46 protein-coding genes (2 of these 46 running past the window's edge) are annotated in these 57,671 nt (G+C 42.2%); 25 read left to right on the forward strand and 21 right to left on the reverse strand.

Annotation, left to right across the window (positions count from 1 at the left end; all coding sequences use genetic code 11):
* The 9 genes from MB380_RS20770 to MB380_RS20810 all read left to right on the forward strand — a co-directional run.
* Positions 1-603: the 3' portion of a phosphoribosylanthranilate isomerase gene (locus MB380_RS20770; RefSeq protein WP_253535640.1), read on the forward strand. Its footprint begins 36 nt before the window's first position; 603 of the gene's 639 nt are visible here — the last part of the coding sequence; its start codon lies off the left edge, out of view; it ends in the stop codon at positions 601-603.
* Entirely contained in the window at positions 600-812 is a 213-nt protein-coding gene (locus tag MB380_RS20775) for a hypothetical protein (RefSeq protein WP_253531268.1), read from the forward strand. The genes MB380_RS20770 and MB380_RS20775 overlap by 4 nt, the downstream gene beginning before the upstream one ends.
* Positions 812-1,288, forward strand: a complete 477-nt coding sequence (locus MB380_RS20780; RefSeq protein ID WP_253531270.1) for a DUF6036 family nucleotidyltransferase — start codon at positions 812-814, stop codon at positions 1,286-1,288. Before MB380_RS20775 ends, MB380_RS20780 begins: the two co-directional genes overlap by 1 nt.
* Positions 1,266-2,474, forward strand: a complete 1,209-nt coding sequence (trpB, locus tag MB380_RS20785) for a tryptophan synthase subunit beta (protein WP_253531272.1) — start codon at positions 1,266-1,268, stop codon at positions 2,472-2,474. The genes MB380_RS20780 and trpB overlap by 23 nt, the downstream gene beginning before the upstream one ends.
* 47 nt (positions 2,475-2,521) lie before the next feature.
* Entirely contained in the window at positions 2,522-2,902 is a 381-nt protein-coding gene (locus MB380_RS20790; protein ID WP_101724713.1) for a Dabb family protein, read from the forward strand.
* Between the two features lie 87 nt (positions 2,903-2,989).
* Positions 2,990-3,766: a tryptophan synthase subunit alpha gene (gene trpA / locus MB380_RS20795; RefSeq protein WP_253531274.1), complete on the forward strand. Its 777-nt coding sequence runs from the start codon at positions 2,990-2,992 to the stop codon at positions 3,764-3,766.
* A gap of 150 nt (positions 3,767-3,916) precedes the next feature.
* Positions 3,917-5,185, forward strand: coding sequence for an aspartyl protease family protein (locus tag MB380_RS20800; protein ID WP_253531276.1), 1,269 nt, complete (start codon positions 3,917-3,919; stop codon positions 5,183-5,185).
* A 146-nt stretch (positions 5,186-5,331) separates the two neighbouring features.
* On the forward strand, positions 5,332-6,660 hold the full coding sequence (locus tag MB380_RS20805) for a dihydroorotase (RefSeq protein ID WP_253531277.1): 1,329 nt from the start codon (positions 5,332-5,334) through the stop codon (positions 6,658-6,660).
* A gap of 114 nt (positions 6,661-6,774) precedes the next feature.
* A complete protein-coding gene (locus MB380_RS20810; RefSeq protein WP_253531279.1) occupies positions 6,775-7,485 on the forward strand; it encodes an SIMPL domain-containing protein in 711 nt (236 codons plus the stop codon).
* A gap of 77 nt (positions 7,486-7,562) precedes the next feature.
* Here the strand turns inward: MB380_RS20810 and MB380_RS20815 are convergent, their stop codons facing one another.
* The gene (locus tag MB380_RS20815; RefSeq protein WP_253531281.1) at positions 7,563-10,514 is read right to left on the reverse strand and encodes a prolyl oligopeptidase family serine peptidase; all 2,952 of its coding nucleotides are present in this window, start codon (positions 10,512-10,514) and stop codon (positions 7,563-7,565) included.
* A 280-nt stretch (positions 10,515-10,794) separates the two neighbouring features.
* Here MB380_RS20815 and MB380_RS20820 point away from each other — a divergent pair, with 280 nt between their 5' ends.
* The 11 genes from MB380_RS20820 to MB380_RS20870 all read left to right on the forward strand — a co-directional run bounded on the left by MB380_RS20820 (position 10,795) and on the right by MB380_RS20870 (position 24,024).
* On the forward strand, positions 10,795-12,558 hold the full coding sequence (locus MB380_RS20820; protein ID WP_253531285.1) for a phospho-sugar mutase: 1,764 nt from the start codon (positions 10,795-10,797) through the stop codon (positions 12,556-12,558).
* A gap of 208 nt (positions 12,559-12,766) precedes the next feature.
* A complete protein-coding gene (locus MB380_RS20825; protein WP_253531288.1) occupies positions 12,767-13,948 on the forward strand; it encodes a sensor histidine kinase in 1,182 nt (393 codons plus the stop codon).
* A gap of 152 nt (positions 13,949-14,100) precedes the next feature.
* A complete protein-coding gene (locus MB380_RS20830; protein ID WP_101724721.1) occupies positions 14,101-14,853 on the forward strand; it encodes a LytTR family DNA-binding domain-containing protein in 753 nt (250 codons plus the stop codon).
* A 341-nt stretch (positions 14,854-15,194) separates the two neighbouring features.
* Positions 15,195-15,665, forward strand: a complete 471-nt coding sequence (locus MB380_RS20835) for a LytTR family DNA-binding domain-containing protein (protein WP_253531291.1) — start codon at positions 15,195-15,197, stop codon at positions 15,663-15,665.
* A gap of 216 nt (positions 15,666-15,881) precedes the next feature.
* A complete protein-coding gene (locus MB380_RS20840) occupies positions 15,882-17,963 on the forward strand; it encodes a bifunctional aldolase/short-chain dehydrogenase (protein ID WP_253531293.1) in 2,082 nt (693 codons plus the stop codon).
* Positions 17,964-18,011: 48 nt separating this feature from the next.
* On the forward strand, positions 18,012-19,022 hold the full coding sequence (locus tag MB380_RS20845; protein ID WP_253531296.1) for a GntR family transcriptional regulator: 1,011 nt from the start codon (positions 18,012-18,014) through the stop codon (positions 19,020-19,022).
* Between the two features lie 27 nt (positions 19,023-19,049).
* A complete protein-coding gene (locus MB380_RS20850; protein ID WP_253531299.1) occupies positions 19,050-20,330 on the forward strand; it encodes a TIM barrel protein in 1,281 nt (426 codons plus the stop codon).
* A 115-nt stretch (positions 20,331-20,445) separates the two neighbouring features.
* Entirely contained in the window at positions 20,446-21,312 is an 867-nt protein-coding gene (locus MB380_RS20855; RefSeq protein ID WP_253531302.1) for a DUF1080 domain-containing protein, read from the forward strand.
* A 20-nt stretch (positions 21,313-21,332) separates the two neighbouring features.
* Positions 21,333-22,073: a (Fe-S)-binding protein gene (locus MB380_RS20860; RefSeq protein WP_253531305.1), complete on the forward strand. Its 741-nt coding sequence runs from the start codon at positions 21,333-21,335 to the stop codon at positions 22,071-22,073.
* A complete protein-coding gene (locus MB380_RS20865; protein ID WP_253531308.1) occupies positions 22,070-23,455 on the forward strand; it encodes a lactate utilization protein B in 1,386 nt (461 codons plus the stop codon). The genes MB380_RS20860 and MB380_RS20865 overlap by 4 nt, the downstream gene beginning before the upstream one ends.
* Before the next feature lie 5 nt (positions 23,456-23,460).
* Entirely contained in the window at positions 23,461-24,024 is a 564-nt protein-coding gene (locus MB380_RS20870) for an LUD domain-containing protein (protein WP_253531310.1), read from the forward strand.
* Between the two features lie 149 nt (positions 24,025-24,173).
* On the opposite strand, the gene MB380_RS20875 is transcribed toward MB380_RS20870, so the two are convergent.
* Positions 24,174-25,076: a DUF4249 domain-containing protein gene (locus MB380_RS20875; protein ID WP_253531313.1), complete on the reverse strand. Its 903-nt coding sequence runs from the start codon at positions 25,074-25,076 to the stop codon at positions 24,174-24,176.
* Between the two features lie 29 nt (positions 25,077-25,105).
* Positions 25,106-27,466 carry a TonB-dependent receptor gene (locus MB380_RS20880; RefSeq protein WP_253531316.1) on the reverse strand — a complete coding sequence of 787 codons (2,361 nt, stop codon included), beginning with the start codon at positions 27,464-27,466 and terminating at the stop codon, positions 25,106-25,108.
* A gap of 284 nt (positions 27,467-27,750) precedes the next feature.
* Here MB380_RS20880 and MB380_RS20885 point away from each other — a divergent pair, with 284 nt between their 5' ends.
* On the forward strand, positions 27,751-28,125 hold the full coding sequence (locus MB380_RS20885) for a BlaI/MecI/CopY family transcriptional regulator (RefSeq protein WP_253531319.1): 375 nt from the start codon (positions 27,751-27,753) through the stop codon (positions 28,123-28,125).
* Complete coding sequence (locus tag MB380_RS20890) at positions 28,122-29,489, forward strand: M56 family metallopeptidase (RefSeq protein ID WP_253531322.1); 1,368 nt, start codon at positions 28,122-28,124, stop codon at positions 29,487-29,489. Before MB380_RS20885 ends, MB380_RS20890 begins: the two co-directional genes overlap by 4 nt.
* Here the strand turns inward: MB380_RS20890 and MB380_RS20895 are convergent.
* On the reverse strand, positions 29,486-30,067 hold the full coding sequence (locus MB380_RS20895) for a TIGR00730 family Rossman fold protein (RefSeq protein ID WP_253531325.1): 582 nt from the start codon (positions 30,065-30,067) through the stop codon (positions 29,486-29,488). The two genes, MB380_RS20890 and MB380_RS20895, sit on opposite strands and share 4 nt — an antisense overlap.
* Before the next feature lie 222 nt (positions 30,068-30,289).
* The gene (locus tag MB380_RS20900) at positions 30,290-31,198 is read right to left on the reverse strand and encodes a DUF72 domain-containing protein (RefSeq protein ID WP_253531327.1); all 909 of its coding nucleotides are present in this window, start codon (positions 31,196-31,198) and stop codon (positions 30,290-30,292) included.
* Positions 31,199-31,475: 277 nt separating this feature from the next.
* Between MB380_RS20900 and MB380_RS20905 the strand changes: the two genes are divergently transcribed.
* Positions 31,476-32,042, forward strand: coding sequence for an RNA polymerase sigma factor (locus MB380_RS20905; RefSeq protein WP_101724736.1), 567 nt, complete (start codon positions 31,476-31,478; stop codon positions 32,040-32,042).
* A 47-nt stretch (positions 32,043-32,089) separates the two neighbouring features.
* Entirely contained in the window at positions 32,090-33,592 is a 1,503-nt protein-coding gene (locus tag MB380_RS20910) for a hypothetical protein (protein WP_253531330.1), read from the forward strand.
* A 31-nt stretch (positions 33,593-33,623) separates the two neighbouring features.
* On the opposite strand, the gene MB380_RS20915 is transcribed toward MB380_RS20910, so the two are convergent.
* The 6 genes from MB380_RS20915 to MB380_RS20940 form a co-directional block, all read right to left on the reverse strand.
* Positions 33,624-34,469: a cytochrome c family protein gene (locus MB380_RS20915; protein WP_253531343.1), complete on the reverse strand. Its 846-nt coding sequence runs from the start codon at positions 34,467-34,469 to the stop codon at positions 33,624-33,626.
* Positions 34,470-34,635: 166 nt separating this feature from the next.
* Entirely contained in the window at positions 34,636-36,126 is a 1,491-nt protein-coding gene (locus MB380_RS20920) for an ATP-binding cassette domain-containing protein (protein ID WP_253531345.1), read from the reverse strand.
* Positions 36,123-36,968: an AraC family transcriptional regulator gene (locus MB380_RS20925; protein ID WP_253531347.1), complete on the reverse strand. Its 846-nt coding sequence runs from the start codon at positions 36,966-36,968 to the stop codon at positions 36,123-36,125. The genes MB380_RS20920 and MB380_RS20925 overlap by 4 nt, the downstream gene beginning before the upstream one ends.
* A 251-nt stretch (positions 36,969-37,219) precedes the next feature.
* Entirely contained in the window at positions 37,220-37,804 is a 585-nt protein-coding gene (rdgB, locus tag MB380_RS20930; RefSeq protein ID WP_253531348.1) for an RdgB/HAM1 family non-canonical purine NTP pyrophosphatase, read from the reverse strand.
* Positions 37,805-37,915: 111 nt separating this feature from the next.
* Positions 37,916-38,989 (reverse strand): peptide chain release factor 1, encoded by a 1,074-nt coding sequence (prfA, locus tag MB380_RS20935; RefSeq protein ID WP_253531350.1) that lies wholly within the window; start codon positions 38,987-38,989, stop codon positions 37,916-37,918.
* Between the two features lie 56 nt (positions 38,990-39,045).
* Positions 39,046-39,891 (reverse strand): DUF2911 domain-containing protein, encoded by an 846-nt coding sequence (locus MB380_RS20940; protein ID WP_253531352.1) that lies wholly within the window; start codon positions 39,889-39,891, stop codon positions 39,046-39,048.
* Between the two features lie 218 nt (positions 39,892-40,109).
* On the opposite strand from MB380_RS20940, the gene MB380_RS20945 reads away from it, so the two are divergent.
* Positions 40,110-41,660: a long-chain fatty acid--CoA ligase gene (locus MB380_RS20945; RefSeq protein ID WP_253531355.1), complete on the forward strand. Its 1,551-nt coding sequence runs from the start codon at positions 40,110-40,112 to the stop codon at positions 41,658-41,660.
* 79 nt (positions 41,661-41,739) lie between these two features.
* On the opposite strand, the gene MB380_RS20950 is transcribed toward MB380_RS20945, so the two are convergent.
* From MB380_RS20950 to MB380_RS20995, 10 genes are all read right to left on the reverse strand, one after another.
* Positions 41,740-42,987 carry a hypothetical protein gene (locus MB380_RS20950; protein ID WP_253531358.1) on the reverse strand — a complete coding sequence of 416 codons (1,248 nt, stop codon included), beginning with the start codon at positions 42,985-42,987 and terminating at the stop codon, positions 41,740-41,742.
* Positions 42,988-43,308: 321 nt separating this feature from the next.
* Entirely contained in the window at positions 43,309-44,643 is a 1,335-nt protein-coding gene (locus MB380_RS20955; RefSeq protein WP_253531361.1) for a Gfo/Idh/MocA family protein, read from the reverse strand.
* 67 nt (positions 44,644-44,710) lie between these two features.
* Positions 44,711-46,747: a glycoside hydrolase family 3 N-terminal domain-containing protein gene (locus tag MB380_RS20960; protein WP_253531364.1), complete on the reverse strand. Its 2,037-nt coding sequence runs from the start codon at positions 46,745-46,747 to the stop codon at positions 44,711-44,713.
* A gap of 16 nt (positions 46,748-46,763) precedes the next feature.
* Positions 46,764-48,113: a DUF1080 domain-containing protein gene (locus MB380_RS20965; RefSeq protein ID WP_253531367.1), complete on the reverse strand. Its 1,350-nt coding sequence runs from the start codon at positions 48,111-48,113 to the stop codon at positions 46,764-46,766.
* Positions 48,114-48,227: 114 nt separating this feature from the next.
* Positions 48,228-49,112, reverse strand: a complete 885-nt coding sequence (locus MB380_RS20970) for a sugar phosphate isomerase/epimerase (RefSeq protein ID WP_253531370.1) — start codon at positions 49,110-49,112, stop codon at positions 48,228-48,230.
* A gap of 320 nt (positions 49,113-49,432) precedes the next feature.
* Positions 49,433-49,714, reverse strand: coding sequence for a hypothetical protein (locus MB380_RS20975; protein ID WP_143705993.1), 282 nt, complete (start codon positions 49,712-49,714; stop codon positions 49,433-49,435).
* Between the two features lie 100 nt (positions 49,715-49,814).
* Positions 49,815-51,107 (reverse strand): nucleotide disphospho-sugar-binding domain-containing protein, encoded by a 1,293-nt coding sequence (locus tag MB380_RS20980; protein WP_253531390.1) that lies wholly within the window; start codon positions 51,105-51,107, stop codon positions 49,815-49,817.
* 56 nt (positions 51,108-51,163) lie between these two features.
* Positions 51,164-52,762 (reverse strand): cysteine peptidase family C39 domain-containing protein, encoded by a 1,599-nt coding sequence (locus MB380_RS20985; RefSeq protein ID WP_253531411.1) that lies wholly within the window; start codon positions 52,760-52,762, stop codon positions 51,164-51,166.
* Positions 52,763-52,976: 214 nt separating this feature from the next.
* The gene (locus MB380_RS20990) at positions 52,977-54,674 is read right to left on the reverse strand and encodes a RagB/SusD family nutrient uptake outer membrane protein (protein ID WP_253531413.1); all 1,698 of its coding nucleotides are present in this window, start codon (positions 54,672-54,674) and stop codon (positions 52,977-52,979) included.
* A 40-nt stretch (positions 54,675-54,714) separates the two neighbouring features.
* A protein-coding gene (locus MB380_RS20995; protein ID WP_409014633.1) for a SusC/RagA family TonB-linked outer membrane protein crosses the window boundary here: on the reverse strand, positions 54,715-57,671 show its 3' portion. The gene runs 103 nt beyond the window's last position; only the last 2,957 of its 3,060 coding nucleotides appear in the window; the start codon falls outside the window, past its right edge — the gene reads right to left on this strand; it ends in the stop codon at positions 54,715-54,717.

Here is a 57,671-nt window from a genome sequence, read left to right on the forward strand (position 1 = left end):
AATATCAAAGCGCTTGTAGAACTGAAACCTGATTTCATCGGCTTTATCCTGTACGATAAGTCACCCAGATTTGCCGGAAATCAACTGGATGTTGATGTTGCACAATCAATACCAAGAGAAATAAAGAAAGTTGGTGTTTTTGTTAACGCATCAGTTGACTACATTTTGCAGAATGTCAGAAAGTATGGGTTAAACTATGCGCAGTTGCATGGTAACGAAACGCCTGACTTTTGTAAAAGCCTGCGCACAAAGGGCGTCAATATCATTAAGGCATTCCGTTTAGATGAGTCGTTTATTTTCAGCCAGCTAAACAATTACAAGCCCCACGTTGATTTTTTTCTGTTTGATGCCAAAGGAGACAGTTATGGCGGAAACGGCGTTACTTTCGACTGGAGCATTCTGAAAAAATACACAAACGAAAAACCGTATTTCCTGGCTGGGGGTATCAGCCTTGAAAACCTCAATGATTTAGACCAGATTACACCAAAGCCCTATGCCATTGATATTAACAGTAAATTTGAAACAGAACCCGCTGTGAAAGATATTGAGAAGTTAGGAGAATTGATTGCAAAATTGCGGGAAAAGAAATCGGAGAATGTATGACAGAAAAATTCAGATTTGACAGAACAGCTTTTTGGGCAGGCAAGCATGAAGACAATGAAAAACGCATAAAGGATTTCTGGTTCGATCAATCCGCATCAGACAGACTAAATGCAGCGTGCTACTTAAATAGTGTAGCTTATAATTATAGCATAGATAACCCTCCCAGAGTAGACAAAACCATTTTTTCAATGCGTAAACATGAAGCCTGATGGCAAACATTTTCAATGAGGATTTTCGGGATTTTATTCAAGCATTAAACAATCATTCCGTTGATTATTTACTCGTTGGTGGTTACTCTGTAATTTTACATGGTTATGCAAGAACCACAGGTGACTTAGACTTGTGGGTAAATAGAACAGCTGATAATTACATGAAATTGGTTGCCGCATTTGATGAATTTGGTTTACCAGTATTTGATATGACATTCAACAATTTTTTGGATATAACAAAATACGACGTTTTTACATTTGGCAGACCACCCTCATCTATAGAGATATTAACTAATTTGAAAGGATTAACTTTCGACGAAGCATTTGCTAACCATATTCTATTCAAAGAGGAAAATTTGCAAATCAATTTAATTAATTATTCTGATTTAATTGAAGCAAAAAAATCCGCAGGAAGACCAAGAGATTTGAACGACATAGAACAACTAAGGAAAAATGACGAGCATAGAACAACCTAAAGAGAAGGAAACAGCATTTGGTGTGAACGAAAAGGGCTACTATGGCCAGTTTGGAGGCGCCTATATTCCTGAAATGCTCTTCCCGAATGTAGAAGAGCTACAACAGAATTACCTGGATATTATCTACCGCCCTGATTTTCAGGAAGAGTTTCATGGTCTGTTGAAAAACTATGTAGGCCGCCCTACACCTTTATATTTGGCCAATCGTCTTTCAGAAAAATACAATACCAATATCTATCTGAAACGAGAAGACCTGTGCCATACAGGCGCACATAAGGTAAACAATACCATAGGGCAGATATTGCTGGCCAAACGCCTGGGAAAAAATAAAATTGTAGCCGAAACCGGCGCCGGCCAGCACGGCGTAGCTACTGCTACCGTTTGTGCACTAATGGGGCTTGAATGTATAGTTTACATGGGTGAAATCGACATTCAGCGGCAGGCGCCCAATGTGGCCCGTATGAAAATGCTCGGTGCGGAAGTCCGCCCTGCAACCAGCGGGTCTAAAACCCTGAAAGATGCAACCAACGAAGCAATGAGGCACTGGATTAATAATCCGGTTGATACCCACTACATTATTGGCAGTGTGGTTGGCCCACACCCTTACCCGGATATGGTTGCGCGTTTCCAGTCGGTTATTTCTGAAGAAATGCGTTCACAATTGCTGGAACAAACCGGGAAAGAAAACCCAGACTACGTAATTGCCTGTGTGGGTGGAGGCTCAAATGCAGCCGGCGCTTTCTATCATTTTCTTGACGAGCCGGAGGTGCAGTTAATTGCAGCCGAGGCAGGCGGGCATGGCATTTATTCAGGCTTATCTGCCGCCACCACTTTTCTGGGCAAACCGGGGGTTTTGCATGGCAGCAAGAGTATTCTGATGCAAACTGAAGACGGGCAGGTGGTAGAACCCCACAGTATTTCTGCAGGGCTTGATTATCCCGGTATTGGCCCCTTGCATGCACATTTGTGGGAGTCCGGGCGGGCTAAGTTCTTTGCAATCACTGATGATGAATCTATACAGGCAGGTTTTGAATTAACCAAGCTGGAAGGTATCATACCGGCTATTGAGTCAGCTCATGCACTGGCAACTTTACAATACCTGAAAGCAGGTTCAGATGAAACCGTAGTTATAAATCTATCGGGCCGTGGAGACAAAGACCTGGCTACTTACATGAAATACCTGTAAACCAGCCGCCCTATAGTAACATCAGCCAATCAAAATTCAAAATAAAAATGAGAACCCTTCTATTAGCAATCGCTTTACTATCATTCAGTTACATGGCAAATGCACAAAAAAAAGAGCCTGCGAAACTACTTCGCCACGCTGTTTTATTCAAATTCAAAGATTCGAGCAGTCCTGAAGACATCAAAAAAGTAGAAGATGCTTTCAGAGCGCTACCCAAACAGATTAAAGAAATTGCGGATTTCGAGTGGGGAACCAACAACAGCCCAGAAAATCTGAATCAGGGTTTCACACACCTGTTTTTTGTAAGTTTCAAAACAGAAAAAGACCGTGAAGTGTACCTGCCTCATCCTGCTCATAAAGCATTTGTTGGCGTACTGGGGCCCCATTTAGACAAAGTACTGGTACTTGATTACTGGGCTGCCAAATAATATACCGCTTCCGGGCGAATGTCTGATTTGTGATCATAAGCATTCGCCTGCATTTTCTTCTTCGCTTTATTTTTTCCTGATAGCTATATGAATCGTATTACAAAGCTTTTTCAAACTAAGCTTAATAGCGTATTGAATCTCTATTTTACTGCCGGATACCCGACTTTAAACGATACCATGCCTATACTGGAGGCATTGCAGGAGGCCGGAGCCGACCTGGCCGAGATTGGCATGCCCTACTCAGACCCAGTGGCTGATGGCGAAACCATTCAGCAGTCGAACCAGATTGCATTGGATAATGGCATGAGCCTGAAAGTGCTTTTTGAGCAACTGCAAAACATGCGCCAGAAGGTACAGATACCTGTTATTCTGATGGGCTATATCAATCCGGTTTTACAATTTGGTATAGAAAACTTCTGCCGTAAATGCCAGGAGGTTGGTGTTGATGGTCTGATTCTGCCAGACCTGCCCACTGAAGAATACTATGAAGAGTACAAACCTGTATTTGACAAATACGGCCTGTTAAACATTTTCCTGATTACGCCACAAACCACCGAAGCCCGTATACGCCGTATCGACGAGATATCAGACGGATTTATTTACATGGTGAGCAGCGCCAGCGTTACTGGTAAAACATCTGGTATTTCAGAAGTAATGGAAGAATACTTTAACCGGGTAAATGCCATGAACCTGAAAAACCCACGTTTAATAGGGTTCGGTATAAAAGACCACGAAACCTTCACAAAAGCTTCAGAATATGCTGCCGGCGCTATTATCGGCAGCCAGTTTATACGTGTACTTCAGGCTTCTTCCGACATCCGCAGCGATGTGGTGAAGTATGTGCAATCTGTTAAAGCGGGTTAATAGTAAGGAAATTTAGAATATGGCCTTAATTTTTCTAAAAAATGGGCTAAACTTAAAACTCTTTTCGAAAAACTTTTGTTTTTTATTAGAATTATTCTAAATTTCCTTAGGATTTTAATACCGAAACAGATTTACAGAAAGGCTATAGCTATGGAAAAGTTGTACAAGCTCTGCATCATAGCCCTCTTATTGATAACAAGCCAATTGGCTTTTGCTCAAAAAGACAGGAAGAAAGATACCCGATACGGGTATCATTTTAAAGGAAAGCATCAAAAATTTGCCCGGTTTCCGTTTGACCTGCACGCGAATCTCATAGTTTTAAAAGCTACCCTTGATGATTCTGACACCCTACGTTTTATATTAGACACAGGTGTTACCTCTACCATTATTACAGACCCCCAGCGTGCCAAATCTCTTGACCTGAAGTATATAAGACGCGTTAAACTAACCGGTGCAGGCGAAGGCGGAGATTTATCGGCCAGCGTATCAGTTGGCCACCGCATTCAGATTGGCGACATCGTAGCATCTCAGCAAAACATTGTTGTGCTGGACGAAGACGTGCTTAAGCTCTCTGAGTTTCTGGGTGTGCCTATACATGGTATTTTCGGGCACGATATTTTCAGCAATTTTGTGGTAACCATCAATTTTGAGGAAAAGATGCTCTACCTGACCGACCCTAACAAGTTCAGATACAAAAAGTCTTTAGGAACCATCTACCCTATTGTGCTCACGCAGTCAAAGCCATACACTGACGCCATTGCCATGGTAAGCAACAATAAAGAGATACCTATGCGCCTGGTTATAGATACCGGTGCCGGGCATGCCTTACTGCTAAGCGCCAGCGAAAAAGAGCCCATACAACTGCCTCAAAAAGTAATGCGTGCCAACCTGGGCCGCGGGCTAAACGGAGAAATTAACGGCCACATAGGCCGGGTTGATAAGATACGTATGGGTACCCTGGAAATGCAGGATATACTGGCTTCTTTCCCCGACAGCCTTTCATTTAGTATGAAATTCCCCCCCTCTAACGAAGGCAGGCAAGGAAGCATTGGTTGCGAACTGTTAAGACGCTTTACCGTAACGCTTAACTACAGAGACGGCTACATGATTATGAAGCCAATTAAGAACCGGATGAAAGAAAGTTTTGAGCATGACATGAGCGGCCTTGATGTGCGTGCCAGAGGCGACCACTTCAATGAATACTACGTCAGCAGGGTTCTTGAGCAGTCGCCGGCTTATGAAGCCGGGCTAAGAGAAGGCGACGAGCTGATTTTTGTCAACAATCAGAATGTTAAAAACCTGGCTATCAGCGAGATTTACAAGATTTTGTCGCGCAAAGAGGGCAAAGATGTTGAATTGTTTATCAGGCGGAAAGGAGAACTCAAATTTACCAGTTTCAAACTTAGAAGAATGATTTAACCTGAACTTATAACCGTATTACACAGGGGTAATTGCAAATCAATTATCCCTTTTTCTTTATAGCGGTAATGCCTTTATCTTTAATTATTTCAATCAGGCACATCTAATTTTTATTAATTTCGTGCCAAACTTTACACTTAGCACAAATGACTATTCTTATACTAAATGCCCTGCTGGTAAATGAAGGAAAGATTGAACCACGCGATGTGTTCATTAAAGACGGTATTATTGAACAGATAGGCAGCGATTTATCAAGCCATAAAGCCAACCGTTTTATAGATGCAACAGGTAAATACCTGCTTCCGGGTGTAATTGACGACCAGGTACATTTTCGTGAACCCGGGCTTACTCATAAAGCTAACATCTACACTGAGGCCAAAGCCGCAGTTGCCGGCGGCACTACCAGCTTTATGGAAATGCCTAATACCGTGCCGAATGCCCTTACCCAGGACCTGCTGGCCGATAAATACCAGATAGCAGCAGAAACCTCGCTGGCCAATTACTCATTTTATATGGGTACATCGAACGATAATTATGATGAGGTAATGCGCACGGATATTCAGAACGTATGCGGGCTAAAGATTTTTATGGGTAGCTCAACCGGTAATATGCTGGTAGATGACGAACACGTGTTATCAAAAGTGTTTGCTAACTTTCCGGCCTTGATTGCTACCCATTGCGAAGACGAAGCCACCGTAAAAGCAAACCTTGAAAAATATAAAACCCTATATGGCGACAACCCGCCGTATGATGCCCATGCTATTATCAGAAACGAAGAGGCCTGCTTTAAATCTTCATCAATGGCAGTAGAACTGGCTAAAAAACACAAAACCAGGTTGCACATTCTGCATATTTCAAGCAGTGAAGAAATACCACTATTTGAGAAAGGCCCTATAGCCGGCAAACACATTACCTCTGAAGTATGCGTACACCATCTTTGGTTTGACGCCGAAGATTATAAACAACTGGGCAACCAGATAAAATGCAACCCTGCCATTAAACATGGGCACAAAGATAAGCTGCTGCAGGCATTGCTAGACGACCACTTTGATGTTATTGCTACAGACCATGCACCACATACCTGGGACGAGAAACAGCAATCGTACTGGCAGGCTCCGTCTGGCTTACCTTTGGTGCAGCACTCGCTAAATGTTATGCTTGAGTTTTATAAACAAGGAAAAATTTCTTTGGAGCGTATCGTAGAGAAAATGTCGCACGCAGTGGCCGACTGTTTCCAGATTGAGCGACGGGGATATATCAGAGAGGGCTATTGGGCAGATTTAACACTGGTTGATTTGAATGCGACTACGCTGGTAGACAAAAACAGCTTGTATAGCAAATGTGGCTGGTCGCCGTTTGAAGGAACCGAATTTCAATCAAAAGTAACGCATACCGTAGTTTCGGGCAATATTGTATATGCCAACGGCCAGTTTAATGAGCACATAAAAGGACAAAGAATGAAGTTTACCAGATAGGCATTAACGAATGATTAACAGTTTTATGAAGAGAAGTTTGTAACAATCCTACAGGTTTGAGCGTTATGCTTGCCAGACACAACGTTTTAATTCTCAACATAAAAATCGCAGACAATGAAACCATTATTTTTTGCTTTCCTGATTTCAGGCCTGGCTCTTACCGCAACCGCACAAGACAGAACCGACAAAGAACCGGTTAAGAAAATTGAAGTGACGGGTTCGTCTGAAATGGAAATTACCCCTGACGAAATATACTTTGCTATCTCTTTAAAAGAGTATTTTAAAGACGAAAAAAACCAGAAAGACAAGGTTGCTATTGATGTGCTTGAAAAACAGCTGATAGCATCCATAACCAAAGCTGGTATACCGAGAGAGAACCTGACCATTGGCTCGATATCTGGCTATAGAAACTGGACAGGCAAGAAAAAGCCTTTGTATTTTCTGGAAGGTAAAAGATATATGTTGAAACTGAACAACTTGTATAAGTCTGATGTGATTCTGGACGGGGTTGACGACCGGGGCATTGAGTACGTTTCTATTGACCACGTTGACCATTCTAAGATTAAAGAATACAGAAAAGAGATAAAAATCAAAGCCTTACAGGCTGCAAAAGAAAAGGCAACCTATCTGCTTGAATCTATCAACGAAAAAGTAGGTGATGTGCTGACCATTGAAGAACAGGAAGACCAGTATTACTCACCACAACCCATGCTGGCTAACGTAAGAATGATGAAAGCCGATGCCGCACCCATGGAAGACAGCAGCCTTGAGTATCAGAAAATAAAGCTCAGCTATAAAATGAAGGCGGCTTTTAGGATAAAGTGATGGTTTTGATTAATAACAAAAGCCTGTTTTAAGCCAGTAAATGCTTAAAACAGGCTTTTGCGTTTAACTCATTCCTCTTACTCCGCGCTCATGGCTCGCTTTTCAAGGTGATCGTCCAACCTTAGGCGGTCGATACCTTTTTCTAACCAATCCGGGGCAGGTTTGCCTTTCAGGTGGTAGTCGAAGAACTCCATCATACGCACAGCGTAATCTTTGCGGTTAGGTAACTTAGCCAATCCGTGGTTTTCGCCTTTATATTGTATCAAAACCACCGGTTTTTTCAGACGACGCAGGGCATTATAGTATTCAATACCCTGTGTAAAGTCAACGGCTCCGTCGGCATCGTTGTGTAATAACAACAATGGCGTATTTACTTTCTTTACATGATACAATGGCGAGTTGCGGTTGTAAGCCTCCCAGTTTTCCCAGGGTGGTAGCAAGCGGCCTTGTGAGGCCTCAAAAATAGCGCCGTTAGATGAACCCGAGTTTTTGTAAATCAGGTTATACATCGAAATCATATCCGTTAAAGGTGCACCTGCGGCAGCAGCTTTGAACATATTGGTCTGGGTAATTAAGAAACTGGTTTGGTAACCACCCCAGCTATGTCCGTGAATACCCATTTTGGTTTCATCGATGATTCCGGTTTTGATAGCTGCCTTTACGCCCGGTAAAACACACCATACTGCCGACATACCCGGGTCGTTTAGTTTATAAACAATATCCGGAATAAATACAGCATAACCGTTTGAAGTATATACACTTGGGTTCCAGCCCCCACCCGGATATGACGGATTAGCAAAGCTGTTAAGGGTTTGAGATAACTTTTCGTAATAATAAATAATAGTAGGGTATTTTTTACCTGCTTCATAGCCTGCCGGTAAAAATAAAGCACCTTGAAGTTTATCGCCCTTATCGCTTTTGTAATCAATCAGCCTTACGGAAGGAGACCACGCATAATTATTCAGCAATGGGGTGTTCTGGCTAAGCTGTTGTGCATTTTCTAAGCCAGCCGTGGTAGAAAGGTAGTATTCAGGCGAGGCCTTGAAGGTCTGGCGCGTAAACACATAAGCGTTTGCTTTTTTAGCTTTGGTAAGGCTACCTACAGAGGTATCTTCCCACAAAAGGGTTTTTAATTGTCCGTTTTCAAGCGCAACAAATCCGCTTTTCTTGGTCCATTCTCCGTATGTTCTGATGTATTGCGTTTTTGCAAGATCAATACCTTTTTCTTCAGGGTCTAGTACATATCTGTTCTGATAACGAATCTGCTCTGCTTTACCATTTTTGGTCAGGTTTTGCGGAGTTGCTGAGCCATCGACAGATAATTTCCAGATATCCCAACCATCACCCACGAGTACAAAGCGGCTGTCGTTAGTCCAGCCAAAAACATCATAAGGCGGTTTACGTACGTTATGGTCGTCTTCAATATCTACAAAAGAAGTGCCTGCCTTGCTTGAAATATTGAGAGAAGCCTGGGATTCCATATTATAAACCATCCAGCTGCCGTCTTTCCAGTACAAGAACTTTTTGCCATCCGGCGATGCTATCGGGCTTGCATAAAAGTTGGGCATATAGTGCTTTTCTAATACTTTAGTGCGTTTACCGGTGCCAAGGTCTACCACATAAATATCTGCATAATTTTGGCCGTCCAGATTATTATCAAGCTCATAATTGGTTATATCATTCCCTACGCCATACAGTTGCTTGGGCGCCACATTCAGGCTCTTAAGGCTACTGTCTGTCAGTCTTAAAAACTTTTTGGCGGCAATATCATAATTGGCAATAAAGCTGAAGTTTTTATCCTGATTCTCAAGCACCTGCTGGCGAGACTGCAAGCGTTTATCCTGCCAGTGCCAGATAGTCATATCGGGCTTTTCTTTATTGGCATCAGCTGGTGCGGCGGCAACTTTTCTGGTAGTATCTGCTTTTACTTTGCTGATGGCCTTGGCCAAATCTTCAATGGTCTTAATGCTTGTATCGGCTTTTATTTTAGCCAGTTTTTCAGCATCACTCTCTTTTTTTACCGTGTCTTTTTTAGTTTCGGCTTTTGGTGTTTCTTTCTTGGCGGGCTCGGTTTTGGCAATACCAAAGTATAATCTGCCCAGATCTTCCGACCAATACGGCGTTCTGTTACCGCTGATAGTCATACCTTTCGGAAAAGCCACCGTATCTTTTTTAGGCTCGTAAGTTACCAGTTCAGGCACTCCGCTAAAGTTTTTCACACCTAATACGCTGTACAGGTCGTTTTTAAATTTCTCATCTTTTATGCCTTTCAGAAGTGCCAGCCCATCTCCTTTCTCTGTCCAGCTCAGCGATTTATAGCTGGCCTTGTCATTGTCAAGAATCATTACTACGTTGCTGGTCATATTGCGTAGCCAAAGGCCATTGCCTGCTTTTTCGGCGGCATCTACTGTCAGCGCCAGCCAGTCTCCTTTTTTATTAAATGCGTAATCGGCAATATTACCGATGTTCTGGGTTTTGCCGGAAGCCAGTTCATAAAGCAATAAATCTGACCCTTTGGCGGCATCGGCGTTTGGTGGGCCGGGAGGCGTGGCAGGAGTCAGATGCAAAGCCAGTACTGACGACTGCTCACCATTAAAGTCAAAACTACGTACTCTGTCAAACTCTGTTTTCTTTTTACTGGCCAGATTTATCAGGAATACTTTATCGGGTAAAGGCTTGGCTGCCGGAGCCTTGGCTGCAGCTTTTTTGTCTTTGTCTTTTGGGTACACCTTAAAGGCAAGCCATTTTGAGTTGTCAGAGAAACTCATGTTAAAAAAGGTACCTGCCCCAAGCGGGTACTTGATTTTAGTGGTGTCGCTCGTTTTTCTGACTACCAGTTCGGCATCGCCCTCGTTGGGGTTCAACACATAGGCAAACCAGCTGCCATCAGGCGATAATTGGGTTCCTCCAAATGCAGGGATAGCTTTCCAGTTGGCTACGTCTTTCCAGGTAAGTGGTGGTTTAGGTTTGTCTTGCGCCAGCCCAACCAATGAGCATAGCAACAAGCTAAAGATAAAGTACTTTTTCATTGTTTTTATGGTATGAATGAAGATTTTGCTAAAAATAGATAAAAGATTTGAAAATCAGAAAAACCGATAGACTAACCGGTATCATATATAGTTTTCAACTTTTTTTGAGCGTTTCAGGTAGCTCTGTTTTCCTGCTAAAGTGCCATAAAAACAGGCTTTTATGCCTTTTTTTATTTACATTTAAATAATTATTGGCAAAAACTGAATCATTTTTGAAAAACATAAAAATCTTGTTTTAATTTGCCCAAAACTTTTAAATTTAAAATCATCCGGACTAGTCATGCTAAAAAATCTTACATTAGATACAACAGCTGAGAAGAATATCAATACCTGGCTTAAAGGCAGGTATGATGAAGAAACCAAAACTGCTATTCAGAAACTTATTGACGACAACAACGCAAACCAACTAACCGACTCTTTCTACAAGAATCTGGAGTTTGGAACAGGTGGAATGCGCGGTGAAATTGGTGTTGGCTCTAACCGCATGAACAAATACACTGTTGGAGCTGCCACGCAGGGATTGGCTAACTATCTTAACAAGACTTTTCCGGATCAGGAAATAAAAGTGGCTATTGCGCATGACAGCCGCAACTTCTCGCCTGAGTTTGCGCGTGTGGCTGCCGATATCCTATCTGCCAACGGTATTACGGTTTATTTATATAAAGAATTACGCCCTACGCCACAGTTATCGTTTACGGTACGGCATCTGGGTTGCCAGAGTGGCATTGTGATTACGGCCTCACACAACCCAAGAGAATACAACGGTTATAAAGTGTACTGGGTTGATGGCTCGCAGGTGGTGTCGCCGCACGATAAAAACATTGTAGCCGAAGTAAACGCCATTACCAACGTAAAAGACATCAAATTTAAAGGTGTAAAGAAACGTATAAAAATGATAGGCGAAGCGGTTGACAAAGCCTATCTGAAAGCCGTAAAAAGCATTTGCGTGAATCCGCGCATGATTAAACGCCAGTCAGACCTGAACATCGTTTTCTCTTCTATACACGGTACAGGTATCACCATGGTACCTAAAGCGCTGGCCCAACTGGGTTTCACGAACGTTAACATTGTTGAAGAGCAGGCTACACCAGACGGAAACTTTCCGACGGTGGTGTATCCGAACCCCGAAGAGCATGAGGCCATGAACCTGGCGCTGCAAAAAGCCAAAGCGCTGAATGCCGACCTTGTAATAGCAACCGACCCAGACGCCGACCGCGTAGGTATGGCCGTGAAAGACCCGAAAGGCGAATGGCAACTGTTAAACGGTAATCAGGCAGCCAGCTTAATTATTTATTATTTGCTGAAAGCCTGGAAAAAAGCTAAAAAACTAACCGGTAAAGAGTTTGTTGCCAAAACCATTGTTACTACTGATTTGATAGACGAAATGGCGGCTAAAGCAGGTGTAAACTGCTATAATACCCTTACTGGTTTTAAATATATTGCACAGGTTATACGTGAGCTGGAAGGTGAACAGACCTTCATTGGTGGTGGTGAAGAAAGCTATGGCTACCTGATTGGCGACAAAGTACGCGACAAGGATGCCATAGCCAGTTGCGCTATGATTGCCGAGCTGACAGCATTTGCCAAAGACCAGGGCATTAGCTTGTTCGACTTCCTGGCTGAAATGTATCAGAAAAACGGTTTCTATTATGAAGGACTGATTTCTCTTACCAAAAAAGGTAAAACCGGTGCTGAAGAAATTCAGCAGATGATGGTTGATTTCAGAACCAACCCTCCTAAGAGCATTGCGGGCTCAAAGGTTATACGGATGGACGACTACAAAGCCCTTACATCAACAGACCTGAAAACCGGCGAAACCACCGCTATAGCAGCTGGCAAGCTGGGCATTGAGGCGTCTAATGTATTACAGTTCTTTACTGTTGACGGCACCAAGTTTACCTGCCGCCCGTCGGGTACTGAACCGAAAATCAAGTTCTACATTGGTGTAAGAGCAAATCTTAAGAAAAAAGATGAGTTTGATGCCACCCTGATTGCACTTAAAGAAAAAGTAAAATCAATTCAGACAGAACTGAATCTTGTATAGTCAATAGGTGTGTCTGGCCTTGCTTTGAAGCCAGACACACTTTTTTTGCATTTTGCCTCTTTTTTTCTTCATAAATCTGCTGCATCTGCTCTTCTGGCACCACATTTGCATTGTTTTTAACAAAAAACGGCTCCTGTTTTTAGATTAACGTTATAACCCGTATTTTTACATCATCAGGTTACTTTGTTCCAAAACACCTATTTTTACAATGCTAAAGCTCCCCCTAAAAATAGTTTTTTTATGTTTTTTTGTGAGTTATTCGGTTTACAGTCAACAAGCAGGGGCGTCGAAAAATAATAATAATTTTAAAGCAAAAATTACCCATGTTGAAATAGCAGGCAGAGAGGTTTCGTTAAATAAGAGTTATGTTGTTGATTACGACCACAATGTGCTGCAATTTACTTTTGCTGTAACGCCTCCTGCACGTGATTCGTTAATTTTTAAATATCGCATTGTTGAAGACAGCTTTGAAGGACCCAAGTCTACTGATTGGTCAATAGCCAAAGGTAATTCAGCAAAAGTTGACAGCCTGAAACCGGCTGCCTATCATTTTGAGGTAAAAGCCATTGACACCAACAAGGTAGAAAGCCTGCCAGCCGTAATAGAATTTAAGATTGAGTATCCGTGGTGGCGTTCCTGGTGGTTCTGGGGTGTTTGCTTTATTACACTTTTTGGTCTTTTTTATGGCCGGGAACGCTTCCTGAAATTCTGGTCTGACGAAGAGCAGCGGCATCACCGGCAGGTAACTGAGTTAGAGCTCAGAACACTTCAGTTGCAGATGAACCCGCATTTTGTATTTAATGCCCTGAATGCTGTGCAAAGCTTCATATTAAACCGTGACACCATCTCGGCGAACAATTATTTATCGAAATTTGCAAATCTTATCAGGCTTTTCCTCGACTCGTCTCGTAGTAAGTACATTACACTTGCCGACGAAATAAAGCTTTTGAGCCTGTATGTTGAAATTGAAATGATGCGATTTGAAAACAAGTTTGAGTTTCATTTACACGTGGCGCCTGATATAGACAGATTTGTTGAAATACCAACCATGATTCTGCAGCCATTTATTGAAAATGCTATCAACCATGGGCTCCGGTATAAAGAGGGCAAAGGTAATCTGTATATGAGTTTTTATAACCAGGGCAAGTACCTGGTTTGCAGAATAGAAGATGATGGCGTAGGGCGTGATAAAGCCAAACAGATTCAGTCGAAATCAAGGAAAGGTTATAAATCGCAGGGCCTAAAAATAACCGAAGAACGTTTGCATACTTTTAATTTAATTGCTGATGCCGATATTCATTTTATGGTTGAAGACCGTCTGAAGCCCCCCTATGAACCCGGGGTAGACATTGGCACGACTATTGAGATTAAATTCCCTGAATTCCACTAGATTCGGTTAATTTATCTTAACGGCCCTGATAAGTAATCGGTAACCAATGCTTTAAAACTTAGTATCTTTAATTATTTTTGTGGCTTTCAAAATGAGTCCACTTACTTTGCTGGTTTATCTGGCAGAAAGCAAATTAAAAAACATATCTTTTTATGTATAAGGCTATCATTGTTGATGACGAAAACCGAAGTGTTGAAACCCTGAGCAGTATCATTTATCTTTTCTGTTCTACAGAAGTTGAAGTAATAGGTACTGCCAACTCAATACAAGAGGCGTATCAGCTTATTCAGGAAAAATCACCCGATATAGTTTTTTTAGATGTAGAGATGCCGCATGGCAGTGGTTTTGATTTGCTTGAAAAATTCAGTAACCCCAAGTTTGAAGTAATTTTTACAACCGGGTTTGACCACTACGCTGTTACCGCCATTAAATTCAGCGCCTTAGACTACTTACTAAAACCAATTAATATTGAAGAGCTAAAGCAGGCAATAGCCAAAGCAAAAGAACGGATAGAGAAAAGAAACAGCCAGCAGAACTTTAATCATCTGATCCAGAATCTTAGAAACCCCCGCGACAAAACCAATAAAATTCCTTTACCAATACTGAATGGCTTTCAGTTCGTGCCTGTCAATAGTATTATTTATTGCGAAGCCGACGAAGACTATACACATATATACCTGAACGATAATCAGAAAATTACGGTCTCAAAAAGTATTAAGGATTTTGAAGATTTGCTGGCAAATTATGATTTCTTCCGTATCCATCATTCTTTCCTAGTTAACCGCGATTACATCAAACGCTATACAAAAGGAGAAGGCGGCACCATTACTACTGATCAGGGAACCGAACTGCCGGTATCGCGCAGGCGTAAAGCTGAGTTCCTGGAGTGGCTAAGCAATATATAATGAAGCTGACACCGAAACTGCCCGGTATTATATTTTTTTATCCGAAAAACCACCAAACGGCTTGCTAAGCAATTCCCTGAACCGGTATTACCAGTTTGGTATTTGATTAAGTGGATATAAATTTGCAAGAAACCTCAACTTTTATATAAAAATATCTTAATCAGACCTGTTTTTTTGTGTCGCCAGATACCCCCAAAAACACAAAATTGTATAAAAGCAAGACACAATATCATTCACGCCACTTATCTATTCTTTTCTGCCATTTACCGAATCGTTGTTGTACCAGTTTCAGCCCCGGTTTAAATTGCCTTATATTTTTAATTTTAAGCTTTCCGTGAAGAATGAGTAAGCTGATTTACAAGACACCGTTCAGTACTGAAGGGTTTAAGGTAGTCCAACAGATGGAAAGCCAAACTGCCGTAGAAAATTTATCCATGAGAGTTGCAGGAAAACGCAACATGGTTAATCTCAGCGATATTTTGTATCTGAAAAGTGCTAAGAATTATACGATATTTAAACTGGCTGATGGTAGAGAAATCATAAGTTCAAAAACTCTGCGAATTTTTGAAGAAGAATTGAATGAGATTGTCAACTTTGTCAGATTACACCGTTCTTACATTATTAACCTTGAACACGTTAAAGACCTATACTTTAATTGTCGTGGTGGGGAAGTATTGATTCAGGACGAAAAAATTGTTATTTCAAGAAGAAAAGCTGCTGATTTCCGGCGAAAATACCGGAAATATCTGAGAACAACAGGGCAAAATGTTTCTTCAACCATCAAATTAAAGACGACTATCAGGATGTCATAGTAAGACATCATAAAGAATATTTTTTACTTTTTGGGTTACGATAATAGGGTGCTGGCTAATCTGGCGCCTTATTTTTTTGTACTATAGGTAACACCGTTGTAAAACTTTTCTTTAAAAAACAGGCTTGCAGGAGAGTACATGAAGATATCTTCAAAAAATTACCGAAGTTTGCCGGTAAATTATAAGATTTACTGCAACAAAATTTGAAATAAAAGCATGGAAAATACCCTGACATTCAACCATGTTAGCTACCTGTGGGACCACAACAAAGCCGCCGAATTAGCCAATAATGAAGTTGACCTCTTCATCTATCGTTCAAACCTGCTCGGAGCCGACCTACGCCTGACCAATTATGCCGGTGGCAACACTTCATGCAAAATAACCGAAGCCGACCCGCTTTCAGGTGAGCCCGTAGAAGTAATGTGGGTGAAAGGTTCGGGCGGAGACATAGGCACCCTTACCAGAAAAGGCTGTGCCAATTTGTATGTTGACCGCCTGCACACTCTGAAAATACGTTACAGAGGTCTGGCGTTTGAAGACGAAATGGTGGGCTTGTTTGACCACTGCCTTTTTGACCCCAAATGTGCCGCCCCCTCTATAGATACCCCGCTGCACGGTTTACTGCCATTTAAACATATAGACCACCTGCACCCCGATGCCCTGATAGCCATTGCGGCCAGCAAAGACGGCGACCAGATTATGAAAGAAATATGGGGCGATACCATAGCCTGGCTGCCCTGGCAGCGCCCTGGTTTTGATTTAGGCCTTCAACTTGAAGAAACAGTTAAAAGCAACCCGAATCTGAGAGGTGTCATTCTTGGTGGGCATGGCTTGTTTACCTGGGGTAACACGTCTTACGAGTCGTACCTGAACACGCTTGAGGTTATAGAAATGGCGTCAGTGTATCTGGAGCAGAATTACGGCAAAAAACGCCCTGTGTTTGGTGGCTCCAGAATAGAGTCAAAAGCAGCAGAAGACAGAAAAACTGCAGCGGCAGAAATTATGCCAGTGCTAAGAGGGCTGGCATCAAGCTACAGACGCATGGTGGGTCATTTTACTGACGATGCCCGCGTGCTTGAATTTGTGAACTCAAACGACCTCGAAAGACTGGCACAAAAAGGCACAAGCTGCCCCGACCACTTCTTGCGTACCAAAATACGTCCGCTGGTACTAAGCGGAACCACCAAAGAAGCAATAGAAGCCCAGTTTGAGGCCTATAGAGCCGACTATACCGCTTATTATGAACGTTGCAAACATGCCGACAGCCCCGCTATAAGAGATACCAACCCGGTAGTAATTCTGTATCCGGGGGTTGGTATGTTTTCTTTTGCTAAAGACAAGCAAACCGCACGCGTAGCTGCTGAATTTTATACCAACGCCATAAATGTAATGAAAGGCGCCGAGGCGATATCAGAATACGTGGGCCTTAGCGAACAGGAGGCATTTAACATTGAGTACTGGCTGCTGGAAGAAGCAAAATTACAGCGTATGCCCAAGCCAAAATCATTATCTGGCAAAATAGCCTTTGTAACAGGTGGTACCGGGGGTATTGGCAAAGCCATTTGTGAAGAACTACTGAAGGAAGGTGCCTGTATTATTGCTGCCGACCGTGATTTGCTGGAAGAAACTCAAACCGAACTACGCAAAAAGTATGGCAAAGACGTGGTATTGACAGTTAAAATTGATGTGACGCAGCCAGAACCTATTGCCGAAGCCCTTAAACAGGGTGTATTGCAATTTGGCGGGGTAGATATTGTGGTTAACTGTGCCGGTTTGTCTATCTCAAAACCATTGGAAGACCATACGCTAGCCGACTGGAATATCTTGCAGGATGTGCTGGTGAAAGGCCAGTTCCTTGTATCGCAGGAGTCTGTGAAGATAATGCGCAAACAAGCATTAGATGGAGACATTGTTAACATTGCCAGCAAAAATGCTTTATTTGCCGGGCCAAACAACGTAGGTTATGGCACAGCCAAAGCCGCGCAGGCGCACATGAGCCGCTTATTGGCAGCAGAACTGGGCAAAGATAAAATACGTGTAAACACAGTTAACCCCGATGCCGTGCTACGCGGTAGCAAAATATGGGAAGGCGACTGGGCCGAAGGCCGTGCAAAGGCTTATGGTATTAAAGTAGAAGACCTGCCCAAAATGTATGCAGCACGCACACTTCTGAACGAAGAGATATTGACAGAAGACATAGCCAAAGCCGTACGCGTTTTTGTAGATGGCAGCCTGGCTAAATCGACCGGAAATATTCTGAATGTAGATGGCGGGGTGGCTGTTGCTTTTGTGAGATGATACTAACGCGGGGGTTCGCTCCCGCATGCTTTAAAATTATTCGGAAAAATGTATAAACTACAACTCAACCCCAATGATAAAACCCCCAAGTACAAACAGATTGTACGGTCGGTCATTGCGGATATTGAGCGAACCGTTTTAAAGAAAAATGAGCAGTTGCCCTCTATCAGCGAACTAAGTGAAGAATACTACCTGGCACGTGATACCGTAGAAAAAGCCTATCGCGAACTAAAGGAACTCGGCTATATAACTGCCGTACAGGGCAAAGGTTTTTACGTAAACGGCAAAGAACACAGCAAGATGCGTATTCTGCTGATATTTAATAAGCTGAGCTCCTACAAAAAGTTGATTTACTATGCTTTTCTGAGAGCATTAGGCAATAAAGCCACCGTTGACCTGCAGATACATCATTACAACACCCGCATTTTTGAAGAAATAATAGAAAAGAACCTGGGCAAATACAACTATTACGTGGTAATGCCGCATTTCTTTCCGGAGACCGACAAAGCGCTGGCTTTAAAAACCCTTGAAAAAATACCTGCCGATGAACTCGTATTTTTAGACAAAGACCTTCCGGAATACCCACACCCGATATTAAGTGTGTATCAGGACTTCGAAAACGATGTTTTTGATGCGCTAGATTCTGCCAACGATTTGCTGGCCAAATATGAGCGTCTGGTTCTGATTTTCCCGAGTGACGGTAATTACCCCAGAGAAATTGTCAAGGGTTTTCGTTTCTTCTGTATCAACTCCGGGAAAGAATTCAGCATTAAAGAAAATGCCATAGACGAAATTCCCAAACCTAAAACAGCTTATGTGGTGGTTGAGGAAACCGACCTGGCCGACTTAATCAAGAAAACCAGGCAGACCAACTATCAACTAGGCCAGGACATCGGTCTTGTTTCTTTCAACGATACCACACTGAAAGAGTTGTTGGAAATAACCGTAATAACTACCGATTTTGAAACCATGGGGCGTACGGCCGCAGCCCTGCTCCTTGATAAAAAACAGATTAAAGTAAAAAATCCGTTTTATATTATCAGACGCCAAAGCCTTTAATCAGATTCAACCTAAAATCTATAAAAAATGCTTACTACAGATATTATTCAAAAACATAATGAAACCCTAGCAGCAGACCACCAGTTTAAACTGGCCTACATCTCAGAGCTGCTTAGCAGAAAAGGTATTGACCCACAAGAGATAATTGATAAAATCAAGGCTTTTCAGGTAGCTATACCCAGCTGGGCTTTAGGTACAGGCGGAACCCGCTTCGGGCGCTTTCCGAATGGTGGAGAACCCCGGAATCTGGAAGAAAAAATTGAAGATGTTGGGCTTATTCATCAACTGAACGGCTCATCAGATTCTATATCATTACATATACCCTGGGATATCCCCTCTGATGCTCAGGCTATCAAACAACTACTAAAGGCGAATCACCTGACCATCGACTCTGTTAATTCCAATACTTTTCAAGACCAAAAAGACCAGCCTTATTCTTATAAATTCGGCTCTTTGTCGCACACCAAAACAGACAGCCAAAGCCTGGCCATAGAACATAACATTGCCTGTATTGAATACGGTAAACAACTGGACTCAAAGGTACTTACGGTCTGGCTGGCCGATGGCTCCAATTTTCCGGGGCAACAGCATTTCCGCCGGGCTTATCAACGCACTGCTAGTGCCCTTTCAACTATTTATGAAGCTATGCCTGCTGACTGGACCATGCTGATTGAGTATAAACCTTACGAACCGTTTTTTTACTCAATGGTAATACCAGACTGGGGTACCTCCTATTCGCTTTGCCAGCAAATCGGTAAAAACGCTCAGGTACTGGTAGATTTGGGGCATCACCTGCCCAATACCAATATTGAACAGATTGTAGGCCGCTTAATGCATTTCGGGCGCCTGGGTGGTTTTCATTTCAATGGGTCCATGTATGGCGATGACGACCTTACCACCGGCAGCATTAAGCCGTATCAGTTCTTCCTGATTTTCAACGAACTGGTTGATGGAATGCAGGATGAAGCAGTAAAAAATCCTCCGCTGGCCTGGATGATTGATGCCAGCCATAACACCAAAGACCCCATTGAAGACCTACTGCAATCGGTCAATGCCATTCTGGCTACTTATGCCAAAGCCTTGCTGGTAGACAGAGTGGCACTGGCAGACGCCCAGGAAAACAATGATGTGCTACGTGCAGAAGAAATACTGAGAGATACTTTCTTTACAGATGTAAGGTCTTTGGTTTCTGAAGCAAGCCGCCAGTTGGGTGGTGCGCTCGACCCGGTTGGCACTTTCAGAAATGGTAAGATTCGCGAAGGTCTAATCTCAAAAAGAGGCAAATTCAGCGTAGCTACCGGTTTGTAAAATTTCTCATTTAACATTTTAATAGAAAATACTCACCAAGTCTTGTCTTTCTTTACAAAACTTGGTGTTATTTTGCATGGTATCATTATTCATTAATTGCACCCGACTATTTAGAATGAAAAAAATCCTGACATTAACTTTATTTTGTTTGTTTTCTTTTGCGGCTTCATCGCAACAAATTGACCCCAAAGAATGGAAGCAACTCTTTAACGGAAAAAACCTTGACGGCTGGCATGTGAAAATCCGTAACTACGACCTGGATGACAACTTTGCCAAGACATTCAGAGTGGAAGACGGGCTTTTGAAAGTTCGTTATGACGGCTACGATTCTTTTGCCGAGAAGTTCGGCCATATATTTTATAAAGACAAATACGCTTATTATAGAATAGGTGTTGAGTATCGTTTCGTTGGCGACCAGGCAAAAGACGGCCCTGGCTGGGCAACCCGAAACAGTGGAATTATGATACATGGCCAGGCTCCTGAAACCATGGGCAAAGACCAGGACTTCCCGATTTCTATTGAAGTTCAGTTATTAGGCGGATTAGGAAAAGGCAACCGCACCACTTGTAACCTTTGCACACCGGGTACCAATGTTTTTTATCAGGACAAACTCGATAAACGCCATTGCATCAACTCCACTTCGAAAACTTATGATGGCGACCAATGGGTACGTGCAGAAGTTCTGGTTCTGGGCGATTCGTTGATTCGTCATTTTATCAACGGAGAGCAGGTGTTAGAATATACCAAAACCCAAACAGGCGGCGGAAATGTGAGTGGTCATAACCCGGGCCTTCTGGTTGAAGGCAAACCACTGGCAGAAGGCACCATATCTCTACAAAGCGAGAGCCACCCGGTTGACTTCCGCAAGGTAGAAATACTAAATCTTTGTGGTTGTACAGACCCTAAGGCCAGCAATTATAAATCTTATTATGTAAAGTCTGATAACAAATCTTGTGTATATAAGAAAAAACGCAAGAAATAAGGTGCATCAGTGAGGAAGCAATGAAAGTAGCCCTGTTTATTCCGTGTTATGTCGACCAGTTCTATCCGAATGTAGGTATTAATACTCTGCAATTATTAGAAAAACTGGGCGTAAATGTGCATTACCCCATGCAGCAAACCTGTTGTGGCCAACCCATGGCCAATAGTGGATGCGAGCAGGACTCTAAAGAAGTTTATCATCATTTTGTAAACACCTTTGCAGACTACGACTACGTAGTTACGCCCTCAGGAAGTTGTACTTATCATGTAAGGAAACATTATGACATTATTGACCAGACTACCTCAGTACAGAAAGTAAGAAAAAGTGTATTTGAACTGGTAGATTTTCTGGAAAACATATTGAAAGTAGACGAAATACCGGTCGATTTTCCGCATAAGGTTGGTTTGCACCTCAGTTGCCACGGCCAAAGGGGTTTAAGGCAAGCCAATGCTTCTGAAATTACCGGAAACCGGGACGGACAAATTCTTACCCTGCTTAAGAAACTACGTGGTATTGAAATTACCCAACTGGAACGTAACGACGAATGCTGTGGTTTCGGGGGTGCTTTCTGTGTGTCGGAAGAGGCCGTGTCAGCCCGTATGGGACACGACAGAATTGCCGACCACGTACGACACGGCACGCAGGTACTGACCGGTGGAGATATGTCTTGCCTGATGCATCTGGAAGGCATAGTGAAACGCCAGCAAATACCTATAAAAGTAATGCATATTGCAGAAATACTGAACGGAAGCCAACCATGAACCACCCTGCATTAGCTGAAAAATTCAATAAAGATTTTAATAGAACCTCCTGGCATGACGAGACCCTCTGGTTTGTGCGTCAGAAAAGAGACAAGGCCATCTATCCTATTCCTGAATTTCAGGAGTTACGACAACTGGCGTCGCAAATCAAAGACCATACACTGGGGAATCTGGATAAATATCTGGTTGAGTTTGAAGAAAACGCACTCAAAAATGGTGTGCACGTACATTGGGCTGCCGATGCCCATGAACATAACGAAATCGTGCTTGGCATCATAAAAAATGCGCCCTCAGTAAAAGAAAAGACAGGCCCGGTAAAGATGGTAAAAAGTAAGTCGATGCTTACGGAAGAATGCCATTTGAATCCTTTCCTGCAAAAAAATGGAATTGAGGTAGTAGATACTGACCTGGGCGAACGGATTGTGCAGTTTAGAAATGAGCCTCCCAGCCATATAGTTATGCCCGCTATACACCTGAAAAAAGAAGATGTAGGCGAGACTTTCCACGAACATCTGGGAACCCCCAAAGGTGAAAAAGACCCACAGGCATTAACCGAAGCAGCACGCCAGCACCTACGCCAGAAATTTGTGGAGGCTGATATTGCTCTTACGGGTGTTAACTTTGCTATTGCCGAAACCGGCAGCGTGGTTGTTTGTACAAACGAAGGCAATGCCGATTTAGGTGTAAATCTGGCTAAAGTACATATTGCCTGTATGGGCATGGAAAAACTGATTCCTAAAGTAGAGCATCTATCGGTATTTACCCGTTTACTGGCGCGCAGTGCCACCGGCCAGCCGGTTACTACCTATACATCGCATTTTACGGCGCCTCCGGAGGGCAAAGAAATGCACATTGTAATAGTAGACAACGGCCGGACCCAGCAATTAGGTCGCGCTGATTTCCGTAACTCCCTGAAATGTATCCGCTGTGGCGCCTGCATGAACACCTGCCCGGTTTACCGTCGTAGTGGAGGACATAGTTATGACTTTACTGTGCCGGGGCCTATCGGAGCCATTTTATCACCGAATATTGACCTACATAAATACAGCACCCTGCCTTTTGCCAGCACGCTTTGCGGCTCTTGTTCTGATGTGTGCCCTGTGAAGATAGACATCCACGTGCAGTTGTATAAATGGCGCCAGGTAGTGGCTAAAGAAAATGAGCTACCCACTGCTAAAAAATGGGGAATGAAAGGCCTGGCAAAAATGCTGGCCATGCCAAAGGTTTATGACCTGGGCGGTAAGCTGGCCAGAGGCGCTTTGCGTGTATTGCCGCATGGGCTGACACACGCCGAAAGCCTTAACCCTTGGGCTAAGGCACGCGAGCTGCCTGATGCTCCCAAACATAGCTTTAAGGAGTGGTATAGCAAAAACAAGAAGTAATGACCATGAGTAGCCGAGACAAAATTTTAGCCAGTGTAAAAGCCAACAAGCCAGCATTTACGGATGCCCCGGCAATACCTGCCTTTGAGGCCGATGGAAGCATAGAGCGCTTTAAAACTGTTTTGGCAGGCATTGGCGGCCTTGCCATAGAAGCAAGCCATAAGACAGACTGCCAGGAGATAATAAATACGCATTATTCAGACCTTAAAAACGTGGCTTCAAGGCTTGTAAGCAGCTCTGTAACGATTGATGCCTATACCACTAAAGAGGTATTAGAGCGCGTTGACCTGGCTGTTATAGAGGGCGAAGTTGGCGTGGCAGAAAACGGGGCTATCTGGGTGCCTGAGGCAAACATGATAAACCGCGCCTTACCATTCATAACGCAGCATCTGGTGCTTGTGCTTAATAAGCAAAACGTAGTGGCCAATATGCACGAAGCCTATAAAAAGCTAGGCTCGATAGGCAATTACGGGGCATTCATTGCTGGCCCTTCTAAAACGGCTGATATTGAGCAGGCGTTGGTGATTGGTGCGCATGGCGCCAGAAGTATGATGGTGATTTTATATTAAAACCGAATATTTTAGATATTAAAAGAGAGAGACTCGCCAAAGGGTCTCTCTCTTTTAATATCAGGTGGGTGAGAAAACCCACTCGTTATTCTAACAAATGAATATTTTATAATAGGCAGACTGACAACCACCCTGTATCGTATAAACCATTAATCTTTCGGCTTGGCTTTGGTTTTATCAATTATTGCTTGAGCCGAACTTACCGCCGATATACCAAAGAAACCCACTGCCTTTTTTGTTGAGTTTGAACGATAGTTAATAATATTGGTTGGCAGATTAGACAACGGCGTAGCAAAAAGCCCTCCGTTAGACGAAACCTGCTGAACAGTCTGCAGATAATAAAACTGCTCCTGAGTAATAGAATAAATATCAACCGTCAGGGTGTCTTTATCAGAATACAACTCTCCCCCCAGCGACTGCCGCACAGGTAAAATAAACAGCAATCCGTCTGTTTTGGAACCAGGGCTAAAACCACCATCGTACGACACACTAATTTGTGTAGACTTAGAAAAGTACTTATGGTTTTTAGCCGATTTTATCCAGTAGCAATCTCCTTCGCCGTCAAAATCTCTGGCATAAAACTGAGGCTGAAATCCATCCTGCGGGCCGTTGTCAGGTTTAATCGGGAAACGCTCTACCTTATAGTTTATCGAATCTATTTTAGGCACACGGTTCAGTTTAGATAACGAAACGTATTCTTCTCCCTGATATTTAATATATAAAGCATATTGCTTGCCAATTTTATTCAGGGGTTTTTGTGAAGCATCGTAAACATAATTACCATTGTTTTTTATGTCAATAAACTCATGGGCAACACTATCCTGGTCATAAACAATTACCGTTGCCCCAAGTGCAGGCTTAACTGGTGAGTTATCAAAATATGCCTGCGACAACGTCAGCTTTATGGTCTGCATACCGGCTTTATTAGTAACCAGGGCATCAACTGCCAGCTGCGATACGCCTTCCTGTACTTCAAGATTTACTACGTCTTCGCAAGAAAAAAGCGAGAACGATGCAAAGGCAAAAGAAACAATTACAAATATCTTCTTCATTGGTTTTTTCATTTTCAGTGTCGGATTTATCAGAATTTAAAATTGTAAGTTACTGCAGGAATCACCGTTCCGAAAACGGCATAACGTACAGCTTCTGTCTGGGTCTGGTTGTTTTCGTTCTGACGAACAAACACCGAGAACGGATTTCGACGATTATAAACATTATAAACAGAGAACACCCACTCGCTAGTGCCTTTCTTAAAGAAAGCGTGTTTGTTTTGGCGGGTAGCCGAAATATCAAGCCGGTGAGAGGCCGGAATCCGGTACGAATTGCGGCTGTCGTAATAGTTATGCGGCAGTGCTATATCTTGCCAAACAAACTTGTTGGTCGGGAAACTGGCCGGCGTACCGGTACTGAAGGTAAAATTGGTTGAAAACGACCATCTACTGTTCAGGTCATAAATACCCACAATGGCCAGATTATGCAATTTATCAATTCTGCTCGGGAACCAGGCATCCTGATTTAAACCCGGAATCTTCCTTTCTGTTCTTGCCAGTGTATAGCTAATCCATCCGTTTAATTTGCCTCTGGTTTTTTTAGCATAAAACTCGGCACCATAGGCTCTTCCATCGCCAAATAATAAATCTGCCTCTACACTGGGGTTCAGCAATAAGTCGGCATTGCGCACATAATCTATCTGGTTATATAGTTTTTTGTAATATACCTCTACCGATGCTTCATACATATTGTCGGCCAGGTTCTGAAAATAACCCAATGCCACCTGATCGGCAATTTGCGGTTTAATATTGTTGCTGCTCGGTGTCCAAACGTCCAGCGGCGAAGAAGCAGTGGTGTTTGACAGCAAGTGCAGATACTGCACCAGGCGGTTATAACTCAGTTTAATTGAATTGTTTTCTCCTAAACTGAAGTTAGCTGCAAAGCGGGGCTCAAAGTTGCCGTATTTCTGTATAGATTCGCCGCGGCTATAGGTTTTGCTGCTTACCACCGGGCGGCGTTCGCCGGGGGCAGGCGCCTGCCCCAGTTCAACAGCGGTGCCTTTACCTATGTAATTATATAACGAATACCTGAGCCCGTACTGGAATGAAATTTTTGAATTGACTTTTTGTTCATTACCCACATACAACGCCGATTCGGTGGCAAATTTATCGTCCAGACCAATAGCCCTTTCAACACCTCCTGAGATGGCTACTGCCTGCCCCGGATTGAATGAATAATAAGTCAGCTGCCCACCGAAAGTAATGGTATTGTTGGCATTGGGGTAATAAGTAAAATCAGGCTTGATACTGTAGGTAATAATATTTGATTTCCAGCGGAAAGCATCCTGAGTATTTTTCTTTTTCAGGTCAGACTGCAGCGAGTAGTCGTAGTTACTGTAAAATACGGTATTGTTCAGGAACAACTTATTATTGAATATGTGATTCCACCTGAAACTGGTGGTGGCATTGCCCCAGTTGAAGCCAAAGTCGGCCCCGAAAGTATCTCTGCCAAAATAGCCAGATAGAAAAATGGTGTTCTTGTCGTTCAGCCGCACATTACCTTTAGCCGTGAAATCGTAGAAATAGAAGCGGGAACCCTTCAAATCATCTTTCAGAAAAGGCTTGGCCAGAATATCAATATAAGAGCGGCGAAGAGCCACTATAAATGACCCTTTATCTTTAAAAAGCGGACGCTCATAGGTAAATCTTGAAAATATACTGCCTATCCCGCCTGAAAACTGCGGTTTTTTGGCATTTCCCTCTTTCATTCTAACATCAAGAATTGATGAAACCCTGCCTCCGTATTGTGCAGGTATCCCTCCCTTAATTAATTTAACATCTTTTACGGCATCAGGGTTAAATACAGAAAAGAACCCAAACAAGTGCGACGAGTTATATACGGGAGCCTCATCAAGCAAAACCAGATTCTGGTCAATACCCCCGCCACGCACATTAAAGCCGGAGGTACCTTCGCCCACAGAAGTTACACCGGGCAGATATTGAATGCTTTTAATGATGTCTACCTCGCCCAGTAAAGCCGGCATTTTCTGGATAGTCTTGATATCCACTTTATTGACCGACATCTCAAGACTTTTAACGTTTTCGTCGGCTTTTTTGGTGGTAACAACCACCTCTTGCAGCACTTTCGAATCATCTTTCATTTCAATATCCAGTTTCAAATCCTGGGTTTCCAGATCAATGGCTCTGGTTATTTTTTCATAGCCCACATAGGTAAGTATCATGTTATACTTTCCTTTGGGCAGTGTTAAAGAATAAAAACCATAGGCATTGGTTTGGGTACCAGATTTTATTTCCTGAACATATACTGAAACACCAATAAGGCCTTCGCCGTTTGAGGCATCTTTTATATAGCCGCTAATAGTGAATTTCTCCTGGGCATGTAGGTTGGCAAAATAAAACAAACTCAAAACAAATAGGAGTATTTTTTTCATAAATTGGATTTTTTCAAGCAATTACCGTTAGTAGTAAATGATTTACGCAAAAATTATAAAACAAAACTAAGTTGGCTGCAAAGCTATTAACGACGGCACACCTTAGAAAGTTTTAATTGATAAACCAGAAGTTTTCAATGATGAACGTATAATCTTTTGTCGTAGAAGCACTTAACAGCCAATATCCGGCTAACCAAAACCACAACTAATAAAATAGTTATAAAAATTTGTTGTTTACATTTTTTAATTCTACATTTGTAGAACATTCTCTAAAATTGTAGAACATGAAGCTATCGCCAGCCGAAGAAACACTGATGCACCATTTATGGACGGCCCAAAAAGCCTTTATGAAAGATTTGCTTGAGGCTTATCCGGAGCCTAAACCTGCTGCCACCACTATTGCAACCCTCTTGAAACGGATGGCAGAAAAAGGCTTTGTTGCCTACAAAGAATATGGAAATTCGAGAGAATATTATCCATTAATTGATAAAAATCAATATTTCACCCAGCATGTAAATGGGTTAATCAAGACATTCTTTAACAACTCTGCCTCTCAGTTTGCTTCGTTTTTTACAACAGAAACCAATCTATCGGGCAAGGAATTAGACGAACTGAAAGCCATTATCGAAAAAGAAATTCAAAAAAAGAAAGAACAATGATACTCTATCTTTTTAAATCTACCATGTGCCTGGCCATACTGTGGGGCATTTACAAATTATTATTAGAGGCCGAGAAAATTCACCGGTTTAACAGGTTTTATTTGCTGGCCAGTCTGGTTTTTGCAATTATTGCGCCGCTCGTAAACATCGAGATTGCCCCTTCAGCTGAAAGTAAAATAGCAGCAATATCCAGAACCTTAGATGCCCGGCCATCTATTCTAAATACTATTAAACCTGTGCAGGAAATCTCAGCGCAACAGGATACTTCATGGACAAAATACGCCATTTTGCTAAGCTGCCTGATTTCTGCCTTACTGCTGACCCGGTTTATTTACAATTTATTTTGTATTTACAAAAAGGTACAGAAAAACGAAAGCATCAGTTACCAGGGTGCAACATTAATATTACTGGAAGAAAACATTCTCCCCTATACGTTTCTTAATTTTATATTTCTCAGCAAAGTACATTATGTAAATGCCAATATCGAACCCGAATTACTCAGCCACGAACTGGCGCATGTGAGGCAGAAGCATTCTTTTGATGTACTAGTTGTAGAAATACTCCGCGCTGTATGCTGGTTTAACCCTATGCTATACCTTTTCAAGCAGGCCATTCAATTAAACCATGAGTTTCTGGCAGACGAGGCAGTTAATAGCCTTCACAATAATATTACATCTTATCAGTACTTATTGCTCAGCAAAGCCACTCAGGCCACAGGCAAATCTTTAACAAGCAACTTAAACTTTCAAATAACTAAAAAACGTTTTCTTATGATGACCAAAATCACATCAGCTGCAACTGCTTTTATTAAAAAAGCTATTTGCGCTCCACTATTCATTGCGTTGGCCATTTGCCTTGCCAACATTCAATTGACAGCCCAAAAACCAGCAAATTTAAAGCTTAGCCCACCACCAATTGAAATTAGCCTGAAACCCTATTTGCTTACCAAAGATGATGTCAATTATCAGAACGCAACTATTTTAATCCTCCAGAAAAAAAAGTTTCCGCTACGCAAAAAACCCAGCGAACTAACAGAAGAAGAGAAAAAAATGCCAATGAAAGTTCTGTATTTTGAAAAAGAAGTACCAACTACAGCGCAAATGAAAAAATGGGAAGACTCTAAAATGTATGGCGTTTGGCTAAACAATAAGAGAATTGCCAATAGCCAACTATCAAAATATAAGGCCAGCGACATCGCCAATTACTTTACTAGCAAACTAGCCAAAAATGCCATTAATTATGGCAAGCATTATTACCAGATAAATCTGATGACAAACGATTACTACGAGAACGTTTACCTGAAAGAAGTGAAAGAGTCACCTATGTTAATTATAGATTTACCTGTAAAAAAGGAAGGCAATTAAGTATCGCCTCTTTTGAGCCACTTTTTGGTTGGCAAAGGCTTAAAGTTTTCCATTTGTTGCAGTAAATCGTCGATATCGTCAGACACCAGCAGCAAGCTTCGGTTTTCCTGTTTCAGGAATCCTTCTTCTACCATTACATCAATCTGCTTCAGCAGGTGATCATAAAACCCATTGACATTTAATATGCCGATGGGTTTTTCATGCAAACCCAGTTGCGCCCAGGTTAATATCTCAAATAGTTCGTCAAAAGTACCAAAACCGCCGGGTATGGCCATAATCCCATCGGTCAGCTTTTCCATCAACGCTTTGCGCTCATGCATTGATTCAACCGTGTGCAACTCCGTTAAACCCTTATGCCCTACCTCCATTCTTATCAGAAAATCAGGAATCACACCAATTACATATCCACCTGCTTCCAGCATGGTGTCTGCCACTACACCCATCAGGCCTACACTACCACCACCATAAACCAACCTAATGTTTTTTTTAACTAATATACTACCCAAAGCACGAGCCTTTTCTTTGTATATGGGTTTATTTCCCTCGTTTGCGCCGCAATAAACTAAAATGCTTTTCATTGATTTTGAAGAAATACTTTTACGATGCGTAAAGCTAATAAAAAATAAAACCCAACAAGTTGTTGGGCTTATTTGTTCGCTAAATTTGTCAGGAAAAAAAATCTTTGATTTTCAATGGCTTTTCTTGCTTGTGTCATGTACGTATATACATAAATTTTGATTACAATTTTAGCGAAACTTTGTGCAATATATAGATTTAATAGTAATAATGCAAGATTTTTTTCAGAATAGGCTACCCTGAACACTCTGCGGCCTCAGTCTGGGTTCCTGTATACGTAAATTACCCGAATCATTGAGTTTTTTTATCCAGTAAAGCGCCAGTTCGGGTGCAAAAGAGTTATTTTGGCAGTGTATGAAAACATAAATGTTTTTCAACCCCAGGTTAATCCAGCCAACTATTCTTTCGCACCAGGCATCTGCTCTTGTATAATCGGTGGGGTGTAAATCATTTCCCATAAAACGAAGCATCAGATGGTTAGTAGTAAGGGTCATGTGTAGTACGTCTCTTCTGCCGGCCACATCTGAAATGACCGTCCCTACACCCAATGAATGCAGCATGGCGCAGGTTTCTTGCCAGATACCCGCATCGGCAAACCATTGCTCATGCCGTAACTCTACCGAAACAGGCAATTCAGGAGGTAAAGACTTAAGATATTTTTCCAGGTTTTTTAGCTGACCCGGTTGGTATGCCGGTGAAAGCTGCAGGAATACCCTGCCAAGGCAATTGCCCAAAGACAGCACGGCCTCACAAAACTGTGCTGTGGGTTCGGCAGCACCTATAAGTTTTCTTTCATGACTAATACTCTGATGAAACTTCGGAAAAAACTTAAATCCGTCTGGGCAACTGTCTTTCCATTCACGCATGGTTTTTACATCTGGCATTTTGTAGAGCGACTGATTCAATTCTATACAATTAAATTGCCGGGCATAATAATACAGAAACTCATTATCTTTTGCGTTTTGTGGATACAACTTACCTTTCCAGGTCTTGTCTGCCCAAATGGGCAGGCCAATACAAACCTGTAATGGCATTGCGTTGTCTCTTGCCGATATCACATTTGTTGTTAACGGATTATCGTCAGGCAGCGTAAAATCAACGTCTGACAAATCCTCTAGCTTTCCGAAAGTCATCTTAAAACTGTTTGTTTTAATGTAATAAAATGTGCACCCCCAAAATATACAATAGCCGTTGGCAATTATCATTAAAATTCAACTACAAAATTACCATTCATCATTCGGTTGGCATGTTCAATCATTTAAACATTATTTTTTGAAACTTTTAAGGCCTAATTTTGTAAGTACATCAGTAAATAAATTCAGGATATTCCAACCAATTGGTACAAAAAGTAATCTTATAAATAAAAACCCTTTTCTGTCCAGACTGTTTGGATAAAAACTTACCCTTTTCATGCACCGCGAATATGATTTAGTGCAGGCTTGTATTCGGCAAGAACGAGTGGCGCAGCGACAACTCTATGAGATGTTTGCGTCTAAGTTACTTGTTACTGCTATGCGGTACATGAAAAATAAGCCCGATGCCGAAGACGTATTGCAGGATTCGTTCATGAAAATTTATCAGAAGCTGCCTACTTTTCGGTTCGATTGCCCTCTTGAGGCCTGGTTAAGAAAAATTGTGGTTAATACAGCTCTGAAAGAATTGCAGAATCAACCCAACTGGATGCAGCATACAGACAGTGAACTGGTGAGCGACAAAATTGAAGACAGCGATTTTACGCTTTCGAACTTTCAGTTTTCTCAGCTGATGGAAATGGTAAACAGCCTGCCTGACGGTTGCAGAACCATCTTTAACCTATATGCTATTGAAGGGTATCAGCATAATGAAATTGCCGCCCTGCTGGGTATATCAGAGGGGACCTCAAAGTCTCAGTACTCAAGAGCCAGGAGTTTATTGCAACTGAAACTTGGAGCAGGCACCAAAAAGACAGATAGTAAAGCTCCTGTCAGTAAAATTTAACTGTAAACACATACAACACGGACACGATAGTTACGTGATATAAAAAAATGAAAGTTGAAGAACAAAACAATTTTGAAGAAGAATGGAGAAAAGCGTTTGAAAACGCCGCAATGACTCCTTCTGAGGAATTGTGGGGACGCATTGAGTCGGAGCTGGATAAGAAGAAGAAGCGTCCGTTTTTATTTTTCCTTAAACCGTCACTAATGGCTACAGGGCTGGCAGCCGCATTAGCTTTAGTGTTGGGAGGTATTCTATTCTTTAATGAGACCCCCAAAGCTGATATAGCCCAAACTAACGATAGAATTGTAAAAGACCAAAATGCCTCTGGAACCATGCCGGAAAACCGGCTTGGCGTATCACCTACTGGCAAAGCCACCACGAATAATCCATCATTAATAGCCACAAAAGAAAGTAAAACAAGCGGAACAGGGACTCCTGATTTAAAAAATTCCAGAATTACAATTGCTGCTAATAGTAATATAGCGGCAAGTAAACGACCAGAGACTTCTGTTGCAGTTTATTTACTTCCAACGGACGGCGCTGGCAAATCGGGCATTGCCGGATTAGCCCGTAACACTAACGAAAACTCAGTAGCAGTTACCGCAGAACCACTACTGGCCAGCGCCCATAATTTGGGTAGTCCTGAAAAGCTGGACAGCAAAAAGTATAGCCATTTTGGCAGCAGGTATACCATGAAGAGAAATAAACTGGCTTTTGATGCTGAAACCGATGAAGAATCACCAAATACTGCTCTGGCTGCCAATGAATCAAAGTTCTGGGTTGGGCTGCAATCAGGGGTTGCGCCTTTTGATCCAAACATGAAACTGGGTAATTTGAATTCAATGGCTTACAGTGCAGCAAGCGACTATGCCCAGTTGACCAACGCCAGCAATTCTCCGAGCGATAAAGGATCTTTGTCTGTTTCAAGACCCCGGAATGATGTAAAAAATGGCGTGGCCATTAACAGTGGTATAGCCTTTGGCGTCAGGGTTTCTAAAAAATGGCATATAGAAAGTGGTGTCAGGTATTTAAGAGGAAACTCAACCCTTGAGACCAATACTTATGCGTTTCAGAATAACGGATATGTAAATACTTTTCTGGGCAATTATTTGTTGCAAAATTCGGCGCAGAACTATTCTCAGGTTAAAAACAGCAATACTGTTGTGGCCGATGCCTCTCAGTTTGGCAACAGATATGAATACCTGATGATACCCATGCAAATGGCCTATGAAGTTGGGCTTACCAAAAAAATGAGCCTTAACCTGCTTGCCGGGTTTTCGACAGACATCTTTTTGCAGAACAGTATTTTTACAGACAAAGGGCTGGTAAGAGGGAAAAACACTATTAATAGCGAAAATAACATTTATAAACCTGTTAATTTCAGCGGGCTGGGTGGTGTAAGAGCCAGCTATATGCTTAACAGACACTGGCAGGCTAATATTGGTACGTCGTATCAGAGAGCGCTGTTTTCGGGCATGACCAGCGCCGTTAATATCAATATGCAAATGCAGATGTTTGGCATCAACTATGGCTTTAATTACAGATTTTAAACTAAGGCCGGAACGCCCCTTGAGTTCGGCCTTAGTTGAGTTTATTCTTACGCATATACTCCAGGTATCTGATAATTTCTTCTGCTTCTTTCGGTTTTATTCCTAAATTAGGCATTTTAACATCATTGCGATAGGCCTCCGGATTCTGAATAAAAGCTTTCAGGTCTTCGATTTTCCAGTATTCGGTCACATTTTTCGGAAAATTCAGCTCAGGCCCCATTTTACCGCCTATTTTGTTTATGCTGTGGCAGGTCTGGCAACGGTTCTTGAACAGCTCATACCCGGCCATAGCCAATTCTGACCTGGGTACAAGAACGGCATCGTTTTCATGCAATGGCGCCAGATGAATCTTTACCAGATTATAAGGCCATTTGTAATTTACGTCATCGCCCGCTACGCCCTCATAAATTACATAAAAGGGGGCTATTTTTATTTCTCTTCCTTTTTCTTCCAGCGGCTCCCATTCTTTGTCTTCAGGCGCGTCTGCATCGCTCACTGCCAGATACGCCTTTGAAGCCAATAGTTTTTCAAGAGACATTTCAGGTTTGTATCCGTCTTCACATTCAAAAACAACCTTTGTTTCTGCTGCATTTTGTTTTTTTGCCGACGAATACTTCTCTAATATATCTTTGAGCGCTATTGCGTTATACCTTTTTTTCTTCATATAAACCGGGTCTTTGCTTAGTGTAATCAGCCGGGTATTTTCAAGAAGGCCTTTTTCTTTAAGCTCTACCAAATCAACAGAAATCGAGTCTGTTGAGCTCAGCAAAACCGGTTCAGGCTTAGCTACCTGCAGGGAGTCGGCACCGGAAGAGGGAGATTGATTGCAGGAAAGATAAATAACAGGTATTGACAAAAACAGTAGAACCTTTTTCATTGGCCGCATAATGGTTGGTATTGTGGTTTAAAATTACCCCAAATTAATGGGGGCTTAAAATCTAATCCGACTTTTTTTTGAACGATTCCACGTTAAGGAATCGTTCACTATATCCCACAAAAATCAACTATTAAAACCGGGCAGGTATTCTTTATAGAAAATGCCTTTAGAATTTTCCGGCGCCTATTTCTACGGCTTTTCCGTTTTCAAGTCTGATCACCTTATCTACACAGGCCGGAATCTCGTCTGTATAATGTGTTACGTAAATAAGTGTTTTATCAAGCTCCTGTACCAGTTCATTCACCATGTCGCGGAAATCCACCATGTGATTATAATCAAGGCCCTGGCAGGGTTCGTCCAGCAATAATAACGACGGGTTTTTAACCAGGGCTCTGGCCAGAAATACCTGACGCTGCTCGCCTGATGAAAGCTGCGTTATCTTCCTGTGTGCCAGATGTTGAATTTGAAGCAACACCATGTATTCTTCTACCAAGGTTTGTTCTTCAGGGCTTAACTTTTTAAACAGGCCTGCCGAATCAAACAACCCTGAAGCTACTGCTTTCCAGACCTCGGCATGGCGGTTAAAATACAGATGCAGCTCTGGCGAAACGTAGCCTATTCGTTTCTTGATATCCCAGATACTCTCTCCTGACCCACGTTTTATGTCGAACAAATCATAATCGTTCTGGTATCCTTGCGGATTATCAGCCGTAATCAGGCTAAGCAAAGTGCTTTTACCTGAGCCGTTATGGCCCATTAAAGCCCATTTGTCGCCCTTTTTTACTTTCCAGCTTACATTATCTACAACGTTTTTTTCTTTATAGACAACTGTAATGTTGCGCATATTCACTGCGTATTCAAAGTTACTTTCGGGCGGGTGCTGTTTGAGCTTTTCCAACATGGCCGGATACAATAGCTGGCCAGAGCCTTTGCCCGCATCCTGAAAAACGAAAGGCCTTTTTTGCGAACGCACTATTGTGCCTTCGTTCAATTCAAGCAGATGGGTTATGCAATCGGGTATTTCTTTGGCAGAACTAACCAGAATTAGCTGAATGCCCGACTGTGCTATCTGGTTCAGTACCTCATGTAGTATTTTACGGCTTTCAATATCCAGCCCTACAAATGGGTTATCTAAAACCAGGTACTGCGGTTTTTTTAATAACGCTAATACAATAAGCGTTCTGCGGGTTTCACCATTTGACAACGTAGCAATGCTACGGTTGAGCAGATGGTTGACATTTAAAAGGCTGGCTGTATGAATTATTTCTTCCTGGGTAAACTCAGGCGGGGGTAATTGTACCGACGCCTCGTCGACGGTTCCTACCGGCTTGATTCTGTTCTGGAGAATCTCCATTACCGTTGGAGCAATTTCAGCATCTATTGAGTTAAATCTTTGCTGATAATAAAGTGTAGCCGACTGCACAATGCGGTTAAAGCTATAATCTCTGGCCACAAAGGCAATGTTAGAATAGTGTGGTATAACTGCACGGCCTGTGAAGGGGAAAATCTTTCCGGCCAGCACTTCCAGCAAGGTGCTTTTACCGGCGCCGTTTCCGCCTGTAATTACCCAGTTTTCATTTGCTGCCACCCGCCAGCTGATATCATGCAAGACCATCCGGTCTCCTTTCTGTATAAATATTTTATCTAGTTCAATCATTTTGCAAGTGTCAGTCTGTATTCACGAGGGCTCTTACCCTTCAGCTGTTTAAACGTTTTATTAAAATGAGAAATATTATTGAAGCCGACTTCAAAGCAGATATCAGCAATGGAATAATTCTGAATCAGCAACCTGCAGGCCTGATTAACCCTGTATTCGTTTACGAAGTCAGTATAGGTAATATGCGTAATTTTCTTAAAATACCTGCAAAATGAAGGCACAGTAAGGCTGATTAAATCGGCAACGGCTTGTATATCAATGGGCTGTTGGTAGTTATGCTCTACAAATTCATAAACCTTGTTAATCCGGTCTTCATCTTTATGGCTGAAGTCGAACGAGAGATCAGATGAATTAAGCAAAGAATACTCGGTAGTAGTGGCCAATACCTGAAAAATGTTCAATAGCTCAACCAGCCTGTCAAAATGAGATAAATGGAGCATTCGTTGTAGTTTGGCAGCTACCTGTTTCTGGGCTTTGCCATGAAACGAGAGTCCCTGACGGGCTCTCTCAAACAAAACCTTTATTTGTTGCATTTCGGGGGTTTCCATAAATCGTTCACCCAGAAAGTCAGCCCTTAGTTGCACTACAATTTCTTCATGCTGCCCTATTACACCATAGCCAAAGCCGGTATGCGGTAAGTTAGGCCCTATGAATACAAGTTCTCCCTCCTCGTAGTTGGTAAGGTGGTTCCCGATATGCAGTTTTCCTGAACCCTTACGGACAAAGACTATTTCATATTCGGGATGATAATGCCAGAAAAAGCGGTCGTTTTGTGATTTCCAATGAATGAAACGGAAAGAACTGCCCGTATCAGGAGAGATTTTCTCGTATTCAACTTTCATACTTTATTATCATTATAAGTAAAACAAAATTATATAATATGTTAATAAAGTACAAGTATTTGATAATGATGGAATAGTTTATTGCAGAAAAATAGCCCAATTTTGTACCTGTAATGCCTCAGGGCATTTGCCTTTCTACAGACAAATATACTTTACCTATGATAATTAAATCAGCGAGGCCTATGCTTCGCTTTTTTTGTTTTAGGGTACACCTTGCATAACCAATGCCCACTAATGCCCTATTTATAGCTCTAAAGTACTGGTAATGCCTCTAAAAATTCTATCAGCTTTGCCACAGCCACACCGCGATGACTGATTGGATTCTTTTGTTCGGGTGTCATTTCTGCAAAACTCTGATTGTAGCCTTCCGGAATAAACAGAGGATCGTAGCCAAACCCCTTGATGCCTTTAGGCTCCTGAGCAATGGTGCCGCGAATGATGCCATCAAACTGGTGGATGTCATCGCCCAGAATGAGGGTAATTACACATCTGAACTGAGCAGCCCGATTGGTTATGCCTTCCAGATTTTTCAGAAGAAGCTCATTATTTCTGGCATGATTGCCATGTTCTCCGGCATAACGGGCCGAAAACACACCCGGTTCTCCGTTTAAAGCCTCAACTTCCAGTCCGGAGTCATCGGCGATACAGTTAACGCCAAACCTTTCTCTGATAAATAGTGCTTTCTGCCGCGAATTACCCTGAAAAGTATTTTCTGTTTCAGGTATCTCATCTGAGCAGCCGATATCAGCCAGCGTCTTCAGCTCATACCTGCTACCTAGCATGGCCTGTAATTCTTCTACTTTATGCTGATTGTTAGTTGCGAGACAAAGTATCATAGTTATAGAGAAAGGTAAATGTATAAATTGGATGAATACCCAACTGGAGAGCGGAACAAAGCAGATGCAATACTTTTATTTCCTTTAGCTTTGTTCCGCTCCTGGTTTTCTTTAAGCGTAGCCTTCTTTCATTTTTTCTGCATTATCTGCAATCCGGAGTTGTTCAATAAAACCGTCTATCTCGCCATCCATCACACTGGGCAGGTTATAGACTGTATAACCGATTCTATGATCAGTAACACGGCTTTGCGGATAATTATAGGTACGTATCTTATCTGAACGGTCGCCGGTACCTACTAAAGACTTGCGGGCATCTGCTATGGCGGCGTTGTGCTTGGCGAGTTCCATCTCGTAAAGCCTGGAACGTAACACCGAAAGCGCCTTTTCACGGTTCTTTATCTGCGAACGCTCGTCCTGACAAGACACCACAATGCCTGACGGAATGTGGGTCATCCGTACGGCAGAATAAGTTGTATTTACCGACTGCCCGCCAGCGCCTGAAGAGTTAAAGGTATCGATTCGTATATCATTCATGTTCAGCTGTATATCAACTTCGTCGGCCTCTGGCATAGCGGCAACAGAAGCCGCAGACGTGTGCACACGCCCCTGCGACTCAGTGGCAGGCACACGCTGTACCCGATGTACTCCTGACTCGAATTTCAGTTTACCGTATACGTCTTCGCCTTCAACCTGTAATATAATCTCTTTATACCCTCCAGCCGTGCCCTCATTATGGTCTAGCAGAGTCATCGTCCAGCCTTCCTGGCGTTCAATATAGCGTTGATACATTCTGAATAGGTCGCCGGCAAAAATAGAGGCTTCATCGCCACCGGTACCCGCACGTATTTCAAGAATCACGTTTTTGCTGTCGTTCGGGTCTTTGGGTATCAGCATTTCTTTCAGAATAGCCTCTGCCTGATCTCTTTGTGGCAATAGAATATCCAGTTCTTCTTTTGCCATATCGCGCATTTCTTCGTCTTTCTCGTTGGCAATAATGTCTTTTGCGCCATCAATATTAGACAAGATATTCTTATAGGCATTAAACTGACTGACAATCTTCTCCAGGTCTTTATACTCTTTGCTCAGACGCTTAAATTTTGCCATGTCTGACACCACCTCGGGCATCGTAATCTGTTGAGATACCTCTTCAAACCTTTCTTTTATGGCCTCTAACTGTTCTAACATACGTTTATTACACTATTATAAAACTCTATTGCTGAGCGTTGCCTTTCGGGCTGAAATTATTTTTTGCATTGCGCAAAAACAGCCTGATTCAACTTAATGTAAGCGTCATCACCGGCTTTCTTTGCCAACTCCATCGATTTCTCGGCATTGGGTAATGCTACTGCACAATTACCCTGTTTTGCAGCTACACGAGCCACCAGCTGATACGCCCAGTATTCTTTATTTTGCTCAATTACTTTATTGGCCCAAACCAAAGCCTTATCTAAATAAACACCTTTCTGATAGTAATAGTCTGCGGCTGCAAAATAGGTGTCAATACTTACGTCTGGTTTTGATGTCTTTTCTGCTATTTCAGCCATAATTCTGGCATCAACCTCTTGCTCAACTTTAAATCTGGCCTCGGTGTTTTCCCATTTAATTACAATATGGGCAGTAGTAGGGTTTTTGCCCTCTATTTCAATGGCCATCTGCTCTACAAAATATTTAGTCTTTGCCGGTTTTACTTTGAAACGATACACGTCTTTTTTTTCATCGTAGCCATAAGAGCCCCACTGCTTGTCGTCAGTATTCAGAATGACAGTCCATTCTGTGGCGTTAGGTATGGTATACAAGCCATAACTACCCGCCTTGATGGTTGTTCCGTTTACTATTACCTCATCATCAAACTTTATAGAAGTAATTTTGTTTGCACCGGTTCTCCAGACTTTACCAAATGGCACTAAATCGCCAAATATTTTACGTCCCTTTACCGACGGGCGGCTGTAATCAATCGTTACTTTAGTAAGACCCACCCCCTGCGTAATGGTTGCCGAAGGGCTGGCTGGTGGTGTATTGATTTGTGCAAAGCCTGAAATAGAAACAGCTATGAAAATAATGAATAGCTTTAAGTTAAAATGTTTCATTGTCTTTTGTATCTGATATTAGAGTGCGAAGTTAAGATTTATCTTCCTTTGGAATGTGCTTTTTGAATAGTTTTTTAGTACTACTACTAAATAATGAGGGTACAACACTCATATAATCAAAATACATTATCTAAAAATGGTTCAATTTATAGCCAAACAATTCTTTTCAGAGTACTATATAATCTATAAATTGCACAATCAATAAACCCTGTTACACTATGTTTAACCTATCAACCATTCTTGAACATCACGCCCGCTCAACACCCAACAAAGAAGCCCTTATTTTTGCCGATAAACGGATAACTTTTGCCCAATTTGATGCAGCCAGCAACCAGATTGCCAATGGTTTGGCTGCTTTGGGGGTGGGGCATGGCGATAAGGTAGCTCTTACTTGCCCAAACCTCCCCTATTTCCCGATGATATACTTCGGCATTCTGAAAACAGGGGCGACAGTGGTGCCTCTGAGCGTGTTGCTCAAGCGTCAGGAAATTGCTTTTCACTTGCAGGACTCAGACGCCAAAGCCTATTTTTGCTTTACAGGAACACCCGAAATGCCCATGGGGCAGGAAGGCTTTGCCGGTTTTGAAATGACAGAAACCTGTAAAGATTTTTTTATGATTACCCCGTCTTTTACTGATGCCTCTCCTATTGACGGGACCCAAACACTGGGCATGCTCATGGCAGGACAATCGCCGGTGTTTCAAAGTTATTTTACCTCGCCAGACGATACGGCAGTAATCATCTATACATCGGGCACCACAGGCAAGCCCAAAGGCGCTGAACTGACTCATTCTAATTTGCTGCTTAATGCCATACTGAGCAAAGACCTTCAGGACTTAGGCGCTGACGATAAATCGATGCTGGTGTTACCGTTGTTCCATATTTTTGGCCAGACGGTCTGCATGCTGGCAAGTATATATAAAGGAACCACCGCTGTGCTGGTACCCCGCTTTGACGCAGAAATGGTACTTACCCTTATGCAAAACGAGAAAATAACACATTTTGCCGGCGTGCCTACCATGTATTGGGGGTTACTAAGCTACCCCGACACACATAAGTTTGATATGGCCGCTATCAAGGATAATCTGAAAATCTGCATGTCGGGTGGGGCGGCTTTACCGGTACAGGTATTACATGATTTTGAGCAAAAGTTTGATGTGCCGATTCTGGAAGGATATGGTATGTCTGAAGGGTCGCCGGTTGTTACATTTAACCAGAAAGGAAGGCCACGCAAACCCGGTTCAATAGGCTGGCCGGTATGGGGCGTTGAAGTTTGTATAATGGATGAAAACGGGAATCAGCTGGGTGCAAATGAAAAAGGCGAAGTTTGCTACCGGGGCCATAACGTAATGAAAGGTTATTATAAACGCCCTGACGCCACTGCAGAATCAATAATAAATGGCTGGCTACACTCTGGCGATGTAGGTTACCGGGACGAAGATGGCTATTTCTACATTGTAGACCGTACCAAAGACATGATTATCAGAGGGGGTTATAATGTATATCCGCGTGAGGTAGAAGAACTGATGATACAGCATCCGGCTATATCAATGGTAGCAGTAATTGGTGTACCTAATAATGAATATGGCGAAGAAATAAAAGCTTGTGTGGTGTTGAAACCCGGCACAGAGGTAACAGACAAGGAACTGATACGCTGGACCAAAGACCGCATTGCTTCCTACAAATATCCGCGCATTATAGAATTTATGAGCAGCCTGCCCATGGGGGCCTCGGGTAAGATATTGAAGCGGGAGTTGAGAGCCAGATAAGTAAATCTAAGTGTTATATTTCAGCCACTTTAGCGAAACAACTAAAGTGGCTGAAATAAAAGATTTACTTGCTCTTATGTTATATACTTTTCTTTTTTCTTAAGAATTGGTAAGATATGCAAAGTTCGTTGGTAAATCTGCTTACGCTTACAGTATTCTGGTGCAAAAGTAAAGCGTGTGTCTCTGAAGGATTAAAAAACTTATACCGTAATCGGTTAAATAGCTGAAATCTGTTTAATTCAAAACCTACCTCTACCAAACCATCAACGGACATCTTGGTATAATTAATTACATACCATTTACCATTAGGAGCTGTTAAGTCTGTAAATTTAAGGCCTGTTGAATGTCTATAACTGAGACCCATCCCGACACCACCAAATAGTTTGAATCTTGAATAGCTTATAAAGTATTTACGGTAGAGTTCTGATAGTGTAAAATTCAGAAATCCGGTCTGATAGTATTTATTTTCTACATCAGTCTTTTTTATTAAAAGCTCAGTATAAAAAATGTTAGAACCCCTTGAACGCTTCGATGAAACAGATGCACCTATGCCAAACGTTAAACTAGTTTGCAACGATTTGTCTTCAAATACCTTAGTATCTTTCTCCATTAAATTTTGATTTACCGTGTTTAAATCAAAACCCGCAATCAAATTTAATGCAACCGTATTTTTATCATCTGTTTTCTTGACATAACAGGTTGAGGTGCATCCGAGACAATCATTAAATTGCGTAAAAACATCCACCATATCTTCTATTATATATCTTACCGATTTAGTCTTTAGTTTCTTTGAACAAGCTCGAAAGAGTGTATCTAACTGATTCAGATAAACCTTATTATGAACAAAATAAGTATCCCAATTTACAGGCTGTAAAAATTTATGATCAATTAGCTCTTTGGTCTCAGATTTATTCTGATAGAAGAAGTGAGTCTTACCCTCTCTGTCAGCTAAATAAGATAGTTGATGGTCAGCTTTAACTAAAACCATCAAAGCGATAGTTGTATCTTTTTTTATAATAATCTGTGGCGTTTTTAACAATAATTCTAACTGAGATGGGGTGATGTCCAAATCAATTGTCTTAACTTCATAATACTCTTTATTATAAATACCAAAAGCTTTTAATTCATTGGTTTTATATGTTTTCTCACCGGTAGAAACACTTACAAAATTTACAGAGACAGGGTTATACTTCCAGTCAAGGTCATCTATTTTGCCTTTCACTGTATCACTTGTACCCTTCAGTATAATGTAACCATCAACAAGTTTCTTTTGAGAAAATGCTGCATTAAAAATGAAAAAGAAAAAGATGAAAAATTTTAATTTCATATACAGGTCAATAAAATGTAAGATAATATGTGCAATGATTAATTAAAACTAAGCGAATTGTCAAAAGAGCTGTTGCGCATATAATACTTAGTAGAATTTATCCTGTTTTAGTAGATAAATAAAGATTAAAGTCACAAGGCATCTAGTGTTAGGGGGCAATATACGTAAAATCAAACAATCAATAAAGAGAAATAGTCTCCGGGCATACTCTTTTCTACAGAACCATGATAAGTATCACTAACTATGAAAGTAGAATCAAAAAATAAAAGAGGCATAATAGATTATCTCTGTTATGCCTCCTAAACTATAAGACTTAAACTATCAATATTTAAATGGTTTGCCGCCGGCTAATACTTCCTGCGTTTTCTCGTCGAAAGTAACTTTCAAACCAGTACGGTATGCCGCGTTCGACATGATAGTAGCAATTGAGTGCGAATAACCTGCTTCAATTGGGGCATGAGGGGTTTTACGGCTGCGTACACACTCCATCCAGTTTTTAATGTGCGCAAATGTAAGTGAGTCTCCACCTGTGTTGGCGCCAGCTTCAACCTTTGTGCCTTCAAGCTTAACTGTTGGTAAAAGATTAGCTTTTAAGCCCATTGCAGATGCTTCACGCTCGCGAAGCCCTCCGGTTGGAGTAATTTCGTTGGTATCAAGGTTAATCATACCACCGTTAGAGTAGTATAATTCTTTGGTATCACCGGCTGAATTTGAGAAACGAGAAGTAAACTGCACCTGGAAGCCAGATGATTTATCGTTCAATGGGCCGTAATCAAACACTACGGTAAGTGTATCGGCGTTGGTTCTGCCGTCTTTCCATTGGTAGATACCTCCGTTGGCAACTACCGAACGAGGATGCGGCAAGCCAGAGAACCAGTGTACGGTATCAATCTGGTGGCTCATCCATTGCCCCGGAATACCAGAAGAATAAGGCCAGAATAAACGATACTCAAGATATTTACGAGGGTCAAACGGAACCATCGGACGGTTCATCAGATAACGTTTCCAGTCAACGTCAGACTCTTTCAAATCTTTAGTCAATTCAGCTCTTCTCCAACGGCCGGGTTGGTTTACGTTCCACATCAGTTCAACCATTACAATCGGGCCAAACTTGCCAGATTTGATGAAGTCTTCTGCTGCAAAATAGTTTTCACCACTACGGCGTTGCGAGCCAATCTGTACTATTTTACCTGAGGCTTTCACGGCTTTCAATACGGCGCGGTTGTCTTCCATGGTTTCGGCCAATGGTTTCTCGGTATAGGTGTCGCAACCTGCTTTTACGGCCTCAATGGTATGTAAAGCGTGCTGGAAATCAGCAGTAGAGATAAACACCGCGTCTACCATTTTAGAAGCATAAAGCTCATCATTGTTACGGAAAACTTTTACGTCGCTTCCCAATTGCTTATCTAAATAGGCTTTTCCTTCTTCACGGCGGCGGTTCCAGATGTCTGAAAGGGCAACCATTTCAAAATTCATCTGTTTTTGTAAAGCTTTGAACGGGCCAACATGAGAAGAACGGTGGCGGTCAGAGAACCCCACACAAGCTACGCGTACGCGGTCGTTTGCTCCTATGATTTTGCCATAACTCTTTGCCGAAAAACCAGTGGCTGCTGTAGCCAGAACTGATTTAATAATAAAATCTCTGCGGGTTGTCATAGTTTTATTTGGATTGAATAATACTTACTTTAACTTTTATTAAAATATGGTGAAATACTTCCGATAGTTATTTTCTATTAGGTTTATTGTAATTAAGCCCGTCGCCAAATTTAAACAGGGCATAATTGGGCTCCATGAATCCCGGAACATCTGATTTGTTTTCATCTGCTGCTTTCTGAGAAACAGGCGTTGAAAAGGGCATTTTACCCACAGGACCAAACACGCCACTAATGACATCTAAAAGGGCATCTTGTGTGGTTCCAAAAGTGGCCAGAATTGTTTTTGCATTTCCTTTATCAATCTCATCAATTACCCAGGGATTGGTATAATTAATAACCACAATGGTTGGTTTGGCATTGATAAGCGCATTTACATGGGCCACATTGATTTTGTTTTTTGATAAACTCAAATCTATTGGTTTGCCTTGAGAGCTAAACAATCCCCCACCGGTAGGAATCAGCCATACCAGGTTAACATCTGCGTCGTCCTTGTTTGTTACAAACTCAATGTTCCATTTATTATCCTTAGGAACACTTACAGAAACAGGATTGGGCGCCTGCGTATTAGGGGCGCCTCCCCTTTCATAGTACGTTTCAAAATAGACTTTTTTCTTTTGTGTTAACGGCAGCAATTGGGCATCGTTTCTCAATAAAACAATTGATTTTCTGAAAGCAATATCCGCCTTTTTCTGAAATTCTGCATTGCCGACAGTTTTTACTGCTACATCCACATCAACAAAAGGATTTTCGAACAAGCCCAATTCAAACTTTTCTTTCAGGAGCCTTGTAATAGATTCGTTTATTCTGGCTTCAGAAACCAATCCCTGCTTAACAGTTTCCAGTAAAAGAGCCGGGTCTGCACCACCAGAGAACAAATCTACACCTGCATCTAATGCCTTTTGGTAACGCTGCACAATTGTCAGGCTTTCGACGCCCCAGGGCATCATATCAATAGGGCCTGTGTCAGAATTGATGATACCATTAAAGCCTAGTTTTTTACGCAATAAATCCTGAATTACTGCTTTATTGTATGAGAAACCCACCTCTTCCATATTTTTATCTTTCGGAGCCGAATAATAAGGCATGATAGATGAGGTACCCGCTTTAATGGCAGCTATAAAAGGCTTTACATGATAATCGAACATACCTCCAGGATAATGCGCATATTTGCCCCAGTCAAAATGGGAATCCTGCCCACCTACCTGCGGACCACCCCCGGGGAAGTGCTTCGTAGTCATTGCCACCGAATTCCTGTTTAACTTCGGTCCTTGAAAACCCAGTACAATTTCACGAATCATATTGGAAGCTAAATCGGCATCTTCGCCAAAGGTACCTTCAATGCGTTGCCATCGGGGCTCGGTTGCCAAATCGGCCATATACATATAGCCTTTTCTTAATCCTACCGACGACCACTCTTTTGCTGCTATTTCAGCAAATTCACGTGTCAACTTCAGGTCTCTCATGGCTGCCATGCCTAGTTCGCCGGGCCATCTTGAAAAAACTGTTGTTCCTACGCTCAAACCAATGGCCGCATCAACGGTGATATGATTTCGCGGATTTGAAGCAACGATTGCCGGAATACCAAGACGCGAACTTTCGCACAAAGCCTGCAGATTGTTAGACCATTCGGCTAAAATCTTTGCATTGGTATTAGCTCTCAGAATAAAATGACGCAGGTTATATACCATTACCCCTTTTGTTGTACCCGCTGCCGACATCATAGGTACGGGCAATGGTTTGCGGGTAAACATATTAATGGGCTGCATCAGGTCTTCTTCATTAAAGCCTGAGGAAATTTCGCCTCTCGGCGCATTGGCCTGAAACGAATTATCTCCTGCCAGCCGGGTAGTGCTGATTAGCATAAAGCCAATCTTCTCCTCAAGCGTCATTTGAGCCAAAAGGTCTTTTACTCTAACATCAACAGGTAGCCGCCAGTCTTCATATTTATCTAGCTTGTTATTCTTGTTGAGGTCTTTAAACTCAAGATTACCTTCTTTCAGAATTTTAACCGAACGGTAGCCCAGATTGGCCTGTTTAACCTTTTGGGCGAAGGAGTCAGCTCCTGCGCCCATAAACATCAGAATAATTAAGTATGTTAATCTCATGTTTTTATTCAGGTTATTATTTTAATTCTCTAATCTTCAGATTCTTAAACGACACATTATTGCCGTGGTCCTGCAACAGAATGTTGCCTTTATCACCTGCTCCAAAGTTATTATACTTGGCATATTTACTTCGGGCTACTAAAGCATTGTAAATATTACTTTTTCTTTCGTACTCCAATACTTTGAAGCCATTCAGCCAGTGCTGAACAATGTTGTTAGGGTACACCACCAGGCGTGCCTGATTCCAGTCGCCGATTTTACGTTGGAAACGTCTGTCTAACTTATAAGATGGTATCAAATCATACAAACTTGCCAATGTGCGGTTGCCTACTACACCCATTTTGGCATCCGGGTGGCGCTCATCATCTAATACCTGATACTCAAGGCCAATGCCCGATTTACCGCCTGAATCAAAGGCTTCATTTACAAAGTATTTCAAGCCGGAGTTTGCCCCTTCTGTCAGTTTAAACTCAAAGGTCAGTTCAAAGGCGCCAAACTGTTCGTCTGTTACAATATCATTGCCGGTTTCTGAGCCGTCAGATGGGCTTACGTTAATGGTGCCATCTATTACGGCCCAATGCTTATCGGGCATTTTGGTTTGGTGTACCCCTCTCCAACCGGTAAAGTCTTTGCCGTTGAAAAGCAACTTGAAGCCCTGGGCTTTTTCTTGCGGCGACAGGTTATTCAACAACAGATTTACTACCGGTGTATTGTCTGTCGGGCTGGGTTTCAGGTTTTCAGTCTGGATTCTGATATTTCTCCAGCGAATCTGCTTGCCCGGTTTATCATCCTTGCCAATAGCATGTACTTGCAGCGCGATAAAGCCTTTAGGGGTTAGGTCGTCTACCAGATAAGCCACAGGCACACCATTTACCCAGGTACGAATAATGTTTCCGATAGCCTCTATGCGGTATTTGTTCCACTCGCCTTTTTTAAATGCTTTTTTGCTTTCAGGGTTTGCATTGGGGATGTAGAGCCAGTCGCGGCGGGCTTCGTCGTATATACCACCAGACCATGCACGGTCTGAAGGGTCAACTTCCATCTGATAGCCATGCACACGGCCATCTTTGTAGTCGGGTTTTGATAAACTACGGAACTGTATACCCGAGTTCATAGAGTTATCTACCTTCAATTCTAATTCCAGAATGAAATCGCCGTAGTCTTGCTCGGTTGCCAGAAAAGAATTGGGGGTGTCTGCCACCGTAGTACCAACAATTTCGCCGTTTTCTATGGTATATCTGGCCTTGCCATTGAGTTGTTTCCAGCCCTTCAGATCTTTGCCGTTAAACAGGCTTGTCCATTTCTGTGCAGTTGCTGAAAACAGAAACGAATGCACAAGTAAGAATCCAATAATTACTTTTTTCATTTAATAAAATAGAGTTGAATAATTTCTATCAAAATTAAGTGCTAAGTATCAATCTGTCTAATATCTATTTAGCGAAAAATTCATAAAATTTGACAAACATTCAACCTTTATAGGTCAAAATTTCACATTTATTGTCTCCAGATACTTTTTGCTGGTTTGCCCGCTTTCTAAAGCAGTGCGACCTTTCACAGGTACAGAGTCTAATTCAATTATATTCCAGCCTTTAAATTTAATCTTCTCTAAGGCTTTAAAGATAGCCGGAAAATCAACACGCCCCTGCCCTAATTCTACAAATTGGTAGCCCGATTTGCTCTCTACAGGTTTAGTGTCTTTTATGTGTGTGGCATGCAAAATGTGTTTATATTTAATTACAGCCTCGGCTGGGTTTCCGCCTCCTTGTGTATAATGAGCTACATCCAGTTCCAGCTTAATATATTTAGTGTCCATTTTTGTAGCTATAATTTCTACTTCTTCGGGTGTTTCGCCCAATTGGTTCATGTGGTTATGCCAGGCTGGCTGTACGCCTGTTTCCTGCAATACCACTTTGGCTACCTCCGACATATTTTTGGCATATTTATTCAATTCTTCAGTTGTGGGTACTCTGTCTTTCGGACGAGAATTGTTGGTTATCTGTAGCGATTTCCCGCCTAATGCCTTTACAAACCGGGCATGGTTAAGATGGGTCTCTATATCTTTCGAAATATCATCCTGTATTCCCACATTTCCGCTTGAGAACATGGCCAGTGTCAGGCCATTCTGGTCTAACAGGTCTTTAAGGTCTTGGGGTTTGTCTTTAAACGGGGCGTAGCTGTTGGCTCTCAGTTGTATACCCTTAAAACCTAAAGCGGCAATATCTTTGATAGCTACGAGGTCGTTGCCGTTCCAGGTAATAGCTGAATAGGCCATTTTATGTTTGCCTTTGGCTGCCAGGCTGTCAAATGAAATAAGTGAAGATGTTGTGAGTAATGATGCCTGAGTCAGGAAATCTCTACGGTTCATGGTTTATAGGGTTAAATATGTAAAACTTTAATTTATAAAAATAGCAATAAAAAGTCAATCAGGAACCTATCGGCCACCATAATTTTGCAACTGCTTTATAATGTATGGGATTCAGATACCACAAAATCACTTAAAAGAACAAAGTCGCCACATTTGTTTATGCGTGGTTATGCGCATAAAAATAAAAAAAGGCCCCCTATGCTTCGGCAAAAGCTCAGGGTGCCTTTAGATAAAACCGATTCTACTCATAGCTTACTTGTCTGAACCATGACAAGCCGGGTACCGCCAAGCAAAACAGGGTTTTAGATTTATGAGCATTATCAGTGATAGCCCGGTGTGCCACAAGGAGCCCAGTCGTAGTATTCGGTATAGTAGGTAGAGCCGGTAGCTGGGTCGGTATAGCTTTTAGTTGTTATTTTTGTGCAGCCACCGCCTGGGTGCCCGGGGTTAGCCGGTGTGGGAGGCGTTGACGACCCGCCAGAACAATCGTGGCAACCATAGGTAATGGCATTGTAATCTTCCCACCAGTCTCCACCAACTACACCTTTCATTTGCTCTTTTGAAAGCAAATTGTCTGCAAATTTTAACATCAATTTTTTCATTTTTGTACTGTTTAAACGGTTGAAAATTAATTTATGTGATCTGATCAAATCCTTTAAAAAAGAAACTTACTTAAACACAGCCGGGCCACTGCTCAGATGCTTAACTGAAAATATCAACCTCTACATCTGTAGAACTTATGATGGGTTTATACTTCATTTCAAATACTTTTTTGAGTTTCAGCTCAATTACCGGCATGGTATCTTTTGATATATTGCCTGCTAAGCCCAGGCCTTTAGCTTGCACACGGGCGCCATTGCCGGGCTGGTCCATTTTTTTGTCTAACGGATACACCAACATTGGCACACCCGACTGAACACACTCTTTAATGCTGCCCATTCCTCCATGGGTTATCATGGCATCGGCATATTTTAAAAAATCCAGCTGCGGCACAAAAGGCAATATTTTTACATTTTCAAGTGCTGGCGGACTAGTTCTGATACCTACCAGAGAAATCATGAAAAACCATTGCGGGTACTTTTGGGCTATCATGAATAAACTGTTTAAAAATGTTGCAATGCGTTTAATCTCACTTTGCCCGATGGTGCCGAATGAAACATAAATTACTCTGGTACTGCTCTGTTTTTTTAAATCAATAACCTGCTGGCGTAATGCCATATAGTGGTCTGAAATAGCCATTGATTCTTCTCTTTTAACCGGCAGATTTACGTAGTATTCATTACTGAAAGTGCGTTTGTGCGCAAATTCTAAATGCTGAAGACCCAGTATCACTCTTGGAATTTCGCTGACACTGTTAAACAGGCCGTTCTTTTTATCTATTAATTTCAGGGTGCCCGTTTCTCTGGCCCAGTTGTATAAAAACCTGTTCCGGTCTTTTCTCAGGTATGCTGCTGCTTTTATAAACGCCTGTGCTCTTCTTCTGAACAAGTGGCTGGCCCACAACAATTCACAATACCATCTTGAAAACACAGACCCGGATGGTATAAACGATGAGTTCAGCGGAGGAATACCGGCCGACTTCTGAGTAGATAGTTTTGTGTTGAGTATGGCAATATTTGGGGTAACCGGCGACAGGTAAAAATAAAGATACGTAAGATGGGCATCAATAAATGTAGCATAAGGCTGATACTTTTCTATAAAGCTTAATGCTGATTTTATACTTGATTGCCAGGCATTAAAGCGAATTTCTGCATTTTCTTTAGAGAAGATTGACGTCAGTAAAATTCCAGCAAAGCCTCTGACTGTTTTAACCGGATGTTCTACAGAATAGCTTATTTCCTGAAACTGAAAGCCCTGCTTTTGAACCAGGTCTTTCTGGGGCGCCAATCCGGCGTAAACCACATTATATCCCTTGTTTTGCCAGGCTTGCGCATAACTAAAGGTGTTGGTATAATGGCTGGGATACGGCAACATTATAAAAACTACGTTTCTCATTCAGTCACAACATTAAGTCTAAAAAATAAAGTATTGAAATCTACCGCTGTCGCGTGCTAGGCAGATTTATTTTGCATTTGTGCAGTCAAAAGTTTCAGATCTTTCAGGCTATACATTTCAGGCACCAGGTAGTTATCAAAAAAAAGCGTTGGTGTTGTTTTTATCCGGTTTATTTCGCACCAGACATTTTGTCTTTCCAGATACATACGTGCCTTTTCAGTTTTTGATGCTGATAGAGACCGTCCGAAGTCAACGGGGTCGGTATTATCTTTTTCATACCAACTTTTAATAGCTTCCATTTGCCCGTTAGGCGGTAAGTGCAAAACATAAAGCGCTAAATGCTGTTGTTCGGGGCTTTGAAAAGAGGTTAAAAATATAATCCTGAAATTAACGTCTGCTGAGCTGCGAGCTATTTTTTCTAACTCAAGAAACTTACTACTGCAGGCTTTGCAGAAAAGATTTGCTACAAGCGTAACCGTATGTCCGGCATCCGGATTGCCCAAATGAATGGCTCCGATATCTTCCGGCAATTCTGCTATTCTGGGTTGCTGGTAAAGTAAAACCCTGAAAACTTCAGAGTTTCTTTTAAAAATATTTAATTCAGCTGCCGATTTACCGCCGCGCGTAGCATTTACTAATATAGGCTTAACAACTAACCATACAAGCAAAACAGACCCAAAACCAGAAAAAATGGCCGACAACCCTTTTACACTTACATGAATTACTGCCTGGTGGTTCATTGATAAAACCAGCAGAAACTCTATGATAAGCAAAGCCTGGGTAATCAGGCAAAGAGTACACCACTGCCTGATGACCCGCCATTGGGTATAGATTGACCAGAAGGTAAAAGGTAAGGCTACTACGGTGAGCATCTGGAGATATGGTAAACTTTCTGCAATATGCTTTGCAATGGCTATTGTAAAAAGCCCCCCTGCAAAATATAGCAGGCCGACCTCAGACCAGGTGAAAACCCTGAGGATTCTGGCAGATGGAGAAAAAATAACCGAGGCGCAATCTGACTTTTGGCTAATATGGCAAATTTTATTCAGAAACGCACTTACCTTTCCATATTGATTAATGACTAGCAAAACACTTACGAATGTTCCTGCTGTTTTAGTAAAGGTGTATGCATAAAAAAGCCAGGGCAGACTACCTTCAAAGCTGGCAATGCCTGTTACCAGTACCAAAAGCGCAAGAATAACTATGGTAGGTATACGTAAGGTATTAAGTAAAGACACCCGGCGTTTTAATCTGTAATCTTTTTCGCCTGAATTCTCATCAGGCTCGGCAATCAGCACATAGCCAGACCAGACTTTGTAAAACTCTTCAGGTGTCTGGTTATAAAATCCCTTGGCCGGGTTGTAAAGAGATATAGTATTACTATTCTGCGAAATAACCAGAACAAAATACCCGTTATTGACGGTGGTGTGCGCAATAAACGGATTTTCTATTTCAGCCAATTGCTGCCTGCTTAGCCTGAAAACGCCATTTTCAACATTAAATTCGCTAAGGGCATCGCTTAAACTTCCGATTCCGGGATACCCCGGATGGCTCCTTAGTGTTTCGGTCAGGGTAGCATTTGTCACAGAAACATTTATCACTCTTAGCAATTCAGACAGTACTGCAATTGTATTGTCTTGGGAGGTACCAAACATTGGTCTCTTAATCACGGCAAAAATTTAGTGAATTATAAAAAAGTACAGTTTACAATTGGATATGTACAAATATAACAATTGTTGATGTATAATTTTAAGAAGTTACAGGTTTTATTTTGCAGGATAAAACCTGTAACACGTGTCTTAAAATTTAAATAAAAAGCTCTCCAACAGAAGAGCTTTTTGATATTCTACTATGATGAAACAAAACTAATTAATATCCAGGGTTTTGCGCAAAAGCCCCTTTGGTTGACCTGTCAATCTGGGTCTGAGGAATTGGGCGCAAATAATGTTTGTCTGCCACGTTTGGAGCAGCCTGAGGGTTATATTTTTTCACTCTGTCTACCAATAATCCCCAACGTTTCAGGTCTAGCCAGCGCATTTGCTCTCCGGCCAGTTCTCTTGCTCTTTCCTCTATAATCAATTCAAAGTTCATTTGGGCGTCGGTAATCAACATGGCGTCTTTTTTGCCCGGCCATCCGGCTCTGTAACGCACCGCATTCATTGCTTTGGTGGCTTCTGATATATTGCCAGACTGCAACTGAGCCTCGGCCAGCATCAGGTACACATCAGCCAGACGGAATACGAAGAAATCGCGGCTACCTGCTTCATAAGTCAAATCAGGGCGTTTGGTATCAAAGAATTTCATCAGAGTCGGAAACAAGGCTTCGTTATAAGCGCTCGGTACCAACACCTGGTATTTCTTCTTGGCGCGGTCTGCCTTACTCATTTCATAGCCCGGGATAAAGATGGCGGTGTCGCCGGCGGCAAATGTCAACTTTGTTTTTGAGTCGTCAAAAGAGGCATTCAGGTTAGTACCCGGGTTATTGCTCAACCAGGTATCTCTGAAAGTCTTCTTATAACGAGAATCATTGGTTCTGTCTGCAAAAACGGTATTTAAGAAATACGAAGTTGGACGGAGACGCTTGAACGGACGGCCGTAGAAAACGTCACGTTTCATACCCGGTTGTACGTCATACTGCATACCAAACAAAAGGTGCAGGTTATTACCGCCATTTACGGCACCGGTGTTGTTGGTAAGGTTTGTCAATGGGTCTGATGTGTACTGCACTGCAAATACAACTTCAGAGTTAACCTGGTTGTTTTCGTCATGTACCTGAGCAAAATCATCCAACAATTTAAAGGTGTAATTGTTAATAACACCGCTACACAACTGTGCTGCTTTGGTGAAATCATCGGCAGCCCTCTGGGCTGAGTAAGCCTTAACCAGATATACTTTAGCCAGAAGCGTTTCAGCGGCAGGCTTAGTGGCACGGCCGTAGTCGGTTGACTGCGACTTTGCTTCAAGATTAGGTATTGCCTCGGTTAGGTCTTTGATAATGGCATTAAACATTTCTGCATCCGTAGCTCTTTTGGTATCCTTAGTTGGCACAAGGGTTTCTGTGAGGCGTAAATCTACCCCACCAAATTGCTGATGCAACAAATAGTAGTAGTGGGCTCTCAGAAATTTTGCTTCTGCCACCCTTTGCTTAAGAACGGCCTCCGAAAGCGTAACTTTGGGTGCTCTTTCTATAATGGCATTACAAATGTTAACTCCTCTGTATAGCTCGTCCCAAAGTGCCGCAAGCAAGTCGCCGGATGCCGAGCCTACCCCACCCTGCAACTGGGTATCATAAAAATGGAAACCCTTAAAGCTACCATCAGCGCCGGTGGCATAGATATCAGTACCGTATTCGGTAATGGTAAGGCCGGGTTGTGTACCATAGTAGTTTCTCAATGAAGAATAAGCAGATTTAACAGCATCTTCAAAGCCTTTGGGGGTATTCATATAGTCGTTACCAATACCAGAAACTACCTTTTCAACCAGTAAATCTTCACAAGACTGAGAGGCAAGCATTACAGACATCATGCCTAATATCTTGATTGGTTTTAATATATTTCTTAATTTCATTTTATTTAAATTTTAAAATTCCTGAATAATTGTTTTCGACTTAGAATCTGACATTCAGACCAAAAGTTGTAACCATAGTGGCAGGTGTAACACCAGAGCCCACATTAGTAGTACCGTTACCAGATGATGTAATGGTGGCTTCAGGATCTATGCCATTATATTTGGTACGGTATTTTGACCAGATTTTAGGTTGCTGAATACTTGAGAATAATCTAAGTGACTCCATACCCAGTTTTTTGGCAATTTTAGGTGAAAAAGTATATCCGAAATTAATATTTCTTAGTTTCACGAAGGTGCCATCAAAGTAAATAAGGGTGGTGTTATTAACCGGGAACTCTTGTGTGCTCTTTGGTCTCGGAAATTCATTGGTAGGGTTGTTGGGTGTCCAATAATCTACTTTAATTTGCTGGTAGCGACCTGCCAATGCGTTGTTATTCTGATGGAAACCACTCACAATCATATTGCCAAAACGACCAAACAAGAAGGCCGACAAGTCAAAACCTTTAAATTCGAAACGAGTAGTGAACCCGGCACTGAAATCTGGAATATCAGAACCCAAAAGCACGCGGTCGTCAGCATTGATTTTACCATCATTATTGGTATCCTGTACTTTTATTTGGCCAACCTCGCTGCCATAAGATTTGGCAAGGCTTTCTTCACTGGTTTGCCAGATGCCTATTTTTTTCAGGTCAAAGTATGAATTCAGTGGCTGGCCAATAAACCAGCGGTTGCCGAGGTCATCTACTTTTCCGTTATAAAGAGATACGATTTCCTCCTTGTTTTTGGTAAACGTAAAGTCGGTAGACCACTTAAATCCGTTTGAAGAGTTGATGTTTATGGTAGTGAAACCCAGCTCAATACCTTTGTTACGTGTATGGCCTACGTTTCTTGTTACTGCACTAAAGGCTATTGAGCCTGGTAGCTGGTCAGACAATAACAAATCGGTAGTGTTGGTTTCATATAATTCTAATGACCCTTGTACTCTGCCACGAAGCAAGCTGAAATCCAAGCCGATATTGGCTGTAGATGATGACTCCCATTTCAAATCAGGGTTACCAATTGTGTTAGGTCTATACCCAAAGGCTGCCACAGTACCCCAGGCGTATGCCGTTCTTGACAACAAGCCCTGTGTCTGATATGGTGCTACCCCCTGGTTACCCACCACACCCCAACCTACTCTCAACTTCAGTAAGTCTAACCAGGTAATCTGTTTCATGAATGGCTCGTTGCTTATGTTCCAGCCAAGAGCAACTCCAGGGAAATTACCATATTTGGTATTGGCACCAAAACGGCTTGAACCGTCTCGGCGTAAAGTAGCTGTCAATAAATATTTATCATTGAAGTCATAATTTACACGAGCCATATATGAGTTAATAGTCCATTGTGTTAAATTACTACCTACCCCCAAAACAGAACTGGCATTACCTAAATTATAAAACTGTTGCGTTTCGGCCGGTACGCCTTGCACTTCTGTTCGGTACGTCTGAAAATCGTCTTTCTGAATTGAGTGAACCAATGTTATACCAACATTGTGCTTGGCTTTATAGGTTTTGTTGTAGCTCAGAATGTTCTCGAGTGTCCAGTTGAAACCAATGTTATTTTGCGTTGTTGCCTGAGGGTCTCCCATTTTACGGGCATTGGTGGCAGCGCCGATAAATCTACCCCATCTTGAGATTGTGAAGTCGGGGCCGAAGTTTACACGATACTTTAAGCCCTCAATAATTTTAACTTCTGCATAAAGGCTGTTGAACAGGCGGTATTTCCTGGTTTGATCTATTTGTGCGCCGGGTACAATTTCAGCCAGGGGGTTGGTTAACAAGGCATCGTTGGTTGGCGAGAAAATGATATTCCCTTTATCATCATAAGGTGAAGCCAAGGGGTTCTGCTGAATTGTGAACGAGTAAGGGTTCAAGTTTTCACCATTTCTGATGCTATACATGGTGTAAGATGAAATACCTACTTTCAGGCGGTCGTTAATGCTATGGTCAAGATTTACCCGCAGAGACATACGGGTGTAATCAAGCCCGTCTGAAATTCCTTTATCCTGAAAATAACCTCCTGAAATGAAAAACTGGGTTCTTTCACTTCCACCCTGTATACCTATCGAGTGATTTTGCATAACACCGTTGTGCAGAATCAAATCCTGCCAGTCTGTATTGGTTCCGTTAGCAATACCTTTGGCCACGGCCGGGTCACCCCCAAGAACTGCAACTTTGGCATCTGCGGCGGCGTCGCCCACACCGGTTGGTACAGGGTTGCCGTTAGCATCTTTATACAGGTTAGTGGCACGATACGCCTCACGGACATATTCAAGAAACTCAGGGCCACTAAACAGCTTAATCTTGTCTAAAGGGGTAGATACGCCGCCGTAAGTATCAAAACTTACAGTGGTTTTTCCTTTTACTGCGCCTCTTTTGGTAGTAACCAATACCACCCCGTTGGCGCCACGCGCCCCGTAAATGGCGGTAGCAGTAGCGTCTTTCAGTACTTCCATAGACTGAACATCGCTAGGGTTCAGGTCTTCATAGCCGGCAGAAAGCGGAATACCATCTACTACATAAAGAGGGTCGTTACCGGCATTGAACGAACGACGGCCACGGATAAGGATTTTTGGCACTGAGCCTGGTTTAGAGCCAGACTGCGAAACATCAACCCCTGCCACACGGCCCTGCATGGCCTGGCCTAAGCTGGTGATGGGCATTTCCTGAATCTGCTTGGCACTTACCTGCGAGATAGCGCCCGTGGTCTGGCTTTTTTTCTGAGAACCATAACCAACCACAATTACTTCGCTCAAGGCCGCGGCATCTTCTTCTAAAGTAACATTTAATGTGGTTTTGCCACTTACATTGATTTCTAATGCTTTGTAACCAATGTAGCTAAATACCAGAACGGCATTGTTAGCAGCCTGCACCGTAAACTTACCATCAGAATCAGTAATTGAACCTTGCGTAGTACCTTTTACTGTAACACTAACACCCGGGAGGGCCATACCGCCTG

The sequence above is a fragment of the Emticicia sp. 21SJ11W-3 genome (assembly GCF_024138715.1).
Classification (GTDB): domain Bacteria; phylum Bacteroidota; class Bacteroidia; order Cytophagales; family Spirosomataceae; genus Emticicia; species Emticicia fluvialis.

Bases quoted from the DNA above. Each gene is read 5' to 3' on its own strand.
- MB380_RS20945 (WP_253531355.1), top strand. From the start codon at position 40,110: ATGTTTAACCTATCAACCATTCTTGAACATCACGCCCGCTCAACACCC.
- MB380_RS20960 (WP_253531364.1), bottom strand. From the start codon at position 46,747: ATGAGATTAACATACTTAATTATTCTGATGTTTATGGGCGCAGGAGCT.
- MB380_RS20920 (WP_253531345.1), bottom strand. From the start codon at position 36,126: ATGATTGAACTAGATAAAATATTTATACAGAAAGGAGACCGGATGGTC.
- MB380_RS20805 (WP_253531277.1), top strand. From the start codon at position 5,332: ATGACTATTCTTATACTAAATGCCCTGCTGGTAAATGAAGGAAAGATT.
- MB380_RS20830 (WP_101724721.1), top strand. From the start codon at position 14,101: ATGTATAAGGCTATCATTGTTGATGACGAAAACCGAAGTGTTGAAACC.
- MB380_RS20975 (WP_143705993.1), bottom strand. From the start codon at position 49,714: ATGAAAAAATTGATGTTAAAATTTGCAGACAATTTGCTTTCAAAAGAG.
- MB380_RS20970 (WP_253531370.1), bottom strand. From the start codon at position 49,112: ATGAACCGTAGAGATTTCCTGACTCAGGCATCATTACTCACAACATCT.
- MB380_RS20825 (WP_253531288.1), top strand. From the start codon at position 12,767: ATGCTAAAGCTCCCCCTAAAAATAGTTTTTTTATGTTTTTTTGTGAGT.
- MB380_RS20990 (WP_253531413.1), bottom strand. From the start codon at position 54,674: ATGAAATTAAGAAATATATTAAAACCAATCAAGATATTAGGCATGATG.
- MB380_RS20915 (WP_253531343.1), bottom strand. From the start codon at position 34,469: ATGAAAAAGGTTCTACTGTTTTTGTCAATACCTGTTATTTATCTTTCC.
- rdgB (WP_253531348.1), bottom strand. From the start codon at position 37,804: ATGATACTTTGTCTCGCAACTAACAATCAGCATAAAGTAGAAGAATTA.
- MB380_RS20940 (WP_253531352.1), bottom strand. From the start codon at position 39,891: ATGAAACATTTTAACTTAAAGCTATTCATTATTTTCATAGCTGTTTCT.
- MB380_RS20815 (WP_253531281.1), bottom strand. From the start codon at position 10,514: ATGAAAAAGTACTTTATCTTTAGCTTGTTGCTATGCTCATTGGTTGGG.
- MB380_RS20925 (WP_253531347.1), bottom strand. From the start codon at position 36,968: ATGAAAGTTGAATACGAGAAAATCTCTCCTGATACGGGCAGTTCTTTC.
- MB380_RS20890 (WP_253531322.1), top strand. From the start codon at position 28,122: ATGATACTCTATCTTTTTAAATCTACCATGTGCCTGGCCATACTGTGG.
- MB380_RS20780 (WP_253531270.1), top strand. From the start codon at position 812: ATGGCAAACATTTTCAATGAGGATTTTCGGGATTTTATTCAAGCATTA.
- MB380_RS20860 (WP_253531305.1), top strand. From the start codon at position 21,333: ATGAAAGTAGCCCTGTTTATTCCGTGTTATGTCGACCAGTTCTATCCG.
- MB380_RS20870 (WP_253531310.1), top strand. From the start codon at position 23,461: ATGAGTAGCCGAGACAAAATTTTAGCCAGTGTAAAAGCCAACAAGCCA.
- MB380_RS20980 (WP_253531390.1), bottom strand. From the start codon at position 51,107: ATGAGAAACGTAGTTTTTATAATGTTGCCGTATCCCAGCCATTATACC.
- MB380_RS20900 (WP_253531327.1), bottom strand. From the start codon at position 31,198: ATGACTTTCGGAAAGCTAGAGGATTTGTCAGACGTTGATTTTACGCTG.
- MB380_RS20965 (WP_253531367.1), bottom strand. From the start codon at position 48,113: ATGAAAAAAGTAATTATTGGATTCTTACTTGTGCATTCGTTTCTGTTT.
- MB380_RS20905 (WP_101724736.1), top strand. From the start codon at position 31,476: ATGCACCGCGAATATGATTTAGTGCAGGCTTGTATTCGGCAAGAACGA.
- trpB (WP_253531272.1), top strand. From the start codon at position 1,266: ATGACGAGCATAGAACAACCTAAAGAGAAGGAAACAGCATTTGGTGTG.
- MB380_RS20875 (WP_253531313.1), bottom strand. From the start codon at position 25,076: ATGAAGAAGATATTTGTAATTGTTTCTTTTGCCTTTGCATCGTTCTCG.
- MB380_RS20880 (WP_253531316.1), bottom strand. From the start codon at position 27,466: ATGAAAAAAATACTCCTATTTGTTTTGAGTTTGTTTTATTTTGCCAAC.
- MB380_RS20810 (WP_253531279.1), top strand. From the start codon at position 6,775: ATGAAACCATTATTTTTTGCTTTCCTGATTTCAGGCCTGGCTCTTACC.
- MB380_RS20955 (WP_253531361.1), bottom strand. From the start codon at position 44,643: ATGACAACCCGCAGAGATTTTATTATTAAATCAGTTCTGGCTACAGCA.
- MB380_RS20985 (WP_253531411.1), bottom strand. From the start codon at position 52,762: ATGTTTGGTACCTCCCAAGACAATACAATTGCAGTACTGTCTGAATTG.
- MB380_RS20820 (WP_253531285.1), top strand. From the start codon at position 10,795: ATGCTAAAAAATCTTACATTAGATACAACAGCTGAGAAGAATATCAAT.
- prfA (WP_253531350.1), bottom strand. From the start codon at position 38,989: ATGTTAGAACAGTTAGAGGCCATAAAAGAAAGGTTTGAAGAGGTATCT.
- MB380_RS20910 (WP_253531330.1), top strand. From the start codon at position 32,090: ATGAAAGTTGAAGAACAAAACAATTTTGAAGAAGAATGGAGAAAAGCG.
- MB380_RS20855 (WP_253531302.1), top strand. From the start codon at position 20,446: ATGAAAAAAATCCTGACATTAACTTTATTTTGTTTGTTTTCTTTTGCG.
- MB380_RS20840 (WP_253531293.1), top strand. From the start codon at position 15,882: ATGGAAAATACCCTGACATTCAACCATGTTAGCTACCTGTGGGACCAC.
- MB380_RS20850 (WP_253531299.1), top strand. From the start codon at position 19,050: ATGCTTACTACAGATATTATTCAAAAACATAATGAAACCCTAGCAGCA.
- MB380_RS20800 (WP_253531276.1), top strand. From the start codon at position 3,917: ATGGAAAAGTTGTACAAGCTCTGCATCATAGCCCTCTTATTGATAACA.
- MB380_RS20895 (WP_253531325.1), bottom strand. From the start codon at position 30,067: ATGAAAAGCATTTTAGTTTATTGCGGCGCAAACGAGGGAAATAAACCC.
- MB380_RS20790 (WP_101724713.1), top strand. From the start codon at position 2,522: ATGAGAACCCTTCTATTAGCAATCGCTTTACTATCATTCAGTTACATG.
- MB380_RS20845 (WP_253531296.1), top strand. From the start codon at position 18,012: ATGTATAAACTACAACTCAACCCCAATGATAAAACCCCCAAGTACAAA.
- MB380_RS20775 (WP_253531268.1), top strand. From the start codon at position 600: ATGACAGAAAAATTCAGATTTGACAGAACAGCTTTTTGGGCAGGCAAG.
- MB380_RS20835 (WP_253531291.1), top strand. From the start codon at position 15,195: ATGAGTAAGCTGATTTACAAGACACCGTTCAGTACTGAAGGGTTTAAG.
- trpA (WP_253531274.1), top strand. From the start codon at position 2,990: ATGAATCGTATTACAAAGCTTTTTCAAACTAAGCTTAATAGCGTATTG.
- MB380_RS20950 (WP_253531358.1), bottom strand. From the start codon at position 42,987: ATGAAATTAAAATTTTTCATCTTTTTCTTTTTCATTTTTAATGCAGCA.
- MB380_RS20865 (WP_253531308.1), top strand. From the start codon at position 22,070: ATGAACCACCCTGCATTAGCTGAAAAATTCAATAAAGATTTTAATAGA.
- MB380_RS20885 (WP_253531319.1), top strand. From the start codon at position 27,751: ATGAAGCTATCGCCAGCCGAAGAAACACTGATGCACCATTTATGGACG.